Below are 57,056 nucleotides of genomic sequence, written 5' to 3' on the forward strand. Positions count from 1 at the left end.
CGCGAGGGCCGTCTGGGAGAACGCCACCTCATTGCCTGATACGGCTTGTCTCCCTCCCACCCCTCCTCAAAACCTCCCCCCAGGACTTTGGATCAAGCCTGGGGCCCGGTGGTGGCACGTGGTGGCGCCGCTGGTGGCTCTGAGTGGTGGCGTTGGTGGGCCCGGTGGTGGCTCTGAGTGGTGGCGTTGGTGGGCCCGGTGGTGGCCACGCTGTCGCTACCCGTCTCCCTTGCCTGCCCGTCTGTATGCGCGCTGTGCTTTTGGCACGTCCATACGGGCCGGACAGGAGGCCACGTCGACGCGGGCCTCGCGGCGAGCATCCAGGCAGGCCGGACGGCCATTCGCCGCGCGCCTCGTGGGGTTCGCTGGCTGTGTCGATGCAGGCCGTGCTCCATTCGCTCGCCTGTGTGGCCCTTGGTTGCCCGGCTCCACTCTTGCCGATCACCCCTCGCGCTTTGTTCGTGGCCTGGACACGCGGCTTTACGCTGTGTCACTGCTGGCCTGGGTAGTTCTTGGGCTGTTGGGCGTGTCGTTCAGGGCGGGTAGGTGATGAACAAGATAGAATCCCTGGAGGGGAAGCCCTCCGTGTGTGGCGCATTCGTGCGCCGTTGTTGGCTGACAGGGGGGGACGCCGGGAAAAACGTCGGTAGTCACTCCAGGCGGCGCCTGTGGTCACTCCAGGCCGCGCCTGTGAGCACTTGCCTGCGGGCCAACGCCGGGGACCGGCGGGCAGCTCGCGCGTCCATGCACCAGCGGAGCGGCATTCTCTGGAGTGCGGCCCCTTCTCCAACCCGGAGAGCAACGCCAGTGCAGGAGGGGAGCCAGCCGTGAGCTCGCCCCCCGTTGCTGCGGACGCCGCGCCCGCGTTTCTCACGGTGGAGGAAGCCGCCGGAATACTGCGCGTGAACAGGAAGACTCTCTACGAGGCGATCCGGCTTGAGCAGGTTCCCGGCGTCGCTCGCATCGGAAAAACCCTCCGCATCCGCCGCGCTGCCCTGTTAGAGTGGACAGCCGGTAAGGGCCGTGATTCTGCGCTCGGGAGTCGGAAATGAGCGTCAGATTGAGGAAGTGGCAGAACAAGGCAGGGAAGGTCGAGGAGGCTTGGCAAGTGGACTTCATGTTCCACCACCCGGACGGACGGCGACAGCGAGTCGTGAAGTTCTCGCCTGTGCAGACGCGCCGGGGTGCCGAGCAGTACGAGCGCGAATTGCGCGCCTCCCTCCTCAATGGAACCTTCGGAAAGGAGAACAACACCGGGGAGCGCCCTCTGACGTTGGCGGAGTTTGCCCCGCGCTTCCTCACCTACAGCGAGAACAACAACAAGCACTCCAGCGTCGTCAGCAAGAGCCAAATCCTAGAGGCTCACATCCTGCCGTTTTTCGGTGAAATGGCGCTGGCTGCCATTGGCCCGGCTGAGATTGAGGATTTCAAGGCTGTCATGCGCAAGAAGAAGTCGGCAGCGCGCGCCCGGAAGGAGGCCCCCACGCGGGCAGCCCTCCGCAAGCGCAGCGGCGAGGAACCGAAGCCGCTGAGCCTCAAAACCATCAACAACGTGTTGACGGTGCTGAGCAAGCTGCTCGCGGTCGCGGAAGAGCAGCGGGTCATCGAGCAGGCCCCGCGCGTGAGGCTCTTCGCGAAGCTGCCGAAGCCGCCCTTTGATTTCCTCACCTTCGAGGAGGCCGAGCGCCTGAGCAACGCCGCCGAGCCGGAATGGCGAGCGCTGCTGCTGGTGGCGCTCAAGGCGGGGCTGCGGCAAGGGGAACTGATCGGGCTCCAGTGGAGCGACGTGGACTTCCAGCGCGGCAAGCTGCACGTCCGCCGTACCATCTGGCGCGGTGTCTCGGGCTTGCCCAAGGGCGGACGCGAGAGGACGGTGGAGCTGCCCGGCTCGGCAGTGGACGCACTCAAGGGACACCGGCACCTGCGCGGCCCTTACGTGTTCTGCCAGGAGGACGGTCGGCCGCTGACTGACGGGCTGCTCAAGCTGCCGCTGCGCCGGGCCCTCCAGCGGGCGGGCATCACGCGCGAGCAGGGCCGCATCGGCTGGCACGACCTGCGGCACACCTACGGCAGCCATCTCGCCATGAGGGGGATACCGCTGACGGTCATCAAGGAGCTGATGGGGCACGCGACCATCGACATGACGGAGCGCTACGCCCACCTGAGCCCGGACACGCGCAGAGAGGCGGTCGGGGTTCTCGACCGGCCCTCTGCGCCCGCGTGCGACATACGTGCAACACGGATGGAGGGAGCTGCTAACCACCCGTAAGCACGGCATAAAAAAGTGGAGGCGGCGGGAATCGAACCCGCTGCTGGAGGCTTCCGGCGAGAGCGCTCCAGAGCGGTTGAGTCGTCTGACGGCCCGCCATTGAGGGCGGATTTTCTGGGCCTAGGGGCCCGGTCCGCTGCATGGGGACCAACTTCCCCAGGCTCAGGCGTCCTGAGCCTCGGGCGGAGGCCCGGCGAGCCGGCGGAGCAGCTCGCGCGGATCCACCCCGAGCACATGCTTGAGCTGCTCTCCGACCAGGGCCACGCGGGAGGACAGCTCCCCGCTGCCGCCCAGGCGCGCGTCCAGCAGGGTGAGCCGCTCGACGGGGGCCTGCCCCACCGTGCCGAGCAGGGACTCCAGCAAGGGCGCGAGCTTCTGGGCGAGCAGGATCTGCCGCGCCGACCCGTCCGAGTCCTCCCAGGTGCGCGCCAGCGCCGAGAGGGAGGTGGCGGTGGCCCGGCCCTCCTCCACGATGCGGGCGGCCGCACCCCGAGCCGCCGCCACCTGCTCCTGGCGCCGCGCCTCGGCCGGCTTGAGGACGTCCGCCTCCAGCAGCAGCCGCACCTGCTCGATGCGCACCCGCTGCACGTCCACCTCCGCCCGGGCGCGCGCCAGTTGGGACACCACCAGGCCTCTCGCCTCGGCCACCCGGGCCGCCTGCCGCGCCTGGGCCTCCAGGATGCGCCGCTCCGCGTCCGCGCGCGCCACGGAGAACTCCGCCTCCAGGCGCGCCACCTCGCGCACCTCGCGGTTGTGCGCCGCGCGCTCGGCCGCCAGGGCCTGGTTCTCCGCCTCGGCGATGCGCGAGCGCATCTGCAGCGCCGCGGACTGCTTGCGGCCCAGCGCGTTGAGGAAGCCCCGGTCGTCCGAGACGCTCTGGATCTTCAGCGTGTCCAGCACCAGCCCCAGTTTGTTGAGATCATGATCCGCCTCCTGGAGCAGGCACTGCGCGAAGCGGGCCCGGTCGCCGTTGACCTCCTCGGGCGTGAGGGTGGCCAGCACCCCGCGCAGGTTGCCCTCCAGCGTCTCCTTCGCCACGCGCACCACCTCCGCGCGCGGCTTGCCGAGGAAGCGCTCGATGGCGTTGCCGAGGATGGGCTCCCCACTGGCCACCTTCACGTTGGCCACCGACTCCACGTTGAGGGGGATGCCCCCCTTGGAGTAGGCGCCCTTCACGCCCACGGCGATGACCATGTTGGTGAGATCCAACGAGTCCACGCGCTCCAGCAGGGGGATGCGCAGGCCGCGCCCGCCGTGCACCAGGCGGTAGCGCGCGGGCCGCCCCTCCACGAGCCGCCGCGTCCCGGAGAAGACGAGCACCTCGTTGGGCTGGCAGATGTGGATCAGCTTCTGGGCCACCGCGGCCACCGCGGCCGCGGCCAGCACCAGGACGACGACGAGCACGGCGAACACCGTCATGACCAGGCCTCCTCCGCCGAATCCCGTGGTGGACCCTCCGCTGCCGGAGGGCGTGGCGCCTCGCGCGGCCCGGCGAGCACCGCGGGGATGTCCACACCGAGCGTGGAGGAGACCTCCCGGAGCAGCTCCGCCACCGCGGCGGGATAGGCGCGCAAGTAGCCCGCCAGGGTGGAGCCGTCCCCCGAGTCCAGCAGGGACACCGAGTCCACCCGCACCCGGGAGGCCGCGCCCGCCACGTGCCCGAGCAGCTCCTCCAGATGCTGGAGGACGAACATCTCCATCGCATGGCCCCCGGTGTCCCGCCAGGCCTCGGACACGAGGGAAAGGGACTCGGCGGTGGCGCGTCCGTTCTCCGCCACGGCCGCGGCGGCCCCGGCCGCCTCCAGCTCCTGGGCGCGCCGCCGGGCCTCCGCCGGGACGATGACGTCCGCCCTCAGCCGCAGCTCCTCCAGCCCGGCACGCACCTCCTGCAGCTCCTTCTCCGCCTCGGCGCGGGCCTGCTCGGCCGCCGCCAGGGCCCGCTCCTCCGCCGAGCGGGCCTGGGCCTCGAGTCCGGCCCGTTGCTCGGACAGGGCGTGGTGGTGCCGCTGGATGCGCGCCTCCGCCTGGGCTTCCGCCACCCGGGCCCGCGCATGCGCCGCCGCCTCCGCCTCCTCGGCCTGGCGCACCGCGTCGGACTCGGCCACCTCCGCCTCGCGCAGCACCTCGGAGATGCGCACCCGGCCGATGCTGTCCAGGTAGCGCCGCTCATCGGAGACGTGCTGGATCTTCAACGTGTCCAGTTGCAGGCCGAGCTGGCGGAGATCCTCCCCGGCCTCCTCGGTGAGCCGGTTGGCGAAGGTGAGGCGATCCTCGTTCACCTGCTCGGGCGTCATGGTGGCCAGGACGCCGCGCAGGTGGCCCTCCAGCGTCTGCCGGGCCACCTCGGAGATGGTGGTGCGGCCGTGCCCGAGGAAGCGCTCCAGCGCGTTGCCGAGCACCTGGGGATCGGAGGAGACCTTCACGTTGGCCACGGCCTGCAAGGTGAGCGGGATGCCCCCCAGCGAGTAGGCCCCGGTGACGGACATGGGCACCGACAGCAGGCTCACGTCCATCCGCTCCACCCGCTCCAGCAGGGGAATGCGGAAGGAGCGTCCGCCGGACACCACGCGGAAGCCCACCGAGTCGCCATCCCGCGCGGGGTGTCTCCGTCCGGCGAAGACGAGCACCTCGTTGGGACGGCACACGTGCACCAGGGCCTTGGCCACCAGCAGCGCCACCACCACGGCCAGCAGCACCACGCCGCCGAGCACCAGGGGGATGAACAACTCGCCATTCGCGGGCAGCTCCATGGCACCTCCTCAAGAAGAGACGGGAACGGGCGGCGGCTGGAGGCCGCGCGGCTCCTCGGCGGAGACGACACGCACCGAGCCGTCCTCCAGGACGTCATGCACGAACACCTGGTGGGAGGGCGCGAGCGGCACCACCGTGTCGCCATACGCGAGGAGCTCCACCGTGCGCCCCTTGAGCTCCACCCGCACCTTGCCCGGCTGCGTGCGCCCCACTGGCACCACCACCCGGCCGAGCCGTCCCACCACATCCGCGGGCCGCGTGATGCTGTCCACCTCGGCGCGGCCCAGGCCCCGCAGCACGCGCGACGCGATGAGCCCCGCGCCCAGCCCCACGCCCACCGACAGGCCGCCGGTGAGCAGCGCCCCCGTCTCTCGCGCCAGGGTGGACAGGAGCACCCCGGTCAACCCGAAGAAGGCGAGGAAGAAGGTCCAGAAGAACAGCGAGGCCAGCGGGAGCGCGCGGCCCAGGGCGCCTCCCTCCGCGGCGCCCTCCCCCACCCCCGAGCCCTCCAGCCCGCCCCCGGAGAGCCCGCTCGCCTCCCCGGCGTCACCGCCGAAGAGCAGCGAGAGGAGCAACAGCCCTCCTCCGATGACGAGGCTCGTGACGTAGAGCGCGAACATGGGCCCTCCGAGCCGAGGCGAGGGTGCCCCGGTACGGAATCAAGGTGGGGACGAGCCGGCTCCGCGTCGATCGGATTCGTCCGCGACGCTCGGACCGCACGGCTCGCCCCGCACCGGGCTCAGCAGGCGCCAGGGAGGGAGGGCGGACGCGTGCCAGGGGAGCGTTGACACGACCTGTCCCCGGGCGTCCAGCAGGGGCAGACGCGGGTTACACATCCAGCGGCGGCGGGATGCCCTTGGCGGCGAAATAGAGCCGCTTCGCCACCCCATAGAACTTCGCATCCTTGGGGACCATCGTCCGGAACCAGCCGGTCGCCTGGGTCTCGAACTGGTGCAGCAGGAAGTTCCTGGGCTGCCGGCGGAGGTACTCGGCGAAGTACTTCATGACCTCGACCTCCGAGCGCGCACGCCCGTTGTCCGCGTACTTGGCGACAATCGGCGTGAACCACGGGTACAGGCTGTCGATTCCATGCAGTGTGGTCTTCATGAAGTTGCCGATCAGCAGATCATCGAAGACCTCGTACTCGACCGCGGCCATCAACGAGCCCCGTGGCACTTCGAAGGTCACACCATACTTCGAGCGCTTGTTGTTCAGATCGACGGTGAAGTCCCGCCCACCCACTCGCAAGCGCACGAAGCCGAGCTTGTTCGCCAGCGCCTGCATGTTCCTGAAGTACGAGGTGAGCTTCTTGCGATCGTCCTCGCCGAGCGGCTCGCTCCAGTCGTCGCCGAACTCCCTGGGCTCGCGTGGACTCCTGTCGGCGGGGGGCGGCCGGAGCTCGGTGACATCGCCCGTCTCACAATCCACCCGAACGAAGGGGGACAGCACCTGGGCGCCAGGCAGGTCGAAGCCCTCGGCGTACGCGTCGATGGGCGTGGTGTAGGCCTCCGCCCAGAGGCTGTCCCGGCGGCGGTAGCAGTGGAAGGAGCTGAAGGGAATGAAGTAGCGCGCATTGTACCGGCGCATGGGGCCGATCAGCGTCCGGCCCACCGGGTACTTCTTCGCGGCCCAGGGCTCGATGCGCTCCCCGTTCTCGGTGAACAGGTTGAGCATGTCCGCGTCGCCGTAGCCGCTCAGCTTCAGGAGGAAGTTCCCCTCATACTGGGAGGCCACCCGCGCGACCTCCGCACCCCAGCCATGATCGACCGCGTCATTGAGATTGATGACGAGCCGATTGCCTATCTTCACCAGCAGGATGGAGTCCTGGAAATAATCCGTCATGCACATCACTTCGATGTTGTCGGAGATGCGCGTCCAGGTCCGCTCCGGGAGGATGGTGACGTTGAATCCCTGGGCCGTCAGATCCTCGTGGATGCGGCTGCCGACATGATCGCCAATGAGGAGCTTCTTGCCGGAGAGCGCGGGCAGCGAGTCGCCGTTCAGGTGGTCCGGATGACCATGCGAGAACCAGACGTACTCGCACGCCCGGATATGGCTCCGTTGCTCCGGTGGGATGGAGTAGCTCAGCCCCCAGCTCCCGAAGTAGGCCGAGTCGTTGAGCCACGGGTCCGTGGCCAGCATCGGTTTGCCATCAAAGGCGATGAGTGTGGCATTCCCGATGGTCTCGAATCCAAGCATGAGTTTCTTCCCCCCAACTCCGCGGTGAGAGCGAGCGAGCGAGGACTCTACGCTGGATGCTCGGAGCCCGAATCAACCCACCGGAGCGAGGGAGCCGTTCGAGGGCAGACCCTTGGCGAATGGCGATGCGCCCCGAGCGCCCTGAAGCACGCCGTGCCGTCATCGAGGCAAGCCGTCTTGTCTTGAACGGATCCCGAACGCCCAGCAGTAGCCCTTCGCACCCGGGGGCAACATATTCGTCCTCTTTCGGCTCGGGGGAGGCCGTCACGACCCCCAGCGCATGGGGTCCTCCCTACGTGAAACGCCTTCTGACACATGCAGCCGGTTACCGCGCGGTGGTGCTGCTCCTGATCTGGGTGCTCCCCATCCCGACGCTCGCCGCGCGTGGCTCCATCCGCAACCACCTCCTCTTGATCCAGCAGCTGCTGGTCAGCACCGACTACGAGCGTGCGCTCGATGAGGTCCAGGTGGCCCGCCAGGAGCCCCATGGAACGGACGAGGACGTCACGCTCTCGCTCTACGAGGGCATCCTCCTGTACGAGTTGCGCCGCAAGGACGAGGCGAAGGCGGCGTTCCGCGGGGCGTTCCTGCTCGATCCCCAGGCCCCCCTGCCCGTGCCGGTGTCGCCCAAGATCCAGGCGGATGTCGACACCTTCCGCCAGCAGGCCGAGGCCGAGTTGAAGGCCATGCCCCACCCGCCGACCCAGCCGGAGGACGTGAGCCCTCCCAAGAATCCCTCTGTCGCGAGCACCCCGTCCCCGCCGTCCCGGCTGCGCCGGTACGCGCTGATTCCAGCCCTCGCGGGGGGAGCCGTCGCGGTGGCGGGGGGCATCTCCTGGGGGATCGCTCGCGGGGAGTACAACAGGCTGCGCCACGATGATCCACGCATCGTGAACACGGCGCAGGTGGAGCAGATTGGCAGCCGCGGACGGGCCTGGCAGACCGTGGGGTTCAGCTTGCTGGGCGTGGGGGCCGCGAGCCTCGTCACCGCGGCCGGCATGTATCTGCTGGGTGCTCCCGACCCCTCGGCCCCGACCATCGGGGTGAGCACGAACGGGACTTCCGCGGTCCTCTACGGGAGGTGGCCATGAAACGGATGTCTTCCTCCACGAGGAGACAAGCCCTGCTGCTCACACTGGCCGGGCTCATCACCTCGTCGGGGTGCATGGACTTCACCCAGGCGCAAGAGGAGTACTGTCAGCGCCATCCCCAGATCTGTCCACCGCCGCCGGGTGGAGGACCGGCGCCCAGCCCCGAGACGGGGGCCGTCAGTCAGGTCTCCTCACGGGGCCAACACACCCTGGCGCTCCGCACGGATGGCTCGGTCTGGGCCTGGGGACGCAACGACGCGGCACAACTGGGAGATGAAACGGTCGTGAATCGCTCGGCGCCCACGCGGGTCGCCGGACTGAGTGGTGTGCAGAGCGTGGCCTCAGGCTATTTCCAATCCCTCGCACTGGGAGGGGATGGCTCGGTCTGGGCCTGGGGATTGACCAACTCGAGCGACATCCAGATGACCCCGGCGAAGCTCCCGGAGCTGAGTGACATCATCGCCATCTCCGCGGGCACCTTCCACTCGCTGGCGCTGCAGCAGTCGGGTTCGGTGTGGTTCTGGGGGGAACTCCTGGACCAGTCCAGTGATACGCCCGTCCTGGTCGAGGGCTTGTCAGGCATCACGACCATCGCCGCGGGCAACAGTCATTCGCTGGCACTGGACAAGAGTGGCGTGGTCTGGGCCTGGGGGGACAACACCTTGGGACAGCTGGGCAATGGCACCCAGGACGAGAGCACCACGCCCGTGAAGGTCCAGGGACTGCCGACGATCAAGCTCATCGCCGCTGGCGGCGCTCATTCGCTGGCGCTAGACACGGAGAACAGGGTCTGGACCTGGGGAAGCAACGACGAGGGCCAGCTGGGCAATGGCAACAAGGGCGGTTTGCGCACCCTCCCCATCCAGGTGCTGAATTTGAAGGATGTCAAACAGCTGGCCGCGGGCATCCGCCACTCGCTGGCACTGACCAACGACGGTAACGTCATGGCGTGGGGCAGTGACTCCGCGGGGCAGCTGGGTGATGATTTATCCTTGAAAGAACAGCTCTCGCCGGTGGAGACGTCCTCCTTGACCAACGTCATCGCCATCTCCGCCGGCCACTCCCACTCGCTGGCCCTGCTCAGCAATGGCGCGCTGTTCGCGTGGGGCTCCAACAGCTATGGGCAACTCGGCGGATCCACGCCAACCATGCCCATCCCCCTACCCGTCATGTTTCCCTGAGGGACGCGAACCCGCCTCCCTGCGGTCCGGCCCGGAGCCTCACTCCTCCTGGACGAAGGAGACCGTGAGGGGGGTCGTCTTCCCGGGCTTCACCTCGACCCGCCGGATCACCGTCTTCGACAGGGTGGGACTGAAGAGCGTCACGGTGTAGGTCCCCACGGGAAGCGCCAGCGGGCCATCCCACGGAGTCGTTCCTCTCGGCGTTCCGTCCACGGAGACATCGGCGAAGGGGTGCGCGCGCACATCCAGGGTCCCCATGGCGGCGAGAGCGGGACGCTTGGATTTGACGGAGCGCGCGCGCTCCCGGGGAGCCGGAGGCCGGGCCACGGGCTCGGCGGGAGGCTCCACCACCGCGGGTGCCTGCTCCAGTGCCGGTGGAGGCGGCGCGGAGGGAGGCGGCGCGGAGGGCTCGGCGCTGGCCACGAGCGGGGGTCCAGAGTTCTCCCGGGGAGTGCTCCGCTGCCACTGCGCGAGCCCACCGCCCGCCACGAGCAGCATGCCGCCCACGAGGGCGTGCCGCTTCCAGGCGGAGACTTCCGGCCTCAGCCGCGTGCGCGTGCGTGCACGCGTCTCCACCAGACCGGAAGCGGACGGCTGCGCGGGGAGGGACACGTCCTGGGGCGCCAGCATGTGCTCGGAGAGGGTCGCGAGCGATCCCGAAGCACCCGGGGACGCATGGGAGACGGTGTCCAGGTCGGTCCTCGACGAGGACGCGAGCCGCGAGGGGCCGGGCGCAGCGGCCGCGGCGGGGCTCAGCGCGGGCAGGCCCGTGGCCGAGGTGACACGCTGGATGAGCTGGGCCACCTGAGGGGCCGTCACGCTCCTGCCTCCCGCGAGGATGAAGTCCTCCAGGTCCGCCTGGAGCGCGTGGCAGTCCGGATAGCGCTGCTCCCGGTCCTTGGCGATCGCCCGGGCGAGGATGCGCTGAAGGGTGTCGGGCAGGTCCGGCCGGTAGTGGACCGCGGGCACGGGCTCGTCGAAGAGGAGGGTGTGCATCAGCGCCGCGTCCGACGCCGCGCTGTACGGCTTGTGGGACGTGAGCAGCTCATAGAGCACCACCCCGAGCGCATACACGTCCACGCGCCGGTCCAGTTGCTTCGCGCGCAGTTGCTCGGGCGGCATGTACGACAGCTTGCCCTTGATGACGCCGCTCCGGGTCCGGTGGCTCTGACCGGTCGCCTTGGCGATGCCGAAGTCCACCACCTTCACCGCGCCCTGCAGCGACAGCAGGATGTTGTCCGGGCTCACGTCCCGGTGGATGAGCCCCAGGGCCTCGCCCGTGCCCGGATCCACGAAGTCGTGGGCGAAGGCCAATCCCTCACAGGCCTGGGAGATGAGCCGGGCGCAGACGGCGGGAGGCAGGGGCAGGTGCTGGGCCGAGGCGCGCTTGATGAGCGTGCGCAGGCTCGGCCCGTCGACGTACTCCATCGCCAGGAAGTAGGAGCCATCGGCTTCGCCGAAGTCGAAGATTTGCACGATGTGCGGGTGGGTGAGCCGGGCGGCCAACATGGCCTCGGAGAGGAACATCTCCACGAAGGCGGGCTCCTGGGCCAGGTGCGGCAGGATGCACTTGACCACCAACGTCTTCTCGAAGCCCCGGGGCCCGGCGGCCTTGGCGAGGTACACCTCGGCCATGCCTCCCACGGCGAGCTTGCGGATGAGCTGATACTTGCCGACTTGCCGCATCACGAACCCTCTCCCTCCTCGCACCGCATCGCCCCCTGGAGTGCAGGGGAGCCTCCTAGGGAAGGATGTGCATGGCGGCTCTATTCCTCCCCCGAGGGAGCAGGCGGGCGGCGGATCGACAGCGGTCCCCGAGGGCGTACGGCCAGACAAGCGCCAGCACGGGAGGCCGCGTGGCCGCTCTAATTCAAACCAACGAGGTAATTGAGGATGGTGGCATCCGCCGCGTCCACGCAGACGACCCCCTTCCCGGTGAGATGGGTCATCCGGATGTGGTTGTTCGTGTCGGGACCCGTCTTCAACGGCTCATAGGGTTTCCAGACGAAGCTCGTGAAATTCAGGAACAAGGACTTCGGATCCTCGCTCTCCTCCGCGTTGTGCAAGGAGTTGCGGATGGCGTCATTCTTGTCACGCACCCGCGGACTCCCATAGAGGTCCTGGATGCGGAGACGAAGGTCTCCTCCGACGTTGACGGTCATGTCCGCTGAATCAGCATTCCAGCCCCTCGTGTCGTAGTGGTCCGCATGCGGGGTCCGCAAACGGCTGAAGACCAGCGCTCTCCCGGCGCATTCTTCCTGAGAGGGCCAACTCAGGCGCCGGTCGTTCCTCCTCAAGAGCATCGCGCCTAGAGTCTGGTTGACGATGAGATTGATCGCGGCGCTGATGTCGTTATTGCCAGTCTCCTGCTTCAGCATGATGATGACGGTTTCGGTCGGATTGGCCGTCAGGAAATTGACGACGTCAGTGATCGCCGACTGGACGGAAACGTCGAGATTCACGGGCCCATGGTAGAGCCAATAGGTGTTGGCGAAGTAGGCCACACCCACCCGCAGGTCCAGGGCTCTCACTCCGGCATCCAGCTGTTGGCGGATGGAGAGACTCTGGGCCCGCACCATGGGGGTGTAGGCGTACTCGTAGGCCCCCGAATCATGGGTGCCGGGGATGACCAGTCGAGTGATAGGTCTGCGCCTCTTGAAGCCATCGAGTAGCCCCATCCAATCATTGCCAGCCATAGCGTGCTCCTCCCAGAGCGATCATGCGACAAGAGGGCACGGCGAACAAGCGCCCCCCCGTCCGTGGTCTGGGGTCACGTACGCCGCCGACGCGAGCCCTCGTGCAGCGGCAGCATCGGCGGGACCTGCGTTGCCAGCGCGTCCACGAAGAGCCGCACCTTCGCCGGAAGGCTCGAGCGGCTCGGGTACACCGCGTGAAAGGCCCGCAGCATCGCGGGCCGGGGGCCGAAGACGAGCTTCAGCCGACCGTCCTGGATGGCATCCCGGCACAGAATGGCCGGAACGCGCGCGATGCCGACCCCGGCGATGGCCGCCTCGCACGCCACCTCGAGGTCGTTCACCGTCAGAACCGGCTCGATGCGTGACTTCACTCCCCCGACGTTCCACGTCTCGAAGGCGCTGAATCCGATGCAGCGTGCGGCCCGGAGATCCCTGGGGTCCGGCGTGCCGTGCTTCGACAGGAAGCGGGGGCTCGCCACGAAGTGGACCGCGCCCTCTCCGAGCTTGCGCGCCACGAGCGACGAGTCATCGAGCGGCCCGATGTGGATCGCGAGATCCAGTCCCTCCTCGATGAGGTGCACGCCGCGGTCCGCCAGCACCAGCTCGACCTGCACCTTCGGGTAGCGGTCGAGGAACGCCGAGACGACGGGCGCCAGGTAGCGGCGGCCGTACAGCGTGGGTGAGGACACCCGCAGCAGGCCCACCGGCTCCGCTTGCTGCTGCTGCACCTCGCTGTTGGCTTCCTCGATCTGCTCCGCGATGGCGGAGCACCGCTCGTAGTAGGCGACCCCGACGCCGGTGACCCGCAGCCGCCGCGTCGTTCGCTCGAGAAGCCGCACGCCCAGCTGCTCCTCCAGCTTGCGGAGCCTCTCGCTGGTGCTCTGCTTGGTGATGCCGAGCTGACGCGCCGCACGGGTGAAGCTGCCTTCCCGCACGACCGCGGCGAAGAGGAGCATGTCGGCCGGGGAGATCATCATTGTCCATTCTAACCTGACAAAGCGTCAGCGTGTGGCTGCATTGTCCGTTCGCGCGGCGCCCCGCACTCTCGCGGTCATCCACCCGCTTCGAGGCGTGCACCCATGAAGCTGTATTTCGCCCCCAGGACCCGAGCCACCCGGGCCCGCTGGTTGCTCGAGGAGCTCGAGGTGCCCTACACGCTGGTCCAGGTCGACCTGGCGAAGCAGGAAGGCAGGACACCGGCCCATCTGGCGCTGCATCCCCTCGGCGAGGTCCCCGTCCTGGTGGATGGAGACGTCACGCTGTTCGAGTCCTCGGCCATCTGCCTCTACCTGGCGGACCTCTTTCCCGAGAAGCACCTGGCACCACCGTTGGCCTCGGCGGAGCGTGGCCCCTACCTCCAGTGGATGCTCTTCGCCGAGGTGACGCTGGAGCCCGTGGTGCTCGAGCACCTCCGCCAGACGCAACTGCCCGACGAGCAGAAGAAGGCGGAGCCCGCCGCGCGGCCAGGGCGGCTCGACGACGTGCTCACGGCCATCGACAAGCGACTCCACGGCAGGGAGTTCGTCGCGGGCGGCACCTTCACCGCCGCCGACCTGGTGCTGGCCTCCCTCCTCCACCTGGCGAACACGCTGAAGCTGCTCGAGCGGTACCCGAGGCTCGTCGAGTACGTGGTCCGCCACACGAGACGCCCCGCCCTCAAGCGGGCCGTCTCGGGCTGAGCGTTCTCTCCACCGCTCGTCCAAGCCCTGGTCTCACTGGAACTTCAGGGGGACATCGGCGTGCAGAGCTCCACGAGCACTCCGTCGAGGTCCCTCACGTAGGCCACCGTCTGCCCCCAGGGCTTCTGCTTGGGCGGCTGCGCGGCCCGGGCGCCCGCCTTCACCGCCCGCTCGTAGGCGGCCTCGACGTCTGGCGTGACGAGCGCCACCTCCACCGCCGCCGCGTCCTCCTTCGGCCGGTTGAAGCGCACGGTGAGGCCATTGTTCTTCGCCATCTCCTCCGAGGCGAAGGCCAGCGCCGTCGCGCCGGTCTCCAGTTCCGCGTACTGGCCACTCTCGTGGAGGAAGCGACGTTGCAGGCCAAAGGCCTTCTCGTAGAAGTCGACGGTGGCGGGTACGTTCGCGACGTAGAGGATGACGTAGCCGAGCTTCATGGCGGCGGACTCCGGTGCACGGGGGGAACAGCGTGCGGCGGTATTCGCACGCCCCGCCCATCCTGTCTCAAGGAATCGGACAGGGCTCACCCTCGGACACCGTCGTCTTCTGGACTCGGGGCCACACCGCTGGACGGGAAGACGGGCAGCGCGCCCGGGCTCAGCTTGCCTGCCCATGACCCTTTCCCCTGAAGCCATTCGTTCGCGGCTCCTCGCGGATCCCAACACCCCGAAGCTGGCCGAGCAGTTGGGTGTCCCACTCGAGGAGTACGTGAAGCAGGTGATGCACTTCGTCCAGAACCCGCATGAGGAGCCGCAGCTCCTGGTCGTGGGTGACGAGGATCTGCGTGCCATGGGCCACGAGCCCCCGAGTGCCGAGGCCTTGAGTCGCGTTCTGGACGAGGCGGTGGCCCTGGCGGGGCTCACGGAGACGACGGACTTCACCCCGGCGAAAAAGCCGCTCGTCTCGCTCACCAGCCCGCCGCAACCCCCTGTTCCCACCGCACCGGCCCCGGCGCGCACCGACACGTCTTCCGACCTGGACGCGCAGTTGCGCCGCGCGCGGTTCTCCTCCCACCAAGGAAAGTGAACCCACATGGGTCTGAAAATCGGCGGATTCCTCAAGAACATTGGCAAGGAACTGGGCAAGGTCACCCAGGGGCTCAAGAAGTTCGCCAGCTCCCCCCTGGGCAACCTGGTGATGAAGCAGGGCCTGTCCTTCATCAAGGAAAAAGCGGGGGCCCTCTCCAACAAGATTCTCGAGAAGCTGGGCCATCTCAAGAAGAAGGGAGGCTTTGGCACGTTGTTGAAGGCGCTCGAGCCCTTCGCCAAGAAGCACCTCGGACAGGCCATCGACAAGCTCTGCGCGAAAGGCCTCGCCTTCCTGTCAGGCATCACGAAGCAGGCCTCGAACAGTGGAGACCTGCGGGCCATCGTACGGCAGTTGAATCTCGCGCGCGCCCAGGCCCCGGCCATGGATTCGACCACCGAGCAGATGGCCCGGGAGAACATCTTCCAGCTCATCGCCCACCGCCACGCGGAGCTGATGCGACAGGTGGCCTGAACCCCGTGGGGGGCATCATGAGCCGGGGGGGATGATGGCGCGGCCCCCTGGGCGTACACGCCGTGGTTGCCCTCCGACGAGGTTCGCAGGAGGGTGGGTGGAAAGGCAGGCCCCGTCCTCTCCGCTCGTACTCCCCGTGTGCACCGTGCCCGTGCTCCATTCGCTACACTCCCCCGCCGTCCTGTCCGTCTCCAATCTCCAGACTCCCGGGGCTCGCCTCGGGGCGAGGTCCCACGCCTGGGTGCTCGGGCTGGCGCTGCTGCTCGGGAGCGGCCCGGGTTGCCAGCGGCCGGCCGGGTCCCACACGCCCCTCGTCTACGCGGGCTCCGGCAGCATCGGCGACACCGTCCTGTCACCGCTCAGCGAGGGCTTCGTCCGTCGGGGAGGTCCGCCCGTCGAGGCGAAGCACTACGTGGGCTCCGCGGAGGGCTTCAAACTCCTGATGGAGGGGCACGCGGACGTGAGCGGCCTGGCGCGCTCGCTCCGGAGCACGGAGAAGGCCCGGCACCCCTATTACGTCATCATCGGGTATGCCGCGCTCGCGGTGTACGTCCACCCGGACAATCCGATCACCGCCCTCAGCCGGGCCGAGCTCAAGGCGTTCTTCACCGGCCAGCTGAAGAACTGGAAGGACGTGGGTGGACGGGATGCGCCCGTGGAGCTCGTGACGGTGAAGCTGTCCACCGGCTCGGGCACGACGGACTTCTTCCGGGAAGCGGTGCTGGAGGGCGCCCCGTTCGCGCCCACCCATGCCTTCGAGCACCCGCGCGAGGTGCAGTCCTACGTGGCCTCGCATCCGCACGCGCTCTCGTGGGGGACGCTGGCGCCCGACGTCCAGGGCGTCCGGGTGCTGCCACTGGACGGCGTGGTGCCAGGGCCCGATTCGATTCGCACGGCGGACTACCCGCTGTCCCGGCCGATGGTGTTGGCGACCCGGGGCGTGCCCGACGGGCCGCTCAAGGACTTCCTCGACTATGTGATGTCGCCCGAGGGCCAGGCCATCGTCGCGCGCTCCTTCATTCCCGTGCGAGAGGTGCGCTGAGCGCCATGTCCTCGCCGCGCCGCTTGACGGTCCATCACAAGCTCTCGCTGCTCCTCGTCATCATCCTCGCGGTGTTCGTGACGAGCCACGCGGTCCAGGAGTCCACGCTGGACCGGTTCCAGGTCGGCGGTCCCGTGCACCAGCAGCTCAAGCTGCAGGCGGAGACGTACGACACGGTCCAGGCGCTGCTGGGAGAGCTGCACGCCGCGCGCGCTGTCCTCCACCTCATGCTCGCGCCCTCCAGCGAGGACGGAGCGCGGCAGCTGGTCAGACAGTGGGAGGAGATCGCCGCGGGCGTGGACGCGCGCTTCGAGCGAGCGCTGTCGGTGACGGATGCCCCGGATGCCCGCCTGTACGTCGAGGACGCGCGCGTGGCCTGGGAGGGGTACGCCCGGGCGGTGCGTACGCGCGTCTTCGCCGTCTCCGAGGCGGAGCGGAGCCGGGTGCTCGCGGACTTCCTGGCGGGGGCCCACACGCGCCGCTACGCGCGGCTGGCCGAGCTGCTCGAAGCGGCGGCCAACAGCCTGCGCCTGCGCTCCAGTGAGCTGGAGCTCGAGGTGGCTCGCACGCTGCGGCGGGCCCGGTGGGGGCTCGCCGCGGTGGATGGGGGGCTCGGACTCTTCCTGCTCGTGTTCCTCGCCGCGGTGGGGCGCTCCATCACCCGGCCCCTGAAGGAGTTGATGGTGGCGGCGCGGCAGGTGGAGAAGGGAGACCTGTCCCTGCAACTGGCCACTGCCGGCGAGGACGAGATCGGCCAGCTCTCGCGCATCCTCGGGCAGATGGTGTCGCACCTGCGCGAGCTGATGCTGGCGGTGCGCCAGGCGGGCCAGGAGATGGCCGAGGCAGTGGAGCGGCTGGCGAGCGCGGCGGACGAGCAGGGGCGCAGCATCGAGCGGCAGGCGGCGGCGGTGACGCGGACGAACGCGGTGGCCGAGGAGCTCAGCCACGCGTCCGAGCTGGCGGAACGGCAGGTGGCGGGCGTGCTGGGCACGGCCGAGCGGGCCGACGAGGTCGGTCGCTCCGGCCTGGAGGTGCTGACCGGGAGCCTGCGGGGCATCCAGGAGCTGCGCGGACAGTTCGATGCCATCGCGCGGCACGTGGTGGAGCTGGCCGAGCACAGCGTGAAGGTGTCCACGCTGACGGAGACGGTGCGGGACCTGGCCGAGCAGAGTCACGTGCTGGCGCTGTCGGCGGGCATCGAGGCGGCGCGGGCGGGGCCGGAAGGACAGGGCTTCCGGGTGGTGGCGGTGGAGATCCGCTCGCTGGCGGACCGCTCGGTGAAGGAGACGATGGCGGTGCGCGAGCAGCTCAGGCGCTCGAGTGGAGCCATGCGCGACACGGTGGCCATCACCGCGCGGGGCCGCGCCCGGATGGAGGCGGAGCTCGAGCAGGTGCGGACGGGAGGCGAGCGCCTGGAGGAGCTCACCCGGATGCTCCAGGAGTCGAGCATCAGCCTGCGGAGCATCGTCCAGGTGGTGAAGCAGCAGCACCAGGGCCTGGGGCAGATCTTCTCGGAGGTGAACGAGCTGTCACGCACGACGGACAAGGCGGTGGTATCGGTGGCCGCCATGCGCCAGTCCGCCGAGCAGCTGCGCAGCACGACGGCGCGGCTGACCGAGGCCCTCTCCGGCTTCCGCTTGTGAGGAGTGCAACCGAGAACAGGGAGGGAGGCGCGGGGCCCCAAATGGTCGCCCGCGCCCATCGCGGTCAGTAGGGCGTGTCGCCCTTCTCGATTCCGAAGGCGGACGGGGGCGCGTAGGTGCCGTTCACCGTCGTGCCGCCGTTGTGGATGGCGGGGAATATCGGCTGCATGCTCTGCGGGAACCCGAACGCGGGCTTCGTGAGCGAATCGAGGCGGCCCAGCTCCTCGGCCGTGAGCTTCACGTCCACCCCTTTCACGTTGTCCTCGAGCTGCGCGAGCCGCCGCGCGCCAATGATGGTGGATGTCACGCCCGGCTGCGCCTGCACCCACGCCAGCGCCACGCGCGCCACGGTGCTCTCGTGCGCCCGGGCGATGGCCTCCAGCTCGTCCACGACGGCGTAGGTCCGCTCGTTCAGGAACGGCTCCAGGAACATCCCCCGGTCACCCTTCTGCTGCCCCGCGTTCGCGCGCGTGTACTTGCCGCTGAGCGCGCCGCTCTTGAGCGGCGACCAGGGCGTGATGCCCAGACCGAACTCGCGCGCCATCGGCACGAGCTCCTGCTCCACCGTGCGCTCCAGCAGCGAGTACTCAATCTGGAGTCCGATGAACGCCGACCAGCCGCGGAAGCGCGCCAGCATGTTGGCTTCGACGATCTTCCACGCCGGCGTGTCGGAGACGCCGAGGTAGCGCACCTTGCCCGCGCGGACGAGATCCTCGAGCGCGGCCATCGTCTCCTCGATGGGCGTGTGCACGTCCCAGTTATGCAGCCAGTACAGGTCGATGTAGTCCGTCTGCAGGCGGCGCAGCGAGTTCTCGCACGCCGAGATGATGGACTTGCGGCCCGAGCCGCCGCCGTTCGGATCCCCCGGGTAGAGGTTTCCGCTGAACTTGGTCGCGAGGACCAGGCGGTCACGCCGGGCGGGGTGGCGTCCGACGTGGTCGCCGATGATCTTCTCGGAGTGGCTCTTCGTGTAGAGGTTCGCCGTATCGATGAAGTTGCCGCCGAGCTCGATGTACCGATCGATGATCCGCTGGGACTCCTCGACGCTGGACCCCCAGCCGAGGGCTTCCCCGAACGTCATCGCACCGAGGCACAGCGGACTCACGCGCAGGCCCGAGCGGCCGAGCGTCACATAATGATCAAGAGGCATGAGGGCTCCAGGGGATGTGCTACCGTGGGCGGGCCAGAATGATTCAGCCTTAAACCAATTTAATCTTGAACCATTTTCCGCGCAACGGACCATGTCGAAAATCGACCCGGCGAAGATCTGGTCACTGAGCTACCGCCTGCTGATGTCGGTGATCTCCCACGTCACCCCGGACGTCGCCGCATTGGGGGTGGAGACCAAGGAGTTGTTCGTGCTCGCGGCGCTGGAGGAGCACCCCTACCCCGCGGAGCTGGCGGCGACCCTGAGCATGCCCAAGCCGACGGTGACGGTGTACGTGAAGCGGCTGGAGGCCGCGGGCTTCGTGAGCCGGGAGATCGACGCTGCGGACATGCGGCGCCACCGGCTGCGGCTCACGCCCGCCGGGCGCAAGGTGATGAACCAGGGCATGACACTGTTGTCGGATGCGTTCGGCGAGCGGCTCGGCCGCCTGAGCGCCGCGCAGCAGGAGCAACTGCGGATGTTGCTGGAGAAGATGGGCTGAATAAGCTTTCCTCTCTCCTCCTTGCCGCCGCGGGTCGTTCCAGATCGTGTCGTTCGAGTTCTTTGACACCCGCTCTGGGACACCCGCTCTGGCTGGCCATTTTTTCTTGACGGGATTTACGCTGGGACCTACCGTCATCACACTCTGGGTGTTGAAAAGCAAACAGTTGCCGTCACTCCCAGAGGGCATGACGTAGAGCCAAATCCTCAAGGACATCATCAATCATGGCGAACATCGTCGAGAAAGCCTCTCTGTCACTGGTAGTCGCATGGACGGTGGCGGTAACTCCAGCGCTGGCTTCGGAAGAGAAGATGCCAAGCGAGAGCCTCAAGACCTTGATAGCTACGGCTACCACGACCACCGTTTGTGCGAGCACGCTGACGCCAAGTGGCTGGGTAGACATTCAGTGGTGGAACTCGGCGAGCTGCGGGAGCACCTTTGCTCCGAACATCAAGATGATCCAACAACTCACGACCCTCCCCGTGGGCACGACCATCAACGCCTGTGCCTCCACATACCCTCCGGCTGGCTGGGTGCAGACGGGTGCTTCTTATTACAGCAGCTCGTGCCGATACTCAGTCGTACCGAGCCTGGATCCCAATGCCTGGACGCTGAAGCGCGTGTACTGACACCCGTGTCCACCGAAGACTCCAGCGAGCTGGAGTTCGAGGTGGCGCCGCGGCGGGCCCGGTGGGGGCTCGCCGCGGTGGGGCGCTCCATCACCGAGCCTTGCGAGAGAGCCGTCCGGCTGCGACGCTCACCTCATGGATCAGGAAATCGAGCGCGTCATCACGTATTTGTCCCGAGCCCGCAGTGTGCTGTTCATCACGGGCGCTGGAATCTCGGCGGAGTCGGGTATCCCCACCTATCGCGGCATTGGAGGGCTCTACGACGGCAAGACGACCGACGAAGGGCTGCCCATCGAGGTGGCGCTCTCGGGGAGCATGTTCCAGCGCAGGCCCGAGCTCACGTGGCAACACATCCACCAGATCGAGCGCGCCTGCCGGGGGGCGACCTTCAACCGCGCCCATGAAATCCTGGCGCGCGTCGAGGAGTGCTTCGAGCGCTGCTGGGTGCTCACGCAGAACGTCGACGGCTTCCACCGGACGGCGGGCTCGAAGAACGTCATCGACATCCACGGTGACATCCACGAGCTGCGCTGCACGCGGTGCTCCTTCACCGAGCGCGTGGTGGATTACTCGAACCTGGAGCCGTGTCCGAACTGCCCTCGATGTGGCGCGCTGCTGCGCCCCGAGGTCGTGCTCTTCGAGGAGATGCTGCCGCCCACCAAGGTGATGCGTCTCCAGCAGGAGCTCGCGATGGGCTTCGACCTGGTGTTCTCCATCGGGACCTCGAGTCTGTTCCCCTACATCGACGGGCCCGTGCTCGAGGCGGTGGCGCGCAAGCGTCCGACGGTGGAGATCAACCCGGGACGCACCGACATCTCGGACGTGGTCGACGTGAAGCTGCGGATGGGCGCGGTGGCCGCCTGCGAGGCCTTGTGGGCCGAGCGCGACCGGTGGATGGCTCAGCGCGGGTAGCGCTCGCCCGCGTCCCGGTAGGGTGAGTGCGTCCTTCCCAAATACTTCCACTCCCAGTCATACTTCCCCGCCCTGGCGGCATACCGCCGCTCTTCAAGAGGAAACACTGGATGCGGAACCGGATGCTCGCAGCATGCTTGTCGCTCACGCTCTCGGCCTGCGGGACGGAGCCGTCGGAGTCTTCCACCCGTCCGGAGCGCGACCAGGACGTCGGTCTCGACTCCACCGGGGATGTCCAGACCGCGCTCGCGGCGCTTCCCTCCGCCGAGGTCGTGGGCTCGCACGACGATGGCGTTCCCTTCATGATCAAGGGCCGGCTGGGCGCCGCCCAGGGCCTCACCGCGGGCGCGTCGTTGTCGGACATCGCCGCGGTGTTCCGCCTGCGCGCTTCCGACCTGGTGCGGACGCGCTCGCACCGGGACGAGCAGGGCCATACCCATGTCCGCTATGGCCAGACGAAGAACGGACTGCCCGTGGTGGGCGGGGAGCTCATCCTCCACCAGGACGCCAGTGGCCTCATCTACGCGGCCAACGGCTCGGCGCGTGACGGAGAGCGGGCTCCCTCCATGCCCCTCATCGCCAGCGACGCCGCCAGGCTCGCCGCCCTGAACACCACCCCGGGCCATCACCTCGAGACCGAGGGCGAGCCGCGTCTGGTGTACGTGCGCTCCAGCCAGGACGACAAGTTGAAGCTGGCCTACGAGGTGGTGGTGACGGGCGAGGGCGCGACGCAGCCCATCCGTGACCATGTGTTCGTCAACGCGGTGAGCGGAGTCGTCGAGCAGCGCGACTCGGACATCCACACGGCGCTCAATCGCCTCGTCTCCTCGAGCAAGACCAACAACCCCGGCGTGCGCGCGGAGGGAGCCCCGCCCACGGGCGACGCGGTCCTGGATACGACCTACGACAACCTGGGCGAGACCTACAACTGCTACAAGACCCTGTTCAACCGCGACTCGTACAACAACGCGGGCGCGCAGATCAAAGCCTTGGTCCACTACGGCACCAACTACGTCAACGCCTCCTGGAACGGCACCCAGATGATGTTCGGCGATGGTGACGGCGTGAGGTCCCTGCCGCTCGGTCTGGACAAGGACATGACCACGCACGAGTTCACCCACGCGGTGACCCAGTACGAGTCCAACCTCGTCTACTCGCGCGAGACCGGAGGACTCAACGAGTCCCTGTCCGACATCTTCGCCAGCGTGTGCGAGAGCTGGGCCTCGGGCACCTGGTCCATGGCCGCGGACATCTACAAGATCGGCGAGGACGTCTGGACGCCGGGGACCGAGGGGGATGCGGTCCGCTACATGGACGACCCGGCCAAGGACGGCGCCTCGGCCGATTACTGGGCCAGCGGCGTGGGCATCATCGACGTGCACTACAGCTCGGGCATCGGCAACCTGGCCTATGCGCTCTTGTCCAAGGGAGGCACGCATCCGCGCGGCAAGAGCACCAAGGTGGTGACGGGCATTGGCGTGGAGAAGGCGGGCCGCATCTTCTACAAGGCCAACACGGATTACTTCACGACCTACACGCTCTACGCCCAGGCGAAGACCTACACCGAACAAGCCGCGAGGGCGCTCGGCTACACCTCGGCCGAGGTCGCCTCCGTGTCGACGGCCTGGCAGGCGGTGGGCGTGGGCGTCTCCGCGGCCAGGTAGCGCGCGACGAGGGCGCCCTGGGCGCCCTCGTGCGTCACCTCACGGCAGCAGCTGGATGTCGTCGAGGTAGAGCGTGCCCTGGTCCTTGCCGGACTGAGCCTGGAAGTAGAGCTCCTGGAGCAGCCGGCTGCTCGCGCCCAGGGAAGCGAGCGGGATGAGGACCTGCTCCCAGACGCCCGGCTTGATGGCGTGGCCCAACGCCACGTCGAAGCGCATGCCCCCCAATTCGGTCGAGCCATCCTCCTTGAGCAGCACCCGCACGACCTGTCCGCCCGTGGTGCCTCCATGCACCCAGAACGACAGGGTCTTGTAGAGGCTCAGGTCCACCCGCGTGGTGGTGTTGAAGAGGAGGGCCTTCCAGGCATCCGGCTCGAAGGAGATGGCCGACGCGCCCGAGTGGACGGGATGGGTCGCGGCCAGGTCGCGCGTGGCCCAGCTCCGGTCCTTGAACGTGGTGTGGAGGCTGTCCGCGTAGAGGGTGAAGGCGGGCGTCGGCGGCGGCTCCGTGGGAGGAGTCGTGGGCGGCGGCGTGCTGGAGCGCAGCAGCCGGATGTCGTCGAAGTACACCGTGCTCTGGGTCGTGCCCGTGTCGTCCTGGAGGTAGAGGTCCCGCACGGTGCTCGTGGAGGACACGCCGAGGGAACTCAACGGGACGAGGACCTGCTGCCAGGTGCCCGCCTGGATGGCGTGGCCCATCACCGTATCCAGCCGCACCGAGCCGAGCCGCTGCGAGCCATCGTAGGCCAGCAGCCGCACGCCCTGCCCGCCCGCGGTGCCACCATGCACCCACAGCTCGAGGGACGTGTACTGGGACGCGGGGAGCCCCGAGACGTGGTGGAGATAGACGGCGTTCCAATTGTTGAACTCGGCGGAAAGGGACGCCAGGCCCGTACGCACCACGGTGCGGTTGTCGAGGTCGTGCGGGGTGTAGCTCCTGTCCGAGAAGCCATCGCCCAGGGCATCGGCATAGACGGACGTATCGCCCGAGGCGTCGCCCGTCGACCCCTCCATGCGTGCCCGGCCCTCGGAGACGGTGACGATGTCCACGTTCCTCGCCTTGAGGGCATCGAGGATGGCCGCGAAGTCGGTGGCGCCATACTCCGTGGATGAGCTCGCCGTGCCGGTCACGATCTGGTGGAAGGCGAGGATGAGCCAACTGCCGTCAGCGGCGGCGGCGTCGATCCACGAGCGCACCGTGTCCACCGTGACGCCCGTGTGCACGTCATACGAGCGCAATTGCAGGATGTTCGAGTCCTTGAAGTTCTGGCCGCCGTTCACCGTGCGGTGGCTGGCGTAGTACTTCGAGATCGTGCTCAGCACGCTCGGGTTGTAGGCGCCGTAGGGCGAGGCGAACGAGGGCACCGAGGGCAGTCCGAACTGCGACTTCAACCAGGCCTGCGAGTCGCTCAGCTCGATCTCCAGGGCATTGGGGGTCAGGGTGGTGAGATCCGGGTGGGTGATCGTATGGGAGCCAATCTCATGACCCTCGGTGATGAGCGTCTGCACTTGCGGCACGGTCATGTATCCCGAGAACCCGCCGCGGATGTTCTGGGTGATGAGGAAGTAGGTGGCGGGAATGCCGCGGGCGTTGAGGGCCGGGCGCGCCGTCGTGTACTGCGAGCTCAGGCCGTCATCCAGCGTGATGCTCACCATGCCTCGTTGAAACGGCGTCGAGCCCCACGCCGGGCCCATCCCCACCAGCAGGGCCATCACGAGCCCCCACGGCATTCCTCGCACGACAAGTCGTCCACGCATATGTCTTCCTCACGATGAAATCCCCCCCTGAAACGGGCCCCCTGCCACAGGATGCGCCCCTCTACCCGCGCGGGTTCCTGCTGGAGGGTTGGCTGGAGAACCAGGCGAAGCGCTGGGTCAGGCGCGGGCCACCTGGGTCCACTGGCGCTTGCGCCACTCGAAGGGAGGAATCCGGATGCGCTCCCCGACGGAGCCGTTCCACTCCGTCCTCACCCCGTGGCGTCCGAGCACCTCGCACACCTCGCGAGCGATGGCGAGGCTCGCGGCCTCGTGCTTCGCGGCGTCTTCCTCGTAGGCGCCGAAGGCCAGCATCAGCCCCTCGCCCGCGACGCCTCGCTCCAGGTCCTGGCCATGGAAGAAGACCGCTCCGCGCGGCGGCGTGTCCTGGTAGCTGGCGACCTCATTCACGTCGGACCAGCCCTCGGACATCGTGTAGCCCGCGTTCTGCAGCGCGACGACGCCGCGCCCGTTCAGCTCCTCGAAGGCGTTGTCGATGGCGTCGTTGAGCGTCGGCTCGCTCCAGCCCGCCTCCCGGACGCGCTGCGCCTGGAAGAGCTTCCGGGCGTGCGCGTCCAGCGTCTCCACCAGTGCACTGTCGGACTCGCCCAGCTCGTCCTCCACCCACTGCTCGAGCTCCTCGAGCAGCTCCTCTTCGTCCTCGAAGCCGCCGCGCACCGCGCACTCGACGCGGGCGAGCAGGTGCTCGCGGGAATCATCGTCGCTCATGCGCGGGGACTCTACCGCATCCGGGCAGCCTGACCCCTCGGGTCTGGACAGCGAGCCGACATCGCGAGTAGGAAGAGCCGCTCATCAGGAGGGATGGACATGAGCGACACGCCAGAGTGGAAGGGACGTCGTCTGGGCTCGTATCTGCTGGGTGAGCGGTTCCCGGACATTCCGGAGGACCAAGGGCGCCTCTACGCGGCGCACCATGTCGACACCGGAGAGCCCGTGCTGGTCGTGATGCCGGGCTCCGGCGACGACTGGAGTTCGTCCACCCCCTGGTGTGCGGAAGTCACGAGGTTCACCGACCCGGACGCCCTGGTTCTTCACCCCAAGCGCACGGCCGGGGCGAGGCCGCCGAGATTCCACGAACTGACCCTGGGGTTCATCCACCTCGCGGGCTCGCTGGCGCAACTCGATGAGCGGGAGGATGTGCGGGCCCACTTCCTGCGCTTGCGCACTCCCCAGCCCATCCGTTCTCGACACCGGGCAACACGCTGGGGACTGACGGCGCTGGCCCTGGCGGTGGGATTCGTCTTCCTGTTCTGGCCGCGCACGTCCACACCTCCGGAGATACGCGACCGGGCCAGCGACACGCCTACCTTCATGAATGGACAGGAGCTCTCTTCGCCAGTCATCGCCTACCCGATGCCAGAGAAACCCTTCAAGGAGCAGCGCAAGCCGCCTTGCATGCCGGGTACGGAAGTGGAGATTCGGGGCGGTTGCTGGATGCCCCACCGCAGTGATGCGCCCTGCCCTCCGGGAACGGCCGAGTACCAGGGCAAGTGTTACGTGGCCGTCAAGAAGCCGGACCCGGAGCCTCGATCCATCCAGCCCTAATGGTGTGAGGGGCGATGAACTCCAAGATGGAAGACCTCCTGAGTTCCCTCGAAGCAGTGGCCGGACAACACTCCAGCGAGGCTGAAGCGGCGACCACCCTCGAGACCGCGGCCCTAGCGCTCCACTTCATCCGCCGCATCGGCCGGCTGAATGACTTCTGGGAGTACGTCAAGGCCTTCAATCATGAAGAGGCCTGGCCGAAACCCCTGCACTCCTTCGGCACCCGGGACGAGGCTCTGGACTGGTTACGAACCCAGCCGACCCTTCCCTATGAAACAGTGCTGGAGGTGGCAGGTCATCTCCACAACGTCACACGCAGGCCGGACGGGGAGTGGGTCCTCATTCGCCCTCCCACGATCGCGGAGTTGGAGGCCATGGAGCAAGCGGAGGAGTGAACCACCTCCTCGTCATGCTCTCGGGCTGGCGCTTCTTTGCTTCTCCGTCGTCGGCTCCTTTCATCCAGCGTTGGGGTACACGCTGCCCAGGCCGCGCTCCGCTCAGGAGCGCGGCAGTGCAAGTGGTTACCTGGTGCCGCTGGCGGCCCGCTCCTGCTCACCTCGCTCCGGGATCCACTCCGGCGAAGGGAATGCGCGGCTCGGCCAACTCACGCACGATGGCGAGGTGGACGAACAGGTTGACCTTCTGGAGGTTCTCGAGCCGGTTCCTGCCTCCGGCCACCAGCGCCGGCTCGAACCCGTACATCTCATCGGGCGCGAGGGGACCCAGCTTCTTCAACGCCCGCTGAAACAGCGCCTTTCCAGCCTCGTCCTTCATATCCAGTTCCTGCTTCTTCTTGGACGCGAAGAACACCTGGGCGGCGATATCAGGATCCTTCGCGGGCGTGCGCAGCTCTTTCTCGATTCCAATCAAGGCGCTGGTGGGGCACAGAATCACCAGAGTGCGGTGGTTGCGCTCTCCCCAGGCATACAGCTTGCCGAACGCCGAGCGCGCCACGACGTGGTACTTGTCGAGCGTCTCGAAGGGAGTGCCAGACAACCAGCGCTCGACGAGTCCCTCGTAGTCCTCGGGGTTGACCGTCCAGAACAAGCCTTCGGCGTACCCGCACCACCCCTCCTCTTTCCAGTATTCCAGGAACTGCTTCGGCAGCACCTTCTGGTACTTCTCGAAACTCAGCTCGAGCGCGGGCGTCCGGAAGGACGCCTCGCCGATGTCTTCGATGAATACCTCGAAAGCCTCATCCCTCATGGGCAATACCTCCGGCCACGGCAGACCTCAAGTTTGACGTTCATCTTGGCATGACCCTGTTTCGCGTCGGACGCCTGTTTGGCCTGAGCATCAATGGTGGACAGCCGGTCTTTCTGGTTCCAGCTGGCGCCAATGGCGCTGTTGACCGAGGCATCACCCATTCCCTCCGGTTTGGACTTGCTCCAGCCTCCGGTCACCATATCCGGTTCGTGCAGAGCATCCAACGTGCTCATGATGTCCTTGGCACGGGCACTGGCTTGATTTTTCAGCTCGCGGTAGCCCAGGCCCTTGTTGTCGTTCTTCATGCTCTCCATGAGGCTGTCCCGAATCTTCTCCTCGAACGCGGCTCTTTCCACCTCCCGCGCCCTCTGCGCATCTGGATTGCGGCCGCTACCAGTGGCCTTTAACGCGTCCTTGTACGACTTCCGTGCGGACTCGAACTTGTCCACCGACATCTCGTTGATGGCGTCCTGCTGACGCCGCAACTGCCGATCGTACTCCTGGAGATATTTCTTCCGGGCTTCGGGTGAGAGCCGGAGAAGGTGTCAAAGGACTCGAAACAGCCAGTGGTCGCCGCAGCAGGGCACCTGGTCGCTCTGCCGCCCCTCTGGATGCCCGGGAGTCCAGTTCCACTTTCGGGCATCCTGACCCATCGGGTCTGGACAGCGAGCCGACATCTCGAGTAGGAAGCGGCGCTCATCAGGAGGCATGGAATGAGCGATACGCCAGAGTGGAAGGGACGTCGTCTGGGCTCGTATGTGCTGGGTGAGCGGTTCCCGGACATTCCGGAGGATCAAGGGCGCCTCTACGCGGCGCACCATGTCGACACCGGGGAGCCCGCGTTGGTCGTGATGCCGGGCTCCGGCGACGACTGGAATTCGTCCACCCCCTGGTGTGCGGAGACCACGAGGTACACCGACCCGGACGCCCTTGTTCTTCACCCCAAGCGTACGGACGGGGCGGGGCCGCCGAGAGTCCACGAACTGACCCTGGGTTTCATCCACCTCGCGGGTTCGCTGGCGCAACTCGATGAGGGGGAGGATGTGCGAGCACACTTCCTGCGCGCTCCCCGGCCCATCCGTGCACGACACCAGGCAACGCGCTGGGGACTCACGGCGATGGCCCTCGCGGTGGGATTCGTCTTCCTGTTCTGGCCGCGCACGTCCACACCTCCGGACATGCGCGACCTACCCGATGACACTCCCATCCTAATGGATGGGCAGAACCTCCATTCAGCCATTGCCTATCCAATGCCGGAGAAGCCCTTCGAGGTGCAGCGCAAGCCACCCTGCATGCCCGAAACGGAAGTGGAGATCAGGGGCGGTTGCTGGGTGCGCCATCGCCGCGATGCACCCTGCCCTCCGGGAACGGCCGAGTACCAGGGCAAGTGTTACGTGGCCGTCAAGAAGCCGGACCCAGAACCTCGATCCATCCAGCCCTGAGTTCGAGTTTCGGTGCGCCAGGCAAAGCTTGGGTGAGGAGGAAGCGATAGAGAACGGAAACCTCACGAGTAACCCAGCAGGTGCGAGTCCTGCCCGGCAAAGGAGGCTACCAGCCGGAAGCGAGTCTTGCGTGGTGCCGGGGTAACCCGGACTGCGAAGCGTAGACAGCGAGTGGGCGGGCCGCGTGATTGAGCCCCGAAAGGAACCTGTCGCGAGAGCTAACGCCGTCGAAACAGCGGAAGGCCGCATCGGGAGGTCGCAAGGGCCTGACCTCTCGGTCTCGCCGGGGTCGAAGAGCGGAGCACGTCCGCGGAGGGTTGCCCAGGAACCTGGGAGACCCTGACGTTTCCATGACATGAGACCGGTTGGGGACGCCGGAGAACAACCCTGGCTCGAGGAGGATGGGCGCCCGACCTCCCTGGGAGCGAAAGACGGGTGGCGATGGTACTGCTGCGGCGAAGGAAACGAAGCCGGGCAGGAGGAGCGTCAGGGAGTCGGAGCGCCTCGTACTACCGCGGAAGCGGGGGAACGCACCCAAGCGGACCCTGTGGAGGGAAGGGGGCGCCCGGAGCATGGAACCGTGGGAGGGAAACACGGCGGGGACACCGAGCCCCAGCAGCGTGTCAACGTGACTTCGACGGATAGTGGTGCTGGCGCGAAGCCAGCGGAGGCGTGAGTCGGCAGTCGTCTGCTCACGGCGAAGCCATGCGACGAAGAGCCGGATGCGGTAGTCCCGCACGTCCGGATCCGTGGGAGCCCCGGGGGAGCAATCGCCCGGGGCCACCCGACCAGTTTCTAGCGATGCGCAGGCCGCTGCCTTCAAGGAGCCGAGTAGTAGCAAGAGGAGGTTTTGTCGAATCTTCTTGCCACCGGGGTTCGCCGAGGTCACTCCACCGCATGGCCTCCGGCAGTTTCACGATGGGCGCGGAGGCGTCCGTCAGTTGCATGGGCTGGATCGCGGGCCCTCCACCGCCAAGTCCACGGCCTTGAGGGCAGCGGGCTGGCGTGGAGAGCCATGGATCACGGGGTGAAGATGGGCGCTACGGTGGAACTCTCCCAGCCGGCCGTCAGCAGTACGCTGCCCGGATGCAGAAGGATGGCGGCTCCTCCCGTGCAACTGGCCGGGATATTGTCAAGCAGGGTCCATTCGTTGGTCTCCGGATCGTATACCTCGGTGCCGCCGTCAACACCCCCCGCGATCAGAAGCTGCCCTGAGTAGAGGAGGGTCGCCGTGTGGTTGCGGTGCAACCGGTTCATCGTGGGACCCGCGCGCCACTGGGTAGTATACGGATTGTAAATGAACGTCGTGCCCGGCGTGGAATTGGACGAATCGCCGCCCACCACCATCACCTCGCCCGAGTAGAGCCGCGTGACGGTGAAGCCATCACGGTGGCCCGGCAGTGCTCCATGCTGGCTCCACCTGTTGGTGTAGGGATCATAGAGGTCCACTTGCGACCCTGTGATCAACAGCACTTCGCCCGAATACAGCATCGTCGCGACAGACCCAGAGCTGTCGTGTTCCAGCTCGCCTGCGGGAGACCACGCGCCCGTTTCCGGATCATACAGTTCTGCGGTGGTCGCCGGACTGACGTGGACATTCGAGCCATCGAGGTTCTCGATTTCGCCGCCCGTGACCAGCACCTTGCCCGACCGGAGCAGGGTCGCCTGGTGGCCAGAACGCCGCTGACTCAAAGAGCCGGTATAGCTCCAGGAGCGCGTGACCGGATCGTAAAGCTCTGCGCTCGAGAGCGTGGATTCGTCATTCCGGCCACCCGACACCAGGATTTTTCCGGACGCCAGCTTGACGGTGGCGAAGTTGTAGCGCGGCGAGTTCAGAGCCCCCGTGGCCTGCCAAGTGTTTGAATAGGGATTGTAGAGTTCGGTCAGGCTGATGGAGGACGCGACACCGAGCGAGTTGCGCGTATGGCCCCCCGTGACCAGCACCAGTCCGGAGCTGAGCAGCGCCGCGCCCTGCACGCCGCGTGGAGACTGCATCGCTGAACTCGTCGCCCACGATGATTTTGGCAGCGGTCCGAACTTCAAGCGTGCGGCGATCATCTTGTGGTCAGACCACAGGTGAGGGTCTGCGACCGTCTGGAAGTCGCCCACGTTGGTGGTGCTGCCGCTATAGAGGGTGAAAATGTAATCGAGCACATTGCCCGAGTTGGTTGCGGTGTTGAATGTGTGGTACTTCAAACACAGGCTGGAGGCGGTCGTGCATTCCGATGTCTCCTTGAAGAAGTCGCCTCGGGCATCCCGCAGACCATAGTCATGAAGCAGTCGAGGCACCGACTTGGCTTCGGTGTTGCCTCCTGGGAATTGACCTGTTTTCGTCTTGTAATAAGCATTCATGTCGCCGATGATCGCGATCGGGGCTCCTGGCGGATGGGCCACGCCGTCAGTCATCGTCGAAGCGGAGATACCCTTCAATGCTTTTGCAAGTCCTCGCGCGACCTCTCCGTTGAAGAAGTCAGCCACTCCGTCCGTAGTATCGCTGTATCCATGGTCGACAATCGAGTGGATCGAGGAAACGATGATGTACCTGTTCGGTTGGTCGGTCGAGGGTCCGGTCGACATCAGGATCGCCCACGGGAAGACCTTGTCTTTCTTGACAGAGTCCTTGTTGACAAAGCTCCTGCCCAGTGCGTTGAGGTAGGCATCCCGATATTTGGGATCGATCAGATTCCCTCCCAGGAAGGTGCCGCTTGCGATGGGCTTGAGCGTGGAGGTGTTGTAATAGATGTGCGATGCTCTCGCCACTGTTCTCGGAATCACCTCGTTGGTGGAGGTGATGGTGATGGGGTCGCCTGTCAGTAGATACTTGGAGTAGTCGACCGCCTGTTGATAGCCGTAAGTTCGTAGCCGTGCATCGAGGTGCTCGCGCTGGGTGGTGTGGGTTCCGTTGATGATGACCTTCGATGTTCCGGACTCCTGCACGGCGACAACGTCGGCCTGTAGGTTCTGGCCGTCAAAATTCATTGTGTCTTTGATGCGCGAGATGATCGCGTTCGACCGCTTGCCTCCGTTGTAGCCATCAAAATCTCCCCAGAACATATACCTTGCTTCCGGATAGTTTTCGACCTTGTACACATCCGCTGCTGTTTGGGGAACATCATTCACGTAGTATTTGGAGTAGTCATACGCGGCGATGTTATACGAAGCAAATGTCCAGGACTTGGCGCTGGGTGCAGATGCCGCCGCGAAGCTGGATGCCGTGGGGGCGAACACCATCCCGAGGCACGCGAGCGCGACGACCGCGGCCCTTGTGTTGACGGGGCGTGCTCCGGGCTTGTTGTCTTCAATGGACATCACTGTGAACTCCTATCTGCGTGGGGGCCCTGCGTGAATCAAATGGCGTAAACCGCGGAGTCTGGATTGTGCGCTTTGTGCATCGAACCCGCACAAATAGTGAATCCGAGACTAAGAATGGCCCTTGAGGACGGCAACGGGAGGGCATGTGAATGATGGGTTTTTCCGCGCTCTTCTGTTCTCCTGAATTCACTCCGGAGCCAATTGTTCGCGATTGGGCAGGCTCGCTCCCCCGCACGAACCGGGACCGGCCCCGCAGAACGCGCGGTTATGCCCAGGCACGGTACACTGCGAGCACCATGAGTCAGCGTCGCGATCCCCCGAATCGGGTTCCTCCCCTCCAGACCCTTCAGGTCAACCCCGACCATGTGCTCGGCCAGCTGGCCCAGGTGCTGACGACAAGCCAGACGCACGAGTTACCCGAGGTGCGCGAGCGCGCGGCGTAGAAGGCGGAGCGGTGGCAACGCGTCTTCCAGGGCCTAAGTAGGTCGCTAGAAGTTTTCGACACCTACAGGGCCCATTCCCCTCTGGGAAAGAGCCCTTTGTGTATCTGAGAGCGGGGCACGCACACAGGAGGGTTCTGCGGGAACCTGGGAGGTGCTGACGACTCCACGTCAAAGAGACCGGAGGGCAACCGGAAGAAAGCCCAGGCCCGAGGGAGATGGGCGCCCGACTCCCGCGGGAGCGTGGCGGGTGGTAGCGCGCTGGCGAAGGAAACGAAGCCGGGCGTGAAGGTCGTCAGGAAGTCGGAGTGCCTCGTAGTACCGCTGAAGCAGGGGAACGCACCCGGGCGGACCCTGTGGAAGGAAGGGGGCACCGGAACATGGAATCGAGGGAGGGAAAGATGGCGGGGACACCGAGCCCTACAACCGTCTCAACGAAACTCCAACGGATAGCGACGCTGGCGAGCTCATCCAGCGCAGGGTGCGAGATGGGTCTACCGACTCGCAGCGAAACCATGAGCCGAGGAGCCGGATGCGGGACTTCTGAATGTCCGGATCTGTGGGGGCCGGGGTGGGCAACTGCCCTGGTCTACCCGACACCGCAGGACGTCGGCCCCTGCTGGCCATGGCGAGCGCGGGCGGAGTCATGGCCCTGTCGCGGAGGGATGGAATGAGCGACACGCCAGAGTGGAAGGGACGTCGTCTGGGCTCGTATGTGTTGGGTGAGCGGTTCCCGGACATCCCGGAGGACCAAGGGCGCCTCTACGCGGCGCTCCATGTCGACACGGGGAACCCTCGCTGGTCGTGATGCCGGGCTCCGGCGACGACTAGAACTCGTCCACCCCCTGGTGTGCGGAGGCCACGAGGTTCACTGACCCGGACGCCCTCGTCCTTCACTCCAAGCGCACGGCCGGGGTGAGGCCGCCGACCGTTCACGACACCAGGCAACGCGCTGGGGACTCACGGCAGTGACCCTCGCGGTGGGATTCGTCCCCCTGCTCTGGCCGCGCGCGTCCACGCCTCCGGAGACACGCGACCGGGCCAGCGACACTCCTATCTTCTATGAATGGACAGGAGCTCTCTTCGCCAGTCATCGCCTACCCGATGCCAGAGAAGCCCTTCAAGGAGCAGCGCAAGCCGCCTTGCATGCCGGGTACGGAAGTGGGGATTCGGGGCGGTTGCTGGATGCCCCACCGCAGTGATGCGCCCTGCCCTCCGGGAACGGCCGAGTACCAGGGCAGGTGCTACGTGGCCGTCAAGAAGCCGGCCCCACAGCCTCGAGCCATCCAGCCCTGAAAGCACCTGACATAACTTGTAACTTGCGGGGTCGGCCCGGCGTGCCCGCAGACTGCGCGAGCACAACGGCTCGGGTCATACCAGATCGTGTCGCGCGAATATCTTTGACACCCTATCTCCCCTATCTCGCGGCCTCTGAGGGCGTGGTCAAGCGGTTTATTTCTTCTTTGTAATCCAAGGCTCTGCTGTCACCTTCGCGGCGAACTCGTCATATATTTTTTTGTTTGACGAGCGGGTCGAGTTCACAAAACTGCGGAATTGCGTGATCGGCTGGTTGATGTCTGCGGTGGTTGTCAGGGACCCTTCCAGTGGTGGTCGCAGCACTGATTGGAAAGGGATGCAGCAATCTAGTACGGGGCGCCATGCTTGCTCTGCCTCGGAAAGCTTAGGCGACTTCCGGAACCGCAAAGTGAATTTGCTTGGAACAGTGTGCCCTAGGATTGTTTCCATACATGCGCCTACTGCGGCCATGAACATATGGATAGAACCGCGAAGGCGGAAAAAGTTCAGGTTTTCTCTATCGGTCTCAGTAAGCTCTTCTTCCTTTTTTTGGAAGATATCCATCTTTATTTTGCTGATAACTTGATGCAGTGCACAAACAAAGAGTATGTGTTCAGCGTGCGTGTGGTCGCTGAACACAGAAGAATAGTACTTGTCGGACTCCCAGATGTCGCTTTTGCGGCTGTACGCTACTGAGGGGTTTCCATGAAACGCTGTTAGTGACTGTGCGGCAGTATCTGATGGGATGTGGTTGCCGCTTCCTGGTCGTTGAATCGCGTCTTGAGCTCCTCCGCGACGTCCTCCAAGGTAGCTAATCTTGCTGGGCCGTTGAGCAAACTCTTGACGGAGACGTTCCTGAATAGCGTCAGTGCTTCTGAAGTCAGCCGGGGCCACTTTGTTTTGGCTGTTGTTGTAACGAACGATCTCTTGGACAAGATCGGGAGATGTGCACTTGATGAATCGTGCTGGCACCATGGCATTTTGAACAGGCGGGTTATCTAGCGAACCAATTGCACCTGTGGTTTGCGCTCCATTCACGATGGATATGCCCTTGATTGTGAGTATCTTGTTTTTTGATTCTGGTTCGATGAAGTCGTTGACGAGCGCTGTTATTCCGTTGTTGAATGCCCAGAACTCTGAAGGCTTTTGTTCCGCAGATTCTTTTATTCCATGGTTGATGTTCGAGTCGCTTTTTCTGCTGCCAAGGTAGTCACGAACATTGGCGGAGAAGAGATCGGTTTGATGCTTTTTGTAGAGTTCGTAGAGCCACTTGGCGGGCACCGCCGTTGAAAAAGCTGCCCACTTCCCTTCCGTAATTGCGTAACCTCCCGGAACTTGGACTGTGAATTCATCGCTCACCAAAACGGCTGTTTCGATGGAACGATACCAAGTGCCTAGGGTGTTTAGCCCAACCTCAAGAGGTTGTACTTCGTCGCAGCCAGAGTCTTTGTATGCGGAGTTTAGTGCTACCTTTACTCCACTTGCAACGCTGGCTAGCTCATTGTCTACATTGACTGATTCAGCGCAGTTGTGGACATACCATATTTCAAGGACATCAATTTCCTTGTTCTTCAGGGCTTCCCTTAGATCCGTGGCGGCAGGACGGATCTTTGCGGGTAGAGACTTTATGCTTGTTGTGAGGAGCCATGTCAGTGCCGTGTTTAGGTCGGACGCCTTGTTGGCTGGAGCCTCCTTTTTGGGTTGCTTGGAGAAATAACCTTGGGCAATTACAGCTAGCCTGGAGCCCCGATCTACATATACCAAGTCACATTTCTTGTCGTTCGAACCGTCGGTCAGTGCGTCTGTTGCAACTGCGTGAATGTCGTCAATGTGGTGTTTGAGTTGAAGGGCGAAAAGTATGAGTGCATTACTGCCATACTTGGCTAGATCTTTTCGATGCTCGAATGCTTTTAAGACGGCGGAGGCGCTCATCGTGAAACTCCTTTGGACTCAGGGGCGCGTGAGTCCACTTGGCGTAGTGTATAGGAGGGATTGAGGCACTGGGAAGGGCAGCGGGTGTGCCGAGGAAGTGAGGAGGGACATTTGCGGGTGCCGCCTGGGGCTGGGCGCCAAGGCGGTGGACAGGGACCCTCCCGCAGCACCCAACCGCCGTCCAGTAGTGCCCCTCCAGCGTGTAGCGAGGCGGAACTCGGGGGAGCGGCGTGAGACGGGGCGGATGACGAACCCGAGCGAAATCAAGGCGATAGTGGGCAACAGCGCTTCCTTCCTGGGGTTTTCTATCGCCCTGCCCACGGGTTCGAATCCCGTCGGGGAGCCAAAGGCCGTGCCCGCTCCTGCCATGGCCCAGGACGCAGGATTCCAGAGTCTTCCAACGATGCTTGGCGACATATGGGCGATCCGAATCGGAGCGCCCGCTCCATCCAGGTGCGCCGGAATGGAGCGCCCGCCCTCCAAACAGGCCTGGGATTCCCAGCAACTCCGGCTATTTGGCGTTGGCAAGGACCTTGCTCTGACCAGGGAACGTCCAGGGCGGCCCCGCACGGGAGCGCCCACGTTTTCGCGAGGAGGAGCCGTCATGGAAGTGCGTTTCTACGGAGTCCGGGGAAGCATCGCGGTGTCGGGAGCGCACGCGGCGGGCATCGGCGGCAACACGTCCTGCCTGGAGGTGACGAGCCAGGGGCACCGGCTCATCCTCGACGCCGGCACGGGCATCCGCGCCCTCGGCGAGGTGATGATGCGCGAGGGGGCGCCGCGCAAGGCCACGCTCTTCTTCTCGCACCTGCACTGGGACCACGTGCAGGGCTTCCCCTTCTTCGCCCCGGGCTACCTGCCCACCACGGAGCTGGAGTTGTATGGCCCGGGGCCGGACGGGGACTCGGCGCTGGCCTCGGTGCTGGCGAAGCAGATGGAGCCGCCCAACTTCCCCGTGCCCCTGTCCACCATGCGCGCGCGCATGGCGTTCCGCTCGGCGCGGCATGGCCGCACGGTGGAGGTGGGCCCCTTCCGCGTGACGCCCTTCGACTCCCCCCACCCCCAGGGGTGCCTGGCCTACCGCGTCGAGGCGGATGGCCACTCCTTCGTCTACGCCACCGACATGGAGATGTCGCTCGCCGCGCTGGACGCTCGCCACGCGCGGTGGATGGAGGGCGTGGACGCGCTGTGCATGGACGCACAGTACACCCCGGACGAGTACAACGGCTCGCGCGGGGCGCCTCGCAAGGGCTGGGGCCACTCCACCATGGTGGACGCGGCCCAGGTGGCCCAGGCCGTCCACGCCCGCCGCCTGTTCCTCTTCCACCATGACCCCGCCCACAACGACGAGCAGGTGGAGGGCATGGCCGAGGAGGCCCGCCAGTACTTCGCCGCCTGCGAGCCGGCCCGCGAGGGCAAGCGCATCCTGTTCGGGGCCGGGGCGCACGCATGAGCCAGGAGGGACACATGGATTCGCCCTGCGCTAGTCTGCCGTCCCTCTTCGAGCTGCCTCCCCTGCCCTTCATGGCCACTTCCCCGGACGTCAGTCAGGTGCTGCTCCCCCTCGGCGGGCTCGTCGGCCGCGAGGTCGATCTCGATGCCTTCCTCCACACGCTGGTGGATCGCATCGCGGTGACGATGCAGGCGGACCGGGGCACGCTGTGGCTGTTGGATCCGGCGCGCGACGAGCTCTTCTCGCGCGCGGCGCACCTGCCCGAGGTGTCTCAAATCCGGGTGAAGCGGGGCCAGGGCGTGGCGGGCTGGGTGGCCCAGCACGGCGAGCCCGTCAACATGCCGACCCCCGGTGGGGACAGCCGCTTCTTCGCGGACATTGACCGCATGACGGGCTACCGCACCACGACGAACCTCGCGGTGCCGCTGCGCGACGCGGGCGGCACGCTCTACGGCGTGTTGCAGGTGCTCAACCGCCGCGGGGGCGAGCGCTTCACGGAGGACGACGTGCAGCGGCTCCAGGCCATCGCCACCCAGGTGAGCCAGGCGCTGCAGCGCACCAGCCTGTACCAGGAGTTGCAACGGGCCAAGGAGCAGCCCCAGGCGCCGGTGGGCTACTTCTTCAACCGCATCATCGGCGAGTCCGAGCCGCTCAAGGTCATCTACCGGCTCATCCAGAAGGCGGCGCCCACGGACGCCACCGTGCTGCTGCGGGGCGAGAGCGGGTGTGGCAAGGAGCTGTTCGCCCGCGCGGTGCACGTGAACGGGCCGCGGCGGGACAAGCCCTTCGTGAAGGTGGACTGCGCGGCGCTGCCCGCCACGCTCATCGAAAACGAGCTGTTCGGCCACGAGAAGGGCGCCTTCACGGGGGCGGACCACCGGGTGCCGGGCAAGTTCGAGGCGGCCGAGGGCGGCACGGTGTTCATCGACGAGATCGGTGAGCTGCCCCTGCCGGTGCAGGGCAAGCTGTTGCGGGTGTTGCAGGATCGCGAGTTCGAGCGCGTGGGTGGCACGCAGACGTTGAAGATGGACGTGCGCATCGTCGCGGCGACGAATCGCGACCTGGCGCGGATGGTGGCCGAGGGGAAGTTCCGCGAGGACCTGTACTACCGCATCAAGGTGGTGGAGCTGGTGTTGCCGCCCCTGCGCGAGCGAGGCGGAGAGGACATCGAACGGCTGACGCGGCACTTCATCGCGTCGGCGGCGCGGCGCCACCGCCTGCCCCAGCCGAGGCTGAACGCCCAGGCGCTCGAGCGGCTCAAGCGCTACCGGTGGCCGGGCAACGTGCGCGAGTTGGAGAACTGCATCGAGAGCGCGGTGGTGCTCAGCGAGGGGGAGATCCTCGAGGAGCACCTGCCCCTGCCCAAGATGGTGGATGGAGCGTCGGCCCCACCCTCCACCGAGCCACGAATGGTGGACGGCGAACTCGGGGACGTGTTGCCTCTGGCCGAGGTGGAGAAGCGGCACATCCTGCGCGTGCTGGAGCTGGTGAAGGGCAACCGGACGGCGGCGGCCAAGGCGCTGCGGATCGGCCGCAACACGCTGGGTCGCAAGCTCAAGGAGTACGGGCTGTCCGACGAGGGCTAATCCACATCCAAGTGCCAGGTCCCCTCCTCCCAGTATTTCAGTACCCGCGATGCGAGGAAGGGCACCATGCCTTTGCCCTTGGCTGCTTCCTCCAGGATGGGTTTTGCTTGCTCCGGTCTATCACTGAGCAAGCAGGTCGCTGCGTTGACGCGAACATCCATGCGAGGATGCGTCAACAGCGTGGCGAGCGCATCTCGGCCCGCCTCTCCGTGGTCGCGCAACTTCTTGAAGGCGGCAATGTAGCGTTTGGCATACACGTTTCCGCCCTTGCGATCGCCACGATGAATCGCATCTGTCTGGGCGGCCACGTTCAACGCGAACTCTTCCGCGATGCCCTCCAAGTCCATCACCATACCCCATTCTTGATGTTCTCGATGGCGAGCAAGGCGAACTCCCGTTGAGCCTCGTAGAATTTGATTCTGGGCATGGGCTTCTCCTCGAGGGCACACAGGTGTCGTGGCGCGGTCGGCGCGTCACGTCACTGTCTGGGATCGCTTCAGCGCAAGGGCGCTACACGGCGCACTGCCCGAGCGGAACGCTCTCGTCCGCGAGGCGTTGGGCATCCACGAGCGTCCGGCTCGAGACCATCTTCCGGGCCGCCATGAAGTCCGGGGGCCGGCCAATGACATCCGCGGCGAGGATGCGGCCCTCCTTGAGGTAGAAGGCCGAGAAGGTCCGGTTCTCGATCGAGCCGCGCGTGACGCACCGCTCGTAGCCCGTGGACAGCCCCACCATCTGCAGCTTCAGGTCGTACTGCTCCGACCAGAACCAGGGCGTGGCGGAGGACGGCTCCTGTTTGCCCATGAGCGTGGCGGCGGCGACGCGCGCGTGCTCGAGCGCGTTGGGCACGGACTCGAGGCGCACCCGGGTGCCCGTGTAGGAGCTGGGTTGGTTCGCGCAGTCGCCGATGGCGAGGATGGAGGGATCGCTCGTGCGGGCCAGCTCGTCCACGACGATGCCGTTGTCCACGGCGAGCCCCGCCTGGGCGGCCAGCTCCGTGTTGGGGATGAGGCCGATTCCCACCAGGACGAGGTCCGTCTCGAGCGCTTCCTCGCCTCCCCCGTGGGTGATCTTCACCCGGCGCACCCGGCGCTGGGACTCATCGAGCTCGAAGCCCTGCACCCCCGCGAGCTGCCGGAAGTCGACGCCGTGTCCGCGATGGATGGCCTCGATGAAGGAGGAGACCTCCGGGCCGGTGACGCGGGCGAGGATGCGCGGGGCGGCTTCCACCACCGTCACGCGCAGCCCGAGCTGGGTGGCGGCCGCCGCGACCTCGAGGCCCACGTAGCCGCCGCCGATGATCACCAGGTGGCGTCCGGACACGAACTGGCCATGCATCGCCTCCACGTCGGCGATGGAGCGCAGGGAGAACACGTTCTCGAGCCGGGAGGTGTCCATGCCCGGAAACGACAGCAGGCGCGCCCGGCCGCCCGTGGCGAGCACGAGCTTGTCGTAGCGCAGCCGACTGCCCTCCGAGAGGAGGACCTCGTGCGCGTCGCGCTCGATGCGCTCCACGCGCGTGCCGAGCTTGAGCTCGATGGAGAAGCGCTCGTAGGTCGCCTGGGGTTTGAGGTGGAGATCGTCGCGGCCCATCTTCCCGAGCAGGAAGCCCTTGGACAGGGGGGGCCGTTGGTAGGGCAGGTGCGCTTCGTCCCCCACGAGCACGATCCGCCCCTCGCTGCCCTGCTGCCGCAGGCGCGTCGCCAGCTCGCCTCCGGCCTGTCCAGCTCCCACGATGACCACCGTCTCGCCGCTCTTCATCGGTTGCACTCCTCGCGGCCCGGGCCGCTGCGTTGGCGACCCGGATGATGTCGCATCGCGAGGCGTGGAGCACAACCGACAATGTCCGACGGGGCGCCGCTCAGCCCGCGAGCACCCAGGCGGCGGCCACGGTGAGCCCCCCCGCCGCCGCGAACAGCTTCCAGGCCCGGCGCGCCAGGTGCGTCCCGGTGCCCTCGGCCGCTTCGCCGAGGATCACCATCGCGGGCCCGCCCTGCCGACCGCGCAGCTCATACCCGCCCGCCACCGGACCGGGCCGCAGCTCCCCCACCACCAGACACTCCTCGCCGAGCTTGCCCACCCGCTCGTACGACAGCGCCTCCTCGGGGGGCGCTCCTTCCACGGGCGCGTCCAGTCCCGGCGCCACCTCGGCGGGCCGTCCCACCAGGCAGGGCCGCACGCGCAGCGGCGCCAGCACGAGGCTCGGCGAGAAGCTCAACGCCGCCTCCGCCTTCTCCCCGCGCATGCACACCACCGGCGCCGACGCCCGCTCCACCGACAAGAGCGAGCCCTTGCCGCCACCGGGCGTCACGCCACGCAGCTCCGCCTCATAGAAGGCGCACACCACGCCGCTCGGCGACGTCACCTGATCGCTCGCCGCGAGCCGGCCCCGGTACACCCCCCAGCCCGGCGTCTCGCCCCGGCGCAGGGCCTCCACGCCCTCGTCGAGGCTCCGGGGCGCCTCGGCCCGCAGCGCGTCCGCGCGCACGCGAATCCGCGAGCCCACCACCGCCAGCCCCGCCGCGACCATGAGCAGTCCGACGCCCAGTGCCTGGCGGAAGACGGTGGGAGAAACCCACATGAGCGGGCCCGCGCCGTAGCGCAGCGACAGGAGCGCGAAGCACCCCGCCAGCAACCCCAACCACGCGAGCGGCGCGCGAGGCAGCGAGGCCCTCACGTCGCCGCGACTCCAGGAAACCGCCGCCACCATCAGCGCGCCCAGTCCCGCCGCGCAAAACGGGGCCAATGCCCACCGCAAGTCCATGGCTCCCCTGCCCCCAATCCACCCCGGCCCACCGTCCCGCACGGGCCTCGACCCCGCCAAAGGTGCGGACGCGGCGCGCCGCCGACAAGGGTGCTCGGGTGGCCGCTCCCCCTTGTCAGGAGGCCACCGTTCGCCACGGGCGCGTTACTCCGGCGGGGTTTCCGCCAGCGAACGATCCGACTCCTTCTGGGCCTGGAGTCCACGAACCACCAGATCGTCGAAAGAGCACACCAGGTTACGGCACCCCAGGGCCACCTTCGCCGAGCGCCCCTGGAGCCCCTCCAGGTACTTGTGCGCGAAGGGCTCACTCTCACCGTTGAGGTAGGCGGCCACCTCCACGCCCTCCTTCTTGCGCTTGAGCTGGAGCTTCACGCGGAAGGTGCCCTGGGGAACGGGGGTTTCGTCCTGCACCAGGTCCACCACTTCCTGCGCGCTGTTGCCCACCACGTCGCGGCCCTCGGGCGTGGTGTAGCGCCAGCTCAGGCGCATGCCCGTGCCGGGGATGGCGTAGACGGACACCTGCAGGCCGGTGACGCGAAAGGACAGCTCGGCGTAGTGCTGGGCGTCCGCCTCCTCGGGGTAGCCGCGGCCGAGCGCGCTCGCGCTCATGAGCACCTCGGCGGAGAAGTCGTCGCTGGAGAAGTAGCGGCGGGCCAGGTAGGCGCGGGGGATGAGCTGCCCGCCCCCGGCGTCGTTGCCCCCCTGGATGGCGTGCAGCTGCCCATCCTCCAGCGTCCACGTGCCCGCGTGGGCGTTCACGTTCTCCTCGCCCCCGACGAAGTCCACGCCCAGGCGCACCCGCCCGTCGGCCAGCTCCTCCAGCACCGAGCTGACGAAGAGATCGCCATTGGTGTTGGCGGGCCAGGGCTTGGGGCTGGGCACCACGCGCACGAGCCGCCCGAGCACCACCCGCTTGTCCTCGCCCCACGGCAGGCCCACGGGCGTGTCCGACAGCCCCCTCACGCCGTAGGCGAGCACGGCCAGCCCGCCCATCACCGAGAGCGCCGCGCGCACCCGCCGCCAACCCGAGCGCAGCCGGCTGCGCTCCGGGCTGAGGGGCTCGAGCGCGGGCCCCGTGGACGAGACGTTGCTGACGAGCGCCTCGAGCATCCGGCAGACCTCGGAGGCCCGCGCGGGGCGCGCCTCGGGCTCGGTCTCCAGCAGCCGCTCCACCACCGCATCCACGCGCTTGTCCAGTCCGGGCACGCGCTCGGAGGGCAGGCGGAAGCGCCCCACCGGTACCTCGCCGGTGAGCATCTCGTAGAGCATCACGCCCAGCGAGAACAGGTCCGCGCGCCCATCCACGTTCTTGGCGTCGCGCCGCTGCTCGGGCGCCATGTAGTTGAGCGTGCCCATGGCCACGGACGTGGCCGTCAGCCGCTCCGTCGAGTCCGGCCGGCGGATGCCCGCGAGCCCGAAGTCCGCCACCTTCACGTGCCCGCGCCCATCCACCAGGATGTTCTCCGGCTTCAGGTCGCGGTGGATGATGTCCTTTTCCTGGGCGCACTCCAGGGCGCGCGCCACCTGGAGCGCCACGCGCAGCGCCTCGGGCGGGGACAGCTCGCCCATCACGTCGCGCAGCGAGCGCCCCTCCACGTACTCCATGACGAAGTAGTAGTGCTCGCCCGCCACGCCCCGGTCGATGATCTGCACGATGTGGGGATGGCTGAGGGTGGCGAGCGCGGTGGCTTCCTTGTCGAAGCGCTGGACGAACTCGGGATCCTTGGCGAGCCGCGGCGGCAGCACCTTCACCGCCACGCGGCGGCCCAGCGACATCTGCCGCGCGAGCCACACCTCGCCCATGCCGCCGCGGCCCAGCACGCGCAACAGCTCGTAGCCGGGAACCGCCAGCGTGCCGCCCACGAAGGTGCTCTCCAGGGTGCCCTCCTCGGCCCCGGTCGGAGGAGCCGCCGCGCGCGAGGCCCGCACGAGGAAGCGGGTGCCGCAGGCACACGACACCTCCGCTCCCGCCTGGAGGGAGCCCACCTCGTGCGTCCGCGCGCAGTTCGGACAGTCCTGGGTCGTCATCAGTCGTGGTGGGTGTTGGTGATCTCCAGGCCGAGCACCCGGTAGGGCTGCACGCCCTTCTCCTTGCCCTTGACCTGGGTGACGGGCAGCGGCTCCACGTCGAAGCCGGAGCCGGCCTTCTTCACCGTGCTGTCGTTGGCCACGACGTCGCCCCCGCGCGCGAGCCCACACAGGCGCGAGGCGGTGTTCACCGTGTCGCCGATGGCGGTGAACTCATGGCGCTCGTTGCTGCCCATGTAGCCCACGACGGCCTGACCGGTGTTCACGCCGATGCCCACCTCGATGGGCCGCTTGCCCGCGGCGACACGCGAGCCGTTGAGCACGTCCACCGCGTCCTGCATCTCCAGCGCCGCGCGCAGCGCCCGCGCCGCGTCGTCCGGATGGCTGGAGGGCGGGCCCCAGACGGCCATGACGCAGTCGCCGATGAACTTGTCCAGGTTGCCCTCGTGGCGGAACACCACGCCGGCCATGAGGGTGAAGAACTCGTTGAGCATGCTCACCACCTCCTGCGGAGACTCGTTCTCCGACAGGGTGGTGAAGCCGCGGATGTCCGCGAACAGGCAGGTGACTTCCGCCAGCCGGCTCTGACGCAGGTCCTCCGTCTCGCCGCGGATCACCGCCTCGGCCACCGCGCGCGACAGGAAGCGGCTGAGCTCGGCGCGGGTGATGGCCTCGTTCTGGATCTGCGCCGCCAGGGCCGCGTTCTCCAGGGCGATGCCCGCCTGGGCGGAGATGCCCGAGAGGATGGTCAGATCCTTCTCCGAGAAGGCGTTGGTCTGCTGGCGCGAGTCGAGGAAGAGCACCGCCTCCAGCTTGCCCTTGGACAAGAGCGGCACCGCCATGGCCGAGCGGATGCCCTGCGCCACGATGCTCTCCGAGGAGGAGAAGCGCTCGTCGATGATGGCGTCCGCGGTGAGCACCGCCTTGTGCGTCTCGGCCACCTTCTGCAGCACCGTGTCGGACACCATGACGTTGTCCGGCCGGCCGTGGCGGTGCTTGACGGCCACCGGCACGGTGAACTGCCCGTCCGGGCCCGCCTTGAGGACGACGCCGTGGTCCGCGGCGAGCAGCTGGAAGGACACCGAGAGGATCTGCTCGAAGAGGTCCGCCTGCTTGCCCTGCTGGCTCACCTGGCGGTGGAACTCGTAGGCGGTGCGCAGCTTCTCGTACTCGCGCTTGAGCGTGGCGAGCTCCTGGATCTGCTCGGCGGGCCGGAAGTTCTGCGGCGGCCCCTGCTGATCCATCTGCGCGAGGAAGGCGGGCACCGAGTGCGACTGCGCCACCACCGTCACCCGGGGCGAGCGCGACGTCGTGCCACCCGGGCCCGAGGACAGGGGCGCTGCCACGCCCGGGGACTCGCCGGAGTAGAAGGTGAGCTTGGTGGCGCCCACGCTGATCTCGTCCCCGTCGCGCAGCTTCAGCTCCGAGACGCGCTTGCCGTTGACGAAGGTGCCGTTGGAGGAGCCCAGGTCGCGCAGGACGTACTCGCGGCCCACGCGCTCGATGGTGGCGTGCTCCTTGGAGACCTCGCGGTCCACCAGCCTCAGCGTGTTGGAGGGGTGCCGGCCCAGCGTCGTGAGCTGGCCGAGCGAGAACTCCCCGGTCGTCCCGTCCGGAAACCGCCCCTTGAGATGCGGCCCCCGCGGACCCGCGGTCTTCGAGGATGGAGGGGAACCTTGACTCACGCGCGCCACCTCGACGCTCCGGATTCCGACGTCACCCCCCGGACACTACCAGACCTCCCGGAGCACCGGAACGACTACGAACGCCTGCCCGGAGGGTCAGCTCAGAGGAAACTTTCCGGACTTCCCGGGCTCTGGGGGGCGGAGGGGGCCCGGGAGCCCAGGGGGAAGGGGTTCTTGATGGCCAGGCCCACCGCGGGATAGACGATGGCGCCCCCGAGGTCGCGCTCCCGGCCGAAGAGGACGGGGCGGCAGGAGCTGTAGCCGGCGGTGAGCTCGGCGAAGAGGTGCACGTAGCGGAAGCCCAGGGCGAAGCCCACGCTGGCGCCCACGAAGTGGCTGGCCACCTGGGCGGGCAGCCGCACGTCGAAGCCCGACACGTCCTGGCCCGAGTTCGAGTAGTCCACCAGCCGCGAGTCCAGCGAGGTGCTGCTGTAGATGTACTTGGGCGCGCCGTACAGCTTGAAGATGTCCCCCAGATCCAGGCTCAGGTAGATGGGCACCTCGAGATCCCACCGGGAGAACTCGTCGATCTGGACGATCTCCAGGGCATCCAGCACGGGGCTCTTGAAGAGGTGGCGGGAGAGGCCCACGCCGAGCGCCAGGTCATAGGACTTGCGCCGGTAGTCCGGCAGCGAGTCGTCCTCGGGATCGCCCCCGTGCGCCAGCCGCAGCTTGCCGTCGAAGCGCAGGGAGGTGGAGCTCAGGCGCAGGCCCACGTCCAGGCTGTTGGAGTCGAGCAGGCCGGCGCGCACCATCAGCTCGTTGGAGACGCCCGGAGGGGCCACCGCGAGCGCCAGGCCCACGCCCAGCAGCCGCTGGGCCTCCGACTCCGGCAGTTGGTAGGGCTCGCCGGACTGGACGGCCTGCTTGATGGCCTTTCCCTGGGCGATGCCCTGTTCGATGAGGGAGCCGAGCTGGCCCACCGGTGCGAAGGCGCCCGTGGCGCCGGATACCTGGAACTGGCCCCGGGCGAGGGGTTTGGCCGTCTGCATCGTGGAGAGCGTGGATGCGCAACCGGTGGCCGTCAGCAGGGCGAGCAGGAGGAGTGGAAGTCTCATGAGGGAGCGCACAGATTACGCCGCCGCCCGTCCGATTGTCAGGCCCGCCCCCCTTCACTCCTTCCACACAGGGCACTCCGGCTGTTAAGGGATGCCGGTGCGAATCAAGCAGAAACCCGAGGATTTCTCCGTCAAGGAGTCCTACCGCTTCGACGAAGTGGCCAGCGGTCGCTACCGCGTCTACCTCATGGACAAGCAGAAGCTGTCCACCTTCGACGCGGCCAACCGCCTGCGCGAGGCCTTCGGCCTCAAGCCCGGCTCCATCTCCTATTGCGGCCTGAAGGACAAGCAGGGCCGCACCGAGCAGCTCATCGCCGTGGACGGCGCCGACGTGGACATGCAGGAGCCCGACCTGCGCCTGAAGTACCTGGGGCGCTCGGACAAGGCCCTGTCCGCGGCCAACATCACCTCCAACCGCTTCGCCGTCACCGTGCGCATGTTGACGCAGGAGTCCGTTGGACCGCTCAACGTGGCCGCCGCGGAGATCAACCGCCTGGGCGTGGTGAACTACTTCGACAGCCAGCGCTTCGGCTCGCTCAAGCACGGCCAGGGCTTCATCGCCAAGGATCTCCTGCGCGGTGACTTCGAGGCCGCGCTGCACAACTACATGGCGCGCCCCTCGGAGCTGGATCGCTCGGAGGACGCCAAGGTGAAGGCCTTCTGGCGCGACAACTGGGGCAAGTGGGACGCGCGCGTGCCCTTCGAGGGCAGCCGCAAGTACCACCGCATCCTCAAGTCCCTGCGCGAGCACCCCGGCGACTGGGTGCGCGCCTTCCTGCAGATCGAGGCGGACTACCGCGCGATGCTGCTCTTCACCTACCAGAGCTACCTCTGGAACGAGGGCGTGCGGCGCTACCTCCAGGTGCTGCTGCCGCGCGAGAGCCTCTTCCCGATGAAGTACCAGGCGGGCACCCTGCTCTTCCACCGCGACGCGGACCCCGAGACGCTCAACACCCTGCGCTCCTCCACCTTCCCGCTCGTCGCCCCGGACACCCGCCTCGAGGATCCGAAGGTGAAGCAGGCCATGGACTGGGTGATGGGCCGCGAGAAGATCGCCTCCTTCGAGGATCTGCGCGTGCGCGAGGCCCCGCGGATGCTCTACTTCAAGCACGAGGAGCGCCCCACCGTCGTCGTGCCCCACAAGCTCGTCATCGGCCGGGTGCAGAACGACGACCTCAACCGGGGCTACCTCAAGGTCAACATCGCCTTCACCCTGCCCCCCGGCGCCTACGCCACGCTCGTCATCAAGCGGCTCTTCCACTTCGAGTACGAGGAGGAGAGCGCCCAGAAGATCCGCGAGGGCTGGTACACGCCGCCTCCGGAAGGAGAAGAGGACGGCCCGGCTCCCCGTGGACCGCGCCGGTCCTCCGCTGGCGGTGAGACCCGCGCCCCCCGTGCCGCGTCCCGGGGCGCCGCGCCCACCCGCCGGGATGCCGCCGAGGACACCCGCGCCCCCCGCGCCCCGTCCCGGGTCTCCACGCTCGCCGCCACGCCCACGGCTCCGGCCGCCCGGCGCTCGCCCGCTTCCGAGCCCACCGGCAACCGGCGCGCCCAGCCCCGGGAAGCCGCCGCGCCGCCGCCGCCCGCTCCCACGCCCCCCGCCGGTTTTCGCGAGCGCCAGCGGATGAAGAAGACCGCCAAGGAGCAGGCGCGCCAGGAGCAGGCCGCCAAGCGCCCGGAATCCCGAAAGAAAAAATGATCCGGATCGCCGCCCTCCCCGGCGGCGCAATCGGGGACGGGCGGGGGCGTAGACCCATGCGTGAACGCACTCGCCTACCCCTCAGCAGTCGTCGCGGACCTCGCCCGGGCCATTGGGATGCAGATGGCGGATGAGGCCGTCGCCCCTTCCTGGAAGGCCGAGGTCCTCGCCGCCCGGCGCGGCGACCCCTCGGCTTTCGAGGCGCTCGTGCGCGGGATGCAGCGCCCCGTGTACGGCCTGGCGCTGCGCCTGCTCGGCAACGAGGCCGAGGCCTCCGAGGTGTCGCAAGAGGCCTTCCTGCGCGCCTATCAGCACCTGCACAAGTACGACGAGTCCCGCCCTTTTGATCTCTGGGTGATGGCCATCGCGCGCAACCTCTGCATGGACCTGCTGCGCCGGCGCGGCAAGGTGCGCACCGAGGAGCTCGAGCCGATGAAGGAAGTGCTCGCGAGCGGCGAGGCGTCGCTCGAGGAGGGGGCGATCGCCCGCCAGGAGCGCCAGTCCCTGGAGGCGGCCCTGGCCACCCTGTCCGCCGAGGACCGGGAGGTGCTCGCCCTCTACTATGTGCAGAAGCGCACGACGAAGGAGATCGCCCAGGTGTTGGGCTGCGCGCCGGGCACGATCATGGCGCGCCTGTTCCGGGCGCGCGAGAAGCTGCGCAAGAAGATGACCCCCGCCCAGGAGGAGCAGACATGACCGCCACGATCCCGGAGTGCCCGGAGCTCGAGGTGCTCTTCACCGAGCTGGAGGCGGGCGCGGGCCCCGCGCTGGCGCATGCGCGCGAGTGCGAGGTGTGCGCCGCGATCCTCGAGGAGCACCGGCAGTTGGAGAAGGACCTGTCCCGGCTGGCGGATCCGGCGCCGCCGCCGGACTTCGTGCACCGGGTGATGGCGCGGGTGGCCGCCGAGCCCCCGCCCCTGCACCGCGAGCTGTGGACGGGCCTGTCCATCCTCGCCGCCTCGCTCCTGGTGGGGCTCGGGGTGCTGGTCTCCAACGACGCGGCCCTGAGCGGGGCGGGCACGGGCCTGGCCCGCTTCCTCGTGGATGGCAGGGCCTTTCTCGAGGGCCTGCGCAGCGGGGTGAATGCCCTGTGGAACACGGCGGCGGCCCCCGTCGCCGGCCTGTTCGCCCTGCTCCTGCTCTCTTCCCTGTTCGGCATCAAGCGGCTGGCCGGCAACGGTCCCCAACCTTCCGAAGCGTGAGTGTCGCCATGAAGCTCTCCCCGCCCCTGCTCCTGTCCGCCGCCCTGCTCGCCGCGCCCTTGTCGCTCGCGCAGTCTCCCGCCGACGCCCCCTCCTCCTCCACCCTCCAGCTCCAGTTCCGCGGCACCCTGCGCGACGCGATCCAGAAGATCGCCGAGGAGGGCGGCCTCAACGTGGTCATCACCGGCGAGCTGGACACCCCGGCCGACATCCGCCTGAAGAACGTCAGCGCCGAGCAGGCCCTGCGCACGGTGGCGCGCGCCCACTCGCTGAAGCTCGAGCGCGATGGCGCCATCTACACCCTGCGCCCGATGACGGAAGACGAGAGGGAAGAGGCTGGCATGGCGGAGATCCCCTCGGCGCCCCCCGCGCCGACTCCCGCCGTGGCACCGCCTCCGCCCGTGCCCCCGGTGGCCGTGGACTCGTCCGACTTCGACCTGGACGAGGACGAGATCAAGGAGCACGTGCGCAGCCAGATGAAGAAGGTGCGCCGCTCCAGCCGGGGCTCGCAGGACGTGGTCGCCCGGGGCCGCTCCCTGGACGTGACGGAGGACGAGACGGTGGACAGCGCCGTCGTCTACGGGGGCGATCTGCGCGTGAAGGGACACGTGAACGAGGACGCCGTCGTCTTCGGCGGCAACCTGGAGATCTCCGGCCACGTGGAGGGAGACGCGCACGCCTTCGGGGGCAACGTGGTGCTCGGCCCGGACGCGAAGGTGGAGGGGGACGTGTCCGCCTTCGGCGGCAGCGTGATCAAGCAGGAAGGGGCGAAGGTGGAGGGCCGGACCGAGTCCTTCGGGGGCGCCAACATCGGCCGCATGGTGGCGGGCGAAATCAAGGACAGCATCAAGGAAGCCAAGCAGGAGCGCGACGAGGAGCGTGACTCGGGCGGCCGGTTCGCGTCCTTCCTGCTCACCTTCGCCCTCCTCTTCGGCATGGGCTTCCTCGGACAGCTCTTCTTCCCGGCGCGGATGAAGGCCCTGGGCGCGGAGATCCGCGCCGAGCCGGCGCGCAGCGGCGCGGTGGGCCTGCTGGGCGCGCTGGCGCTCGTCCCCGCCCTGGTGATGCTGAGCATCACCGTCATCGGCATTCCGCTCGCCCTGGCGCTCATCGTCGTGGTGCCGGTGTTGACGGGCTGGGGCTTCACCGCGGTGGCGAGCGAGCTGGGCTCTCGCCTGCCCCTGCTGCGCGGCCGCAAGACCCAAGCCATGGTGCTCGCCCTGGGGCTGTTCATCCTCCTCCTGGTGGGCCGCATCCCGGTGCTCGGCTCGATGGTGATGTTGGCCGCGACGCTGGTGGGCCTGGGCGCCGTCATCCGCACCCGCTTCGGCCACCGCCCACAGGGCTTCCCCGAGCCCATCTTCGGCGGCCAGCGCACCTCCTGAGCGGCGCGTCCTGACAAGACATGGGCAGTCCCCATGGGGGCGGTGACGAGCGGAAGCCACGCTCGCGCCGCCCCCGCTTCATTGCGGCAGGCGCATGACACGTCGCTTCACGGCCTGACGCGCCGCGCCAGCTCTCCGGCGGAGAAGTCGCCGTTGTCCGCGCCATCTCACCCGCTGGCTGTTTTGTCTCGTGGGAGGGGGGGACTCCCAGGCGGGCTTTGACCGCCCGGGGCCTCTGGGACATTGTCCCGCGCACCCTATGCGCCGCCTCCCAGATGCCGCCTCGCGCGGCAAGTCCATCACCATGGACCTCGAGGGCGAAACGGTGCCCGCCATCGAGGGCGAGCCCGTTGCCTGCTCGCTCATCGCCGCCGGTGAATCCGTCCTCGCCCGCTCCATCAAATACCACCGCGCCCGTGGACCGTACTGCTTCTCCGGTGCGTGCTCGCACTGCCTCATGCGCGTGGACGGACTGCCCAACGTCTACACCTGCCGCGTGCCCGCCCGCGAAGGCATGAAGCTGGAGCGGCAGAACGCCTACCCCTCGGCGAAGGTGGACGTGTTCGAGGCCATCGACTGGTTCTTCCCCAAGGGATTGGACCACCACGAGATGTTCGCCGGCGTGCCCGTGGCCGAGCAGGTCATGGCCAAGGTGGCGCGCCAGCTCGCGGGCCTCGGCCTGCTGCCCACCGCTCCCGCTCCCGAGCGCCTGCCCGTGGAGACGCTGCGCACCCGCGTGGCCGTGGTGGGCGCGGGCGCGGCGGGGCTCGCGGCGGCCCAGGTGCTCGCCGCCCAGGGTGTGCCCTTCCTGCTGCTCGAGCGCGACAGCGTGCTCGGGGGCCGGCTCCTGTCCGGCGTGCCCGAGGCGGACGCGCCTCCTGCTCCGTCCGAGGGACTCCTGGCCCCGGAGCGCGTGCGCACGCGCGTCACGGTCATCGGCCTGTTCGACGACGAGGAGGGCCGCTTCCTCGCGGCGGTGAGCGAGGGCACCGGGGAGCCGCGGCTGGTGCGCGTGTACGCCGAGCGCTTCCTGCTCGCGCCCGGTGGGCACCCGCCGATGCTGCCCTTCGAGAACAACGATCTGCCGGGCGTGTACGCCAGTCACGCGGCGAGCCTGCTGGTGCGCCGCTATGGCGTGGCGCCCGAGACGGCGGCGCTGGTGGGCTCGGGCCCCGAGCTGTACGCGCTCGCGCGGCTGATGACGGAGCGCGGGACGAAGGTGGTGGCGGTGGTGGACCTGAAGGGCCCTGTGCCCACGGACGCGCCCGCCGGAGCCGTGCAAGGCAGCGAGCCCAAGGCGCACGGCCACAACGCGGTGAGTGGCTTCAGCTACCAGGACGCGTCGGGCCGCCGGGTGAAGGTGGCGTGTGAAGCGGTGCTGGTGGCGGTGGCGCCCAGCCCGAGCTTCGAGCTGGCGCGGCAGGGCGGCGCGAAGGTGGAGTACGACGAGGCGCGCGAGGTGTTCGCGGTGGTGGCGGACGCGGAGGGGCGCACCGCGGCCGCGGACGTGTACGTGGCGGGGGACGTGAGGGGCGGACGGAGCGCGGCCCAGGCGGCGGCGGATGGCCGGCGCGCGGCCGAGGCGCTCGCCCACTCGCTCACGCAAGCCGCCGTGGGAGGCAAGTCATGAGCAAGGCACTGGTCTGCTCCTGCGAGGACGTGACGGTGGAGGACATCCGCCACGCGGTCGCCAAGGGCTTTCGCGACGTGGAATCGGTCAAGCGCTTCACGGGCTTCGGCACGGGCGTGTGCCAGGGCAAGAGCTGCCTGTCGGCGGTGGCGGCGCTGCTGGCCCGGGAGAAGGCACAGAAGCCCGAGGGCATCGTGCCCTTCACGCCCCGGCCGCCGCTCTACCCCACGGAGCTGTCGTTGCTGGCCTCGTTCCCGGTGGACGAGTCCAAGCCCCCGGTGGGTGGCGTGCCCCAGGAGCTGGACACCTTCCCCGCGACGTTGCGGCCCGAGGGCGCGGTCCCCACACGGGCCCGGGTGGTCATCGTCGGCGGAGGCGTGCTGGGGCTGGCGCTCGCGTACAACCTGTCGCTGCGCGGCGAGACGGACGTGGTGGTGCTCGAGCGCGGCTACCTGTGCGCGGGCGCGTCGGGGCGCAACGGCGGCGGCGTGCGCATGCAGTGGGGCACGGCGGCCAACATCGAGCTGGCCAAGCGCTCCATCGAGCTGATGGGCCGCTTCGCGCGCGACCTGGGCATCAACGTGTGGTTGCGCCAGGGCGGCTACCTCTTCATGGCGAAGACGAAGCCGGTGGCCGAGCGCCTGGAGCGCAACGCGGCGCTGCACAACAAGCACGGCGTGCCCACGCGCATGCTCACCCTGGACGAGGCGCGCGACGTGGTGCCCGGCCTGTCGCTCGAGGGCGCGCAGGCGGTCTCCTACAACCCCGAGGACGGCGTCATCTTCCCCTGGCCCTTCCTCTGGGGGTACGCCAACGCCTGCCGCAAGGCGGGCATCAAGGTGGAGACGTACACGCGCGTCACGGGCTTCGAGCTGTCGGACGGCCTGGTGCGCAAGGTGAAGACGGATCGGGGCGACATCTCGTGCGACACGGTGGTGCTGGCCTCGGGGGCGTGGAGCCCGGAGGTGGCCAGGCTCGCGGGGGTGTCGCTGCCCAACGAGCCCCACCGGCACGAAATCCTCAGCACCGAGCCCCTCAAGCCCTTCCTGGGGCCGCTGGTGTCGGTGTTGGACTCGGGGCTGTACTTCAGCCAGTCCATGCGCGGGGAGATCGTCGGAGGCATGGGCGATCCGCTGGAGCCCGCGGGGTTGAACATGGGCTCCACGCTGCGCTTCGTGTCGCGCTTCGCGCGGGCGCTCACCGAGCAGTTGCCGAACCTGGGCCACGTGAAGGTGCTGCGGCAGTGGGCGGGCTGCTACGACGTGACGCCGGACAACAGCCCCATCCTGGGCCGCACGCCGGGGCTGGAGAACCTGCTCCAGCTCTCGGGCTTCGTGGGGCACGGCTTCATGATGGCGCCCGCGGTGGCCGAGCGGATGGCCCAGTGGATGACCACGGGCGCGTCCGACGAACTCTTCACCCGCTTCAACCTGCGCCGCTTCCAGGAGGGCAAGCTGGAGCGCGAGGACATGATCATCGGCTGAGCGGGACGCCGAGGAGGAGGGCCGCGGTTCAGCGCTCCGCGCGCGCCTTCATGCAGGCACGGCAGGCCAGCCCGTCCCGGAGGGCCTGCCCCTCGCGCAGCGGCCGGGCCTGGCCGCACTCGACACAGAGGAAGGTGCCCGGGGGCGGTTGCTCGATGGGTTCCTCCTCCACGACGACCAGGGGAAGCTCCCGGTGGTCCGCCACGGAATGCGGCTGCCCGGGCGTATGCGCGGGCCTGGCCCGCCGGGGCGGAGGTGGAGGCGGAGACACACGTGCCGGGGGCGGAGGCGGACGGGCCGCGGGCGGAGGCGTCTCCCGGACACCGAGCGGGGCGAGCTCTCCGGCATCGAGGAACATGCCACGGCACGCCGAGCACACCTCGACGGTGGCGCCCGAGGGGAGCCGGGCGGGAGTCATGAGGATGCGGCACTCCACGCACGAGCGCTGCGTCTCTCCCCCGACGAGCTGATGCCTCGCGGGCTCACCGAAGGTGTCCTGGAGGCGGCCGGCCGCCCCCCAGAAGCCTCCGCATTGGGCACACCTGGCCAGCTCGGCCTGGGCGCCCGTGCGCGAGGTGGCGACGAAGGGCTCGAGGGGATGGGCGCAGTGGGGACAGCGGCTCACGAGCGTCATGGGGACGCACTCTACCATCCGCTCCCGCCACCATCACCGAAGAGCGCGCTCGAGCGGAGGACCGGCCCCAACTCGCGCAGCTTCGCGTAGACGGGGATGGGATTGGCCCGCGCCTATTTCACGCAGTGAAGGCTCGGGCCCTTGGCGTAGGCATCCCACGTGCTCACGCCGAGGGGGATGATGGACGAGTTGTTGTGCGTGATGGCCTCCAGGCAGCTCACCGGCCACAGCCGCCCGTCATCGAGCCGGAAGGCGGCGGGGCGTCCGGACGCGCCGTGGACGGGCGCCCCCGAGTTCATGGACGCCCCATACGGGATGCGGTGGAAGAGGTCCGACGAGACGCCCAGCGCGTTGCGTGACAGGTCGAGCGCGGGCGCGGCCAGCGCGAACTGGAGTCGCAGTCCTCCGCGCACCAGGGTGAGTGGGAGACCGGATGCTTGGAGCAGGTAGCCCTCGTACACGCGCCCATGCGGCACCTGGTCGCACGTGCGTCCCGTGAGCAGGTCCACGCCGCCGCGCGCCAGGTTCCAGGTGTCCGGCCCGCCGGGGCCCACCGAGCGGAGGACATCCACCGGCACCGTGCCGCACGTGGCCGACGCGACGGCGTGCTTGTCCGGACGGGACACGATGGCCGGGCCCTCGGTCCACGTCCCGGCAATGTCGAACTGATCCACCTGCTGGCTCAGGGTGCTGTTGAAGAGGAAGACGCGGGTGGCGCTGCTCGTGGGCCCATCCACCGCCACGGCGAAGGTGTCGTTGGCATCCACGTACTGCCAGTCCACGGAGAACGCGCCGAGCAGGGAGTAGCGTGTGTGGTTGGCCGACGACGTCGGCGCGAAGCCCGTGGCCGTGAGTTCCTCCACACCCGTCTGGAAGGTAGGGTCCGACGAGCGCAGCACGAACTGGCCGCCGCCATTGCCATCCACCGCGTGGCCCGTGGAGTCCGTGAAGATGAGGTAGAACTTGCCGTTGACGTGCGTGACACTCGGCTGCCCCGCGCCGTACTGGTTGGGCACGGTGCGGTAGTCCCGCGCGGGCACGACGATGGGTCGGCCGCCGTTGAGGCGCGTCCAGTTGAAGCCATCCGGACTGGAGGCAACGCCAATCATCGTGGTGCCCGTGCCGTCACCGTAGCCGCCGTAATACATGTAGTACGTGGTGTCGACGCGGATGACGGACGGATCACAGACATGGATGCCATCGAACTGCGAGGCATTGCCCGTGGGGCGCAACACGATGTCGTGGCTGTTGGCCGCAGTGGAGCCCCGGGCGTGCCAGGGGCCGCTCAGGCTGTCCGCCTCGGCGTAGAGGATGTAGTCGCCCGCGATGCCCCCGCACCACCACATCCGGTAGACGCCGTCCTGCATCACGCTCGGCACGTAGTCATACGAGGTGCGCGAGTACACCGGCGTGTTGCCACCTCGGTAGTTGGAGACCGTCGCCGCCTGGGCCTCGGGCGTCAGCAGGCCGCCGAGCACGGTCATCGCGGAGAGCAGTAGGGTCGTGGAGCTGGACATCGAGCGCTTCCTCCTTCTGGAGTGAATTGCCTCCATATCCTGTTTTGCTGGTTTGTGGCGAGGGACGTCAACTCCGGCGCGGGAGCACGGCGCGCCCATCCACTTTAGCCAGGCTCGTAACTGCTCGCCGGACCCCATTGTGACCGGGGACACCTATTCGGGGAGTCCCTTGAAACCAATTCGGGTCCTTTGACACCTGTTCGGGGACACCTGTTCGGGGCCCACCCGACACCGTATCACCCTCGCCTCGTCTTCCACCTCTCCATCCCCTCCGGAGCGACCCCTGAAAGCCATCCGCCTGTTGTCCGCCTGTTTCGCGCTCACCGCCTGCGCCAGCCCCCACACCACATTCGCACCCGGCGTCGCCGCACCGCCCGCCGTGAAACTCTACGCGCTCGACTGCGGCCACGTGGACTACTCCGACGTCGGCTCACTGGTCGACGATGGCTCGATGAAAGGCGTCGCCCGCGCGTTCGTCGTTCCCTGCTACCTCATCCGCCATCCGAAGGGCGACCTGCTCTGGGATTCCGGCGTCCCCGAGAGCATCGCGGACATGCCTGGCGGCCTGCGTCCCCAGGGCGCACCGTTGCATATCGAGGTCCCGAGGAAGCTCACCGCCCAGCTCCGCGAGCTCGGGCTGGCACCGGCCGACATCGACTTCCTGTCGTTCTCGCACATGCATTTCGACCATGCGGGCAACGCCAATCTGTTCGCCAGCGCGACGTGGATCGTGGATGCGGACGAGCGCGCCGCGGCGTTCTCCGACGCGGCCCGCGAGCGCGGCGAACTCGCCGCCTACAGCGCCCTGGAGCACGCGAACACCGTGCGGCTCGAGGGCGACGGTGCACACGACGTGTTCGGCGACGGCACCGTGACGATCCACCCGGCCCCCGGCCACACGCCCGGACATACCGTGCTGCTCGTGAAGACGGCGAAGGCCGGCGCCGTCCTGCTGACCGGCGACCTGTGGCATCTGCGCGAGTCGCGCGAGCGGCGCCTGGTGCCGTCGTTCAACACCAGCCGCGAACAGACGCTCGAGTCGATGCGCCGCGTGGAAGCACTGGCGAAGGCCTCCGGCGCCCG

General features: G+C 67.7%; 49 protein-coding genes and 1 pseudogene (1 of these 50 running past the window's edge). 27 read left to right on the top strand and 23 right to left on the bottom strand.

Features of this window, described 5'->3' with window-relative positions:
• Positions 1-827 precede the first annotated feature (827 nt).
• Positions 828-1,052: a helix-turn-helix domain-containing protein gene (locus tag D187_RS52940; RefSeq protein WP_076606277.1), complete on the top strand. Its 225-nt coding sequence runs from the start codon at positions 828-830 to the stop codon at positions 1,050-1,052.
• Positions 1,049-2,269 (top strand): tyrosine-type recombinase/integrase, encoded by a 1,221-nt coding sequence (locus tag D187_RS33470; protein ID WP_002631647.1) that lies wholly within the window; start codon positions 1,049-1,051, stop codon positions 2,267-2,269. Before D187_RS52940 ends, D187_RS33470 begins: the two co-directional genes overlap by 4 nt.
• 162 nt (positions 2,270-2,431) lie before the next feature.
• Here the strand turns inward: D187_RS33470 and D187_RS33475 are convergent, their stop codons facing one another.
• The 4 genes from D187_RS33475 to D187_RS33490 form a co-directional block, all read right to left on the bottom strand.
• A complete protein-coding gene (locus tag D187_RS33475) occupies positions 2,432-3,688 on the bottom strand; it encodes a flotillin family protein (RefSeq protein ID WP_002631645.1) in 1,257 nt (418 codons plus the stop codon).
• Positions 3,685-5,019, bottom strand: coding sequence for a flotillin family protein (locus D187_RS33480; RefSeq protein ID WP_002631643.1), 1,335 nt, complete (start codon positions 5,017-5,019; stop codon positions 3,685-3,687). The genes D187_RS33475 and D187_RS33480 overlap by 4 nt, the downstream gene beginning before the upstream one ends.
• A gap of 9 nt (positions 5,020-5,028) precedes the next feature.
• Positions 5,029-5,640, bottom strand: a complete 612-nt coding sequence (locus tag D187_RS50730; RefSeq protein ID WP_002631641.1) for an NfeD C-terminal domain-containing protein — start codon at positions 5,638-5,640, stop codon at positions 5,029-5,031.
• 208 nt (positions 5,641-5,848) lie between these two features.
• Positions 5,849-7,219 carry an MBL fold metallo-hydrolase gene (locus tag D187_RS33490; RefSeq protein WP_002631639.1) on the bottom strand — a complete coding sequence of 457 codons (1,371 nt, stop codon included), beginning with the start codon at positions 7,217-7,219 and terminating at the stop codon, positions 5,849-5,851.
• Between the two features lie 296 nt (positions 7,220-7,515).
• Here D187_RS33490 and D187_RS33495 point away from each other — a divergent pair, with 296 nt between their 5' ends.
• Positions 7,516-8,310, top strand: coding sequence for a hypothetical protein (locus D187_RS33495; protein WP_043432722.1), 795 nt, complete (start codon positions 7,516-7,518; stop codon positions 8,308-8,310).
• Positions 8,307-9,491: an RCC1 domain-containing protein gene (locus D187_RS33500; protein WP_002631634.1), complete on the top strand. Its 1,185-nt coding sequence runs from the start codon at positions 8,307-8,309 to the stop codon at positions 9,489-9,491. The genes D187_RS33495 and D187_RS33500 overlap by 4 nt, the downstream gene beginning before the upstream one ends.
• Before the next feature lie 39 nt (positions 9,492-9,530).
• On the opposite strand, the gene D187_RS33505 is transcribed toward D187_RS33500, so the two are convergent.
• The 3 genes from D187_RS33505 to D187_RS33515 all read right to left on the bottom strand — a co-directional run bounded on the left by D187_RS33505 (position 9,531) and on the right by D187_RS33515 (position 13,164).
• Positions 9,531-11,177, bottom strand: a complete 1,647-nt coding sequence (locus D187_RS33505; protein ID WP_043432724.1) for a serine/threonine-protein kinase — start codon at positions 11,175-11,177, stop codon at positions 9,531-9,533.
• Between the two features lie 179 nt (positions 11,178-11,356).
• On the bottom strand, positions 11,357-12,187 hold the full coding sequence (locus D187_RS33510; RefSeq protein WP_002631631.1) for a phosphatidylinositol-specific phospholipase C domain-containing protein: 831 nt from the start codon (positions 12,185-12,187) through the stop codon (positions 11,357-11,359).
• A 74-nt stretch (positions 12,188-12,261) separates the two neighbouring features.
• Entirely contained in the window at positions 12,262-13,164 is a 903-nt protein-coding gene (locus D187_RS33515; RefSeq protein WP_245591886.1) for a LysR family transcriptional regulator, read from the bottom strand.
• A gap of 102 nt (positions 13,165-13,266) precedes the next feature.
• On the opposite strand from D187_RS33515, the gene D187_RS33520 reads away from it, so the two are divergent.
• On the top strand, positions 13,267-13,866 hold the full coding sequence (locus D187_RS33520) for a glutathione S-transferase family protein (RefSeq protein WP_002631629.1): 600 nt from the start codon (positions 13,267-13,269) through the stop codon (positions 13,864-13,866).
• Between the two features lie 44 nt (positions 13,867-13,910).
• On the opposite strand, the gene D187_RS33525 is transcribed toward D187_RS33520, so the two are convergent.
• A complete protein-coding gene (locus D187_RS33525; protein WP_002631628.1) occupies positions 13,911-14,300 on the bottom strand; it encodes a VOC family protein in 390 nt (129 codons plus the stop codon).
• Between the two features lie 175 nt (positions 14,301-14,475).
• On the opposite strand from D187_RS33525, the gene D187_RS33530 reads away from it, so the two are divergent.
• The 4 genes from D187_RS33530 (at position 14,476) to D187_RS50735 (ending at position 18,048) form a co-directional block, all read left to right on the top strand.
• Complete coding sequence (locus D187_RS33530) at positions 14,476-14,889, top strand: hypothetical protein (protein WP_002631627.1); 414 nt, start codon at positions 14,476-14,478, stop codon at positions 14,887-14,889.
• A gap of 6 nt (positions 14,890-14,895) precedes the next feature.
• Positions 14,896-15,363: a hypothetical protein gene (locus D187_RS33535; RefSeq protein WP_002631626.1), complete on the top strand. Its 468-nt coding sequence runs from the start codon at positions 14,896-14,898 to the stop codon at positions 15,361-15,363.
• A gap of 97 nt (positions 15,364-15,460) precedes the next feature.
• The gene (locus tag D187_RS33540; RefSeq protein ID WP_162159733.1) at positions 15,461-16,405 is read left to right on the top strand and encodes a phosphate ABC transporter substrate-binding protein; all 945 of its coding nucleotides are present in this window, start codon (positions 15,461-15,463) and stop codon (positions 16,403-16,405) included.
• A 5-nt stretch (positions 16,406-16,410) separates the two neighbouring features.
• A complete protein-coding gene (locus tag D187_RS50735; protein WP_002631624.1) occupies positions 16,411-18,048 on the top strand; it encodes a methyl-accepting chemotaxis protein in 1,638 nt (545 codons plus the stop codon).
• 64 nt (positions 18,049-18,112) lie between these two features.
• On the opposite strand, the gene D187_RS33550 is transcribed toward D187_RS50735, so the two are convergent.
• Positions 18,113-19,198: an aldo/keto reductase gene (locus D187_RS33550; protein ID WP_002631623.1), complete on the bottom strand. Its 1,086-nt coding sequence runs from the start codon at positions 19,196-19,198 to the stop codon at positions 18,113-18,115.
• Positions 19,199-19,289: 91 nt separating this feature from the next.
• Here D187_RS33550 and D187_RS33555 point away from each other — a divergent pair, with 91 nt between their 5' ends.
• The 4 genes from D187_RS33555 to D187_RS33570 all read left to right on the top strand — a co-directional run bounded on the left by D187_RS33555 (position 19,290) and on the right by D187_RS33570 (position 22,902).
• Complete coding sequence (locus tag D187_RS33555; protein WP_002631622.1) at positions 19,290-19,697, top strand: MarR family winged helix-turn-helix transcriptional regulator; 408 nt, start codon at positions 19,290-19,292, stop codon at positions 19,695-19,697.
• 224 nt (positions 19,698-19,921) lie between these two features.
• Complete coding sequence (locus D187_RS55665; RefSeq protein ID WP_155893777.1) at positions 19,922-20,326, top strand: hypothetical protein; 405 nt, start codon at positions 19,922-19,924, stop codon at positions 20,324-20,326.
• 135 nt (positions 20,327-20,461) lie between these two features.
• On the top strand, positions 20,462-21,238 hold the full coding sequence (locus tag D187_RS33565; protein WP_002631620.1) for an SIR2 family NAD-dependent protein deacylase: 777 nt from the start codon (positions 20,462-20,464) through the stop codon (positions 21,236-21,238).
• Between the two features lie 122 nt (positions 21,239-21,360).
• Complete coding sequence (locus D187_RS33570; protein WP_245591887.1) at positions 21,361-22,902, top strand: M4 family metallopeptidase; 1,542 nt, start codon at positions 21,361-21,363, stop codon at positions 22,900-22,902.
• A gap of 39 nt (positions 22,903-22,941) precedes the next feature.
• Here the strand turns inward: D187_RS33570 and D187_RS33580 are convergent, their stop codons facing one another.
• Both D187_RS33580 and D187_RS33585 read right to left on the bottom strand, forming a co-directional pair.
• Positions 22,942-24,657, bottom strand: coding sequence for a polysaccharide deacetylase family protein (locus D187_RS33580; protein ID WP_081713961.1), 1,716 nt, complete (start codon positions 24,655-24,657; stop codon positions 22,942-22,944).
• Between the two features lie 117 nt (positions 24,658-24,774).
• Positions 24,775-25,383 carry a DUF6891 domain-containing protein gene (locus D187_RS33585; RefSeq protein WP_002631616.1) on the bottom strand — a complete coding sequence of 203 codons (609 nt, stop codon included), beginning with the start codon at positions 25,381-25,383 and terminating at the stop codon, positions 24,775-24,777.
• 99 nt (positions 25,384-25,482) lie between these two features.
• Between D187_RS33585 and D187_RS50740 the strand changes: the two genes are divergently transcribed.
• Both D187_RS50740 and D187_RS33595 read left to right on the top strand, forming a co-directional pair.
• A complete protein-coding gene (locus D187_RS50740) occupies positions 25,483-26,220 on the top strand; it encodes a hypothetical protein (protein ID WP_002631615.1) in 738 nt (245 codons plus the stop codon).
• A 14-nt stretch (positions 26,221-26,234) separates the two neighbouring features.
• Positions 26,235-26,615 carry a hypothetical protein gene (locus D187_RS33595; RefSeq protein ID WP_002631614.1) on the top strand — a complete coding sequence of 127 codons (381 nt, stop codon included), beginning with the start codon at positions 26,235-26,237 and terminating at the stop codon, positions 26,613-26,615.
• Positions 26,616-26,772: 157 nt separating this feature from the next.
• On the opposite strand, the gene D187_RS33600 is transcribed toward D187_RS33595, so the two are convergent.
• Both D187_RS33600 and D187_RS33605 read right to left on the bottom strand, forming a co-directional pair.
• Entirely contained in the window at positions 26,773-27,426 is a 654-nt protein-coding gene (locus D187_RS33600) for a GAD-like domain-containing protein (RefSeq protein ID WP_002631613.1), read from the bottom strand.
• Positions 27,423-27,929 (bottom strand): annotated as a pseudogene (locus D187_RS33605) (polymorphic toxin type 15 domain-containing protein); the annotation flags it as partial. The gene D187_RS33600 and the pseudogene D187_RS33605, both read right to left, overlap by 4 nt.
• Before the next feature lie 210 nt (positions 27,930-28,139).
• On the opposite strand from D187_RS33605, the gene D187_RS50745 reads away from it, so the two are divergent.
• Entirely contained in the window at positions 28,140-28,868 is a 729-nt protein-coding gene (locus tag D187_RS50745) for a hypothetical protein (RefSeq protein ID WP_020918454.1), read from the top strand.
• A gap of 1,020 nt (positions 28,869-29,888) precedes the next feature.
• Here D187_RS50745 and D187_RS54260 read toward each other — a convergent pair.
• Positions 29,889-32,177 (bottom strand): kelch-like protein, encoded by a 2,289-nt coding sequence (locus tag D187_RS54260; RefSeq protein ID WP_002631611.1) that lies wholly within the window; start codon positions 32,175-32,177, stop codon positions 29,889-29,891.
• Positions 32,178-32,476: 299 nt separating this feature from the next.
• Between D187_RS54260 and D187_RS55670 the strand changes: the two genes are divergently transcribed.
• Positions 32,477-32,623, top strand: coding sequence for a hypothetical protein (locus D187_RS55670; protein ID WP_002631610.1), 147 nt, complete (start codon positions 32,477-32,479; stop codon positions 32,621-32,623).
• A gap of 544 nt (positions 32,624-33,167) precedes the next feature.
• The gene (locus D187_RS58310) at positions 33,168-33,428 is read left to right on the top strand and encodes a hypothetical protein (RefSeq protein ID WP_245591888.1); all 261 of its coding nucleotides are present in this window, start codon (positions 33,168-33,170) and stop codon (positions 33,426-33,428) included.
• Positions 33,429-34,072: 644 nt separating this feature from the next.
• Here D187_RS58310 and D187_RS52950 read toward each other — a convergent pair.
• Positions 34,073-35,848, bottom strand: coding sequence for an AIPR family protein (locus D187_RS52950; protein WP_002624214.1), 1,776 nt, complete (start codon positions 35,846-35,848; stop codon positions 34,073-34,075).
• A 604-nt stretch (positions 35,849-36,452) separates the two neighbouring features.
• On the opposite strand from D187_RS52950, the gene D187_RS33630 reads away from it, so the two are divergent.
• Both D187_RS33630 and D187_RS33635 read left to right on the top strand, forming a co-directional pair.
• Complete coding sequence (locus D187_RS33630; RefSeq protein ID WP_002624215.1) at positions 36,453-37,301, top strand: MBL fold metallo-hydrolase; 849 nt, start codon at positions 36,453-36,455, stop codon at positions 37,299-37,301.
• Positions 37,302-37,315: 14 nt separating this feature from the next.
• Complete coding sequence (locus tag D187_RS33635; RefSeq protein WP_002624216.1) at positions 37,316-38,887, top strand: sigma-54-dependent Fis family transcriptional regulator; 1,572 nt, start codon at positions 37,316-37,318, stop codon at positions 38,885-38,887.
• Here the strand turns inward: D187_RS33635 and D187_RS33640 are convergent.
• From D187_RS33640 to D187_RS33665, 6 genes are all read right to left on the bottom strand, one after another.
• Positions 38,884-39,240, bottom strand: a complete 357-nt coding sequence (locus D187_RS33640; protein ID WP_002624217.1) for a DUF2019 domain-containing protein — start codon at positions 39,238-39,240, stop codon at positions 38,884-38,886. The genes D187_RS33635 and D187_RS33640 overlap by 4 nt on opposite strands.
• A 157-nt stretch (positions 39,241-39,397) precedes the next feature.
• Positions 39,398-40,648, bottom strand: coding sequence for an NAD(P)/FAD-dependent oxidoreductase (locus D187_RS33645; RefSeq protein ID WP_002624218.1), 1,251 nt, complete (start codon positions 40,646-40,648; stop codon positions 39,398-39,400).
• Between the two features lie 100 nt (positions 40,649-40,748).
• Positions 40,749-41,651, bottom strand: coding sequence for a hypothetical protein (locus tag D187_RS33650; RefSeq protein WP_043432736.1), 903 nt, complete (start codon positions 41,649-41,651; stop codon positions 40,749-40,751).
• Positions 41,652-41,795: 144 nt separating this feature from the next.
• Entirely contained in the window at positions 41,796-43,679 is a 1,884-nt protein-coding gene (locus D187_RS50750; protein ID WP_002624220.1) for a serine/threonine-protein kinase, read from the bottom strand.
• The gene (locus tag D187_RS33660; RefSeq protein WP_002624221.1) at positions 43,679-45,364 is read right to left on the bottom strand and encodes an adenylate/guanylate cyclase domain-containing protein; all 1,686 of its coding nucleotides are present in this window, start codon (positions 45,362-45,364) and stop codon (positions 43,679-43,681) included. The genes D187_RS50750 and D187_RS33660 overlap by 1 nt, the downstream gene beginning before the upstream one ends.
• Positions 45,365-45,465: 101 nt before the next feature.
• On the bottom strand, positions 45,466-46,422 hold the full coding sequence (locus tag D187_RS33665; protein ID WP_043432792.1) for a hypothetical protein: 957 nt from the start codon (positions 46,420-46,422) through the stop codon (positions 45,466-45,468).
• Between the two features lie 97 nt (positions 46,423-46,519).
• Between D187_RS33665 and truD the strand changes: the two genes are divergently transcribed.
• The 6 genes from truD (at position 46,520) to D187_RS33695 (ending at position 53,822) form a co-directional block, all read left to right on the top strand.
• Entirely contained in the window at positions 46,520-48,121 is a 1,602-nt protein-coding gene (truD, locus tag D187_RS33670) for a tRNA pseudouridine(13) synthase TruD (RefSeq protein WP_002624223.1), read from the top strand.
• Positions 48,122-48,244: 123 nt separating this feature from the next.
• Positions 48,245-48,817, top strand: coding sequence for an RNA polymerase sigma factor (locus D187_RS33675; RefSeq protein WP_002624224.1), 573 nt, complete (start codon positions 48,245-48,247; stop codon positions 48,815-48,817).
• Entirely contained in the window at positions 48,814-49,323 is a 510-nt protein-coding gene (locus tag D187_RS33680; RefSeq protein WP_002624225.1) for an anti-sigma factor, read from the top strand. The genes D187_RS33675 and D187_RS33680 overlap by 4 nt, the downstream gene beginning before the upstream one ends.
• A gap of 8 nt (positions 49,324-49,331) precedes the next feature.
• Positions 49,332-50,708, top strand: coding sequence for a polymer-forming cytoskeletal protein (locus D187_RS33685; protein WP_002624226.1), 1,377 nt, complete (start codon positions 49,332-49,334; stop codon positions 50,706-50,708).
• 259 nt (positions 50,709-50,967) lie between these two features.
• Positions 50,968-52,338, top strand: a complete 1,371-nt coding sequence (locus D187_RS33690) for a 2Fe-2S iron-sulfur cluster-binding protein (protein ID WP_002624227.1) — start codon at positions 50,968-50,970, stop codon at positions 52,336-52,338.
• Complete coding sequence (locus tag D187_RS33695) at positions 52,335-53,822, top strand: FAD-dependent oxidoreductase (RefSeq protein WP_002624228.1); 1,488 nt, start codon at positions 52,335-52,337, stop codon at positions 53,820-53,822. The genes D187_RS33690 and D187_RS33695 overlap by 4 nt, the downstream gene beginning before the upstream one ends.
• A 28-nt stretch (positions 53,823-53,850) precedes the next feature.
• Here the strand turns inward: D187_RS33695 and D187_RS33700 are convergent, their stop codons facing one another.
• A complete protein-coding gene (locus D187_RS33700) occupies positions 53,851-54,456 on the bottom strand; it encodes a TFIIB-type zinc ribbon-containing protein (protein ID WP_002624229.1) in 606 nt (201 codons plus the stop codon).
• 113 nt (positions 54,457-54,569) lie between these two features.
• On the bottom strand, positions 54,570-55,973 hold the full coding sequence (locus D187_RS33705) for a glycoside hydrolase family protein (protein ID WP_002624230.1): 1,404 nt from the start codon (positions 55,971-55,973) through the stop codon (positions 54,570-54,572).
• Positions 55,974-56,274: 301 nt separating this feature from the next.
• On the opposite strand from D187_RS33705, the gene D187_RS33710 reads away from it, so the two are divergent.
• Positions 56,275-57,056 carry the 5' portion of an N-acyl homoserine lactonase family protein gene (locus tag D187_RS33710; protein WP_020918456.1) on the top strand. It continues 67 nt past the right edge of the window, so only the first 782 of its 849 coding nucleotides appear in the window; its start codon is at positions 56,275-56,277; its stop codon lies beyond the right edge, outside the window.

The organism is Cystobacter fuscus DSM 2262 (assembly GCF_000335475.2).
GTDB classification, from domain to species: Bacteria; Myxococcota; Myxococcia; order Myxococcales; family Myxococcaceae; genus Cystobacter; species Cystobacter fuscus.

Bases quoted from the DNA above. Each gene is read 5' to 3' on its own strand.
- D187_RS50730 (WP_002631641.1), bottom strand. From the start codon at position 5,640: ATGTTCGCGCTCTACGTCACGAGCCTCGTCATCGGAGGAGGGCTGTTG.
- D187_RS33695 (WP_002624228.1), top strand. From the start codon at position 52,335: ATGAGCAAGGCACTGGTCTGCTCCTGCGAGGACGTGACGGTGGAGGAC.
- D187_RS33530 (WP_002631627.1), top strand. From the start codon at position 14,476: ATGACCCTTTCCCCTGAAGCCATTCGTTCGCGGCTCCTCGCGGATCCC.
- D187_RS33630 (WP_002624215.1), top strand. From the start codon at position 36,453: ATGGAAGTGCGTTTCTACGGAGTCCGGGGAAGCATCGCGGTGTCGGGA.
- D187_RS33700 (WP_002624229.1), bottom strand. From the start codon at position 54,456: ATGACGCTCGTGAGCCGCTGTCCCCACTGCGCCCATCCCCTCGAGCCC.
- D187_RS33595 (WP_002631614.1), top strand. From the start codon at position 26,235: ATGAACTCCAAGATGGAAGACCTCCTGAGTTCCCTCGAAGCAGTGGCC.
- D187_RS52950 (WP_002624214.1), bottom strand. From the start codon at position 35,848: ATGAGCGCCTCCGCCGTCTTAAAAGCATTCGAGCATCGAAAAGATCTA.
- D187_RS33570 (WP_245591887.1), top strand. From the start codon at position 21,361: ATGCTCGCAGCATGCTTGTCGCTCACGCTCTCGGCCTGCGGGACGGAG.
- D187_RS33555 (WP_002631622.1), top strand. From the start codon at position 19,290: ATGTCGAAAATCGACCCGGCGAAGATCTGGTCACTGAGCTACCGCCTG.
- D187_RS50745 (WP_020918454.1), top strand. From the start codon at position 28,140: ATGAGCGATACGCCAGAGTGGAAGGGACGTCGTCTGGGCTCGTATGTG.
- D187_RS33480 (WP_002631643.1), bottom strand. From the start codon at position 5,019: ATGGAGCTGCCCGCGAATGGCGAGTTGTTCATCCCCCTGGTGCTCGGC.
- D187_RS33640 (WP_002624217.1), bottom strand. From the start codon at position 39,240: ATGGTGATGGACTTGGAGGGCATCGCGGAAGAGTTCGCGTTGAACGTG.
- D187_RS33520 (WP_002631629.1), top strand. From the start codon at position 13,267: ATGAAGCTGTATTTCGCCCCCAGGACCCGAGCCACCCGGGCCCGCTGG.
- D187_RS33505 (WP_043432724.1), bottom strand. From the start codon at position 11,177: ATGCGGCAAGTCGGCAAGTATCAGCTCATCCGCAAGCTCGCCGTGGGA.
- D187_RS58310 (WP_245591888.1), top strand. From the start codon at position 33,168: ATGTCCGGATCTGTGGGGGCCGGGGTGGGCAACTGCCCTGGTCTACCC.
- D187_RS50740 (WP_002631615.1), top strand. From the start codon at position 25,483: ATGAGCGACACGCCAGAGTGGAAGGGACGTCGTCTGGGCTCGTATCTG.
- D187_RS33510 (WP_002631631.1), bottom strand. From the start codon at position 12,187: ATGGCTGGCAATGATTGGATGGGGCTACTCGATGGCTTCAAGAGGCGC.
- D187_RS33665 (WP_043432792.1), bottom strand. From the start codon at position 46,422: ATGAGACTTCCACTCCTCCTGCTCGCCCTGCTGACGGCCACCGGTTGC.
- D187_RS33525 (WP_002631628.1), bottom strand. From the start codon at position 14,300: ATGAAGCTCGGCTACGTCATCCTCTACGTCGCGAACGTACCCGCCACC.
- D187_RS54260 (WP_002631611.1), bottom strand. From the start codon at position 32,177: ATGTCCATTGAAGACAACAAGCCCGGAGCACGCCCCGTCAACACAAGG.
- D187_RS33680 (WP_002624225.1), top strand. From the start codon at position 48,814: ATGACCGCCACGATCCCGGAGTGCCCGGAGCTCGAGGTGCTCTTCACC.
- D187_RS33645 (WP_002624218.1), bottom strand. From the start codon at position 40,648: ATGAAGAGCGGCGAGACGGTGGTCATCGTGGGAGCTGGACAGGCCGGA.
- D187_RS33685 (WP_002624226.1), top strand. From the start codon at position 49,332: ATGAAGCTCTCCCCGCCCCTGCTCCTGTCCGCCGCCCTGCTCGCCGCG.
- D187_RS33690 (WP_002624227.1), top strand. From the start codon at position 50,968: ATGCGCCGCCTCCCAGATGCCGCCTCGCGCGGCAAGTCCATCACCATG.
- D187_RS33500 (WP_002631634.1), top strand. From the start codon at position 8,307: ATGAAACGGATGTCTTCCTCCACGAGGAGACAAGCCCTGCTGCTCACA.
- D187_RS33600 (WP_002631613.1), bottom strand. From the start codon at position 27,426: ATGAGGGATGAGGCTTTCGAGGTATTCATCGAAGACATCGGCGAGGCG.
- D187_RS55670 (WP_002631610.1), top strand. From the start codon at position 32,477: ATGAGTCAGCGTCGCGATCCCCCGAATCGGGTTCCTCCCCTCCAGACC.
- D187_RS33705 (WP_002624230.1), bottom strand. From the start codon at position 55,973: ATGTCCAGCTCCACGACCCTACTGCTCTCCGCGATGACCGTGCTCGGC.
- D187_RS33565 (WP_002631620.1), top strand. From the start codon at position 20,462: ATGGATCAGGAAATCGAGCGCGTCATCACGTATTTGTCCCGAGCCCGC.
- D187_RS50750 (WP_002624220.1), bottom strand. From the start codon at position 43,679: ATGACGACCCAGGACTGTCCGAACTGCGCGCGGACGCACGAGGTGGGC.
- D187_RS33635 (WP_002624216.1), top strand. From the start codon at position 37,316: ATGGATTCGCCCTGCGCTAGTCTGCCGTCCCTCTTCGAGCTGCCTCCC.
- D187_RS33580 (WP_081713961.1), bottom strand. From the start codon at position 24,657: ATGCGTGGACGACTTGTCGTGCGAGGAATGCCGTGGGGGCTCGTGATG.
- D187_RS33475 (WP_002631645.1), bottom strand. From the start codon at position 3,688: ATGACGGTGTTCGCCGTGCTCGTCGTCGTCCTGGTGCTGGCCGCGGCC.
- D187_RS33675 (WP_002624224.1), top strand. From the start codon at position 48,245: ATGGCGGATGAGGCCGTCGCCCCTTCCTGGAAGGCCGAGGTCCTCGCC.
- D187_RS33535 (WP_002631626.1), top strand. From the start codon at position 14,896: ATGGGTCTGAAAATCGGCGGATTCCTCAAGAACATTGGCAAGGAACTG.
- D187_RS33490 (WP_002631639.1), bottom strand. From the start codon at position 7,219: ATGCTTGGATTCGAGACCATCGGGAATGCCACACTCATCGCCTTTGAT.
- D187_RS33585 (WP_002631616.1), bottom strand. From the start codon at position 25,383: ATGAGCGACGATGATTCCCGCGAGCACCTGCTCGCCCGCGTCGAGTGC.
- D187_RS50735 (WP_002631624.1), top strand. From the start codon at position 16,411: ATGTCCTCGCCGCGCCGCTTGACGGTCCATCACAAGCTCTCGCTGCTC.
- D187_RS33515 (WP_245591886.1), bottom strand. From the start codon at position 13,164: ATGATGATCTCCCCGGCCGACATGCTCCTCTTCGCCGCGGTCGTGCGG.
- D187_RS33650 (WP_043432736.1), bottom strand. From the start codon at position 41,651: ATGGACTTGCGGTGGGCATTGGCCCCGTTTTGCGCGGCGGGACTGGGC.
- D187_RS33470 (WP_002631647.1), top strand. From the start codon at position 1,049: ATGAGCGTCAGATTGAGGAAGTGGCAGAACAAGGCAGGGAAGGTCGAG.
- D187_RS33550 (WP_002631623.1), bottom strand. From the start codon at position 19,198: ATGCCTCTTGATCATTATGTGACGCTCGGCCGCTCGGGCCTGCGCGTG.
- D187_RS55665 (WP_155893777.1), top strand. From the start codon at position 19,922: ATGGCGAACATCGTCGAGAAAGCCTCTCTGTCACTGGTAGTCGCATGG.